At 71.3% G+C, this 55,862-nt stretch carries 56 protein-coding genes (2 of these 56 cut by a window edge); 16 read left to right on the top strand and 40 right to left on the bottom strand.

Going from position 1 to position 55,862, the window contains the following annotated elements; translation table 11 throughout:
- Positions 1–49: the 5' end (the start) of an SseB family protein gene (locus ACIRD8_RS19405; protein WP_403992678.1), read on the bottom strand. The gene continues 728 nt to the left of window position 1, outside the view; the window shows 49 of its 777 coding nt (coding positions 1–49); its start codon is at positions 47–49; its stop codon lies beyond the left edge, outside the window.
- Between the two features lie 86 nt (positions 50–135).
- Here ACIRD8_RS19405 and ACIRD8_RS19410 point away from each other — a divergent pair, with 86 nt between their 5' ends.
- Complete coding sequence (locus tag ACIRD8_RS19410; RefSeq protein WP_403992681.1) at positions 136–1,041, top strand: serine hydrolase; 906 nt, start codon at positions 136–138, stop codon at positions 1,039–1,041.
- 58 nt (positions 1,042–1,099) lie between these two features.
- Here the strand turns inward: ACIRD8_RS19410 and mycP are convergent, their stop codons facing one another.
- Positions 1,100–2,353 (bottom strand): type VII secretion-associated serine protease mycosin, encoded by a 1,254-nt coding sequence (gene mycP, locus ACIRD8_RS19415; RefSeq protein ID WP_403992684.1) that lies wholly within the window; start codon positions 2,351–2,353, stop codon positions 1,100–1,102.
- Positions 2,350–3,213: a hypothetical protein gene (locus ACIRD8_RS19420; protein ID WP_403992835.1), complete on the bottom strand. Its 864-nt coding sequence runs from the start codon at positions 3,211–3,213 to the stop codon at positions 2,350–2,352. The genes mycP and ACIRD8_RS19420 overlap by 4 nt, the downstream gene beginning before the upstream one ends.
- 518 nt (positions 3,214–3,731) lie before the next feature.
- On the opposite strand from ACIRD8_RS19420, the gene ACIRD8_RS19425 reads away from it, so the two are divergent.
- Entirely contained in the window at positions 3,732–4,934 is a 1,203-nt protein-coding gene (locus tag ACIRD8_RS19425; RefSeq protein WP_403992687.1) for an amino acid deaminase/aldolase, read from the top strand.
- A gap of 11 nt (positions 4,935–4,945) precedes the next feature.
- On the opposite strand, the gene ACIRD8_RS19430 is transcribed toward ACIRD8_RS19425, so the two are convergent.
- Genes ACIRD8_RS19430 through ACIRD8_RS19445 form a run of 4 tightly spaced genes read right to left on the bottom strand, consistent with a single transcriptional unit; the run spans position 4,946 to position 9,412 of the window.
- Complete coding sequence (locus ACIRD8_RS19430) at positions 4,946–5,860, bottom strand: DUF2510 domain-containing protein (protein WP_403992690.1); 915 nt, start codon at positions 5,858–5,860, stop codon at positions 4,946–4,948.
- A 19-nt stretch (positions 5,861–5,879) separates the two neighbouring features.
- Entirely contained in the window at positions 5,880–6,671 is a 792-nt protein-coding gene (locus ACIRD8_RS19435; RefSeq protein WP_403992693.1) for a 3-oxoacyl-ACP reductase, read from the bottom strand.
- A gap of 6 nt (positions 6,672–6,677) precedes the next feature.
- Positions 6,678–8,042: an aldehyde dehydrogenase family protein gene (locus ACIRD8_RS19440; protein ID WP_403992696.1), complete on the bottom strand. Its 1,365-nt coding sequence runs from the start codon at positions 8,040–8,042 to the stop codon at positions 6,678–6,680.
- 8 nt (positions 8,043–8,050) lie between these two features.
- Positions 8,051–9,412, bottom strand: coding sequence for a glutamine synthetase family protein (locus ACIRD8_RS19445; protein WP_403992699.1), 1,362 nt, complete (start codon positions 9,410–9,412; stop codon positions 8,051–8,053).
- Positions 9,413–9,477: 65 nt separating this feature from the next.
- Between ACIRD8_RS19445 and ACIRD8_RS19450 the strand changes: the two genes are divergently transcribed.
- Together ACIRD8_RS19450 and ACIRD8_RS19455 are read left to right on the top strand one after the other, a co-directional pair.
- The gene (locus ACIRD8_RS19450) at positions 9,478–10,254 is read left to right on the top strand and encodes a FadR/GntR family transcriptional regulator (protein WP_403992702.1); all 777 of its coding nucleotides are present in this window, start codon (positions 9,478–9,480) and stop codon (positions 10,252–10,254) included.
- A 112-nt stretch (positions 10,255–10,366) separates the two neighbouring features.
- The gene (locus tag ACIRD8_RS19455) at positions 10,367–11,080 is read left to right on the top strand and encodes a gamma-glutamyl-gamma-aminobutyrate hydrolase family protein (RefSeq protein ID WP_403992705.1); all 714 of its coding nucleotides are present in this window, start codon (positions 10,367–10,369) and stop codon (positions 11,078–11,080) included.
- 30 nt (positions 11,081–11,110) lie between these two features.
- On the opposite strand, the gene ACIRD8_RS19460 is transcribed toward ACIRD8_RS19455, so the two are convergent.
- On the bottom strand, positions 11,111–12,037 hold the full coding sequence (locus tag ACIRD8_RS19460; RefSeq protein ID WP_403992708.1) for a LysR family transcriptional regulator: 927 nt from the start codon (positions 12,035–12,037) through the stop codon (positions 11,111–11,113).
- A gap of 70 nt (positions 12,038–12,107) precedes the next feature.
- Here ACIRD8_RS19460 and ACIRD8_RS19465 point away from each other — a divergent pair, with 70 nt between their 5' ends.
- Positions 12,108–13,262, top strand: coding sequence for a TDT family transporter (locus ACIRD8_RS19465; RefSeq protein WP_403992711.1), 1,155 nt, complete (start codon positions 12,108–12,110; stop codon positions 13,260–13,262).
- Here the strand turns inward: ACIRD8_RS19465 and ACIRD8_RS19470 are convergent.
- From ACIRD8_RS19470 to ACIRD8_RS19485, 4 genes are all read right to left on the bottom strand, one after another.
- On the bottom strand, positions 13,201–13,905 hold the full coding sequence (locus ACIRD8_RS19470) for a helical backbone metal receptor (RefSeq protein ID WP_403992714.1): 705 nt from the start codon (positions 13,903–13,905) through the stop codon (positions 13,201–13,203). The two genes, ACIRD8_RS19465 and ACIRD8_RS19470, sit on opposite strands and share 62 nt — an antisense overlap.
- 10 nt (positions 13,906–13,915) lie before the next feature.
- Entirely contained in the window at positions 13,916–14,461 is a 546-nt protein-coding gene (locus ACIRD8_RS19475) for a helix-turn-helix domain-containing protein (RefSeq protein WP_403992717.1), read from the bottom strand.
- Between the two features lie 197 nt (positions 14,462–14,658).
- The gene (locus tag ACIRD8_RS19480; RefSeq protein WP_403992720.1) at positions 14,659–17,289 is read right to left on the bottom strand and encodes an ABC transporter permease/substrate binding protein; all 2,631 of its coding nucleotides are present in this window, start codon (positions 17,287–17,289) and stop codon (positions 14,659–14,661) included.
- Complete coding sequence (locus ACIRD8_RS19485; protein ID WP_403992723.1) at positions 17,282–18,385, bottom strand: glycine betaine/L-proline ABC transporter ATP-binding protein; 1,104 nt, start codon at positions 18,383–18,385, stop codon at positions 17,282–17,284. Before ACIRD8_RS19485 ends, ACIRD8_RS19480 begins: the two co-directional genes overlap by 8 nt.
- Positions 18,386–18,649: 264 nt before the next feature.
- Between ACIRD8_RS19485 and ACIRD8_RS19490 the strand changes: the two genes are divergently transcribed.
- Together ACIRD8_RS19490 and ACIRD8_RS19495 are read left to right on the top strand one after the other, a co-directional pair.
- Positions 18,650–19,558 carry a 5'-3' exonuclease H3TH domain-containing protein gene (locus ACIRD8_RS19490; protein ID WP_403992838.1) on the top strand — a complete coding sequence of 303 codons (909 nt, stop codon included), beginning with the start codon at positions 18,650–18,652 and terminating at the stop codon, positions 19,556–19,558.
- Positions 19,559–19,622: 64 nt separating this feature from the next.
- On the top strand, positions 19,623–20,465 hold the full coding sequence (locus tag ACIRD8_RS19495; RefSeq protein ID WP_403992726.1) for a siderophore-interacting protein: 843 nt from the start codon (positions 19,623–19,625) through the stop codon (positions 20,463–20,465).
- 59 nt (positions 20,466–20,524) lie between these two features.
- Here ACIRD8_RS19495 and ACIRD8_RS19500 read toward each other — a convergent pair whose 3' ends face one another.
- The gene (locus ACIRD8_RS19500) at positions 20,525–21,211 is read right to left on the bottom strand and encodes a MerR family transcriptional regulator (protein ID WP_403992729.1); all 687 of its coding nucleotides are present in this window, start codon (positions 21,209–21,211) and stop codon (positions 20,525–20,527) included.
- Positions 21,212–21,316: 105 nt separating this feature from the next.
- On the opposite strand from ACIRD8_RS19500, the gene ACIRD8_RS19505 reads away from it, so the two are divergent.
- The 4 genes from ACIRD8_RS19505 to ACIRD8_RS19520 all read left to right on the top strand — a co-directional run bounded on the left by ACIRD8_RS19505 (position 21,317) and on the right by ACIRD8_RS19520 (position 24,161).
- Positions 21,317–22,279: a hypothetical protein gene (locus ACIRD8_RS19505; protein WP_403992732.1), complete on the top strand. Its 963-nt coding sequence runs from the start codon at positions 21,317–21,319 to the stop codon at positions 22,277–22,279.
- Positions 22,276–22,746 carry an ABA4-like family protein gene (locus tag ACIRD8_RS19510; protein ID WP_403992734.1) on the top strand — a complete coding sequence of 157 codons (471 nt, stop codon included), beginning with the start codon at positions 22,276–22,278 and terminating at the stop codon, positions 22,744–22,746. Before ACIRD8_RS19505 ends, ACIRD8_RS19510 begins: the two co-directional genes overlap by 4 nt.
- 78 nt (positions 22,747–22,824) lie before the next feature.
- Complete coding sequence (locus tag ACIRD8_RS19515; protein ID WP_403992737.1) at positions 22,825–23,409, top strand: sigma-70 family RNA polymerase sigma factor; 585 nt, start codon at positions 22,825–22,827, stop codon at positions 23,407–23,409.
- The gene (locus tag ACIRD8_RS19520) at positions 23,406–24,161 is read left to right on the top strand and encodes an anti-sigma factor domain-containing protein (protein WP_403992740.1); all 756 of its coding nucleotides are present in this window, start codon (positions 23,406–23,408) and stop codon (positions 24,159–24,161) included. The genes ACIRD8_RS19515 and ACIRD8_RS19520 overlap by 4 nt, the downstream gene beginning before the upstream one ends.
- A gap of 64 nt (positions 24,162–24,225) precedes the next feature.
- Here ACIRD8_RS19520 and ACIRD8_RS19525 read toward each other — a convergent pair whose 3' ends face one another.
- The 6 genes from ACIRD8_RS19525 to ACIRD8_RS19550 all read right to left on the bottom strand — a co-directional run bounded on the left by ACIRD8_RS19525 (position 24,226) and on the right by ACIRD8_RS19550 (position 30,319).
- Positions 24,226–24,762, bottom strand: a complete 537-nt coding sequence (locus ACIRD8_RS19525; protein ID WP_403992840.1) for a GNAT family N-acetyltransferase — start codon at positions 24,760–24,762, stop codon at positions 24,226–24,228.
- Between the two features lie 86 nt (positions 24,763–24,848).
- Entirely contained in the window at positions 24,849–25,652 is an 804-nt protein-coding gene (locus tag ACIRD8_RS19530) for a DUF1295 domain-containing protein (protein WP_403992743.1), read from the bottom strand.
- Positions 25,649–27,013 carry a class I SAM-dependent methyltransferase gene (locus tag ACIRD8_RS19535; RefSeq protein WP_403992746.1) on the bottom strand — a complete coding sequence of 455 codons (1,365 nt, stop codon included), beginning with the start codon at positions 27,011–27,013 and terminating at the stop codon, positions 25,649–25,651. Before ACIRD8_RS19535 ends, ACIRD8_RS19530 begins: the two co-directional genes overlap by 4 nt.
- The gene (locus ACIRD8_RS19540) at positions 27,010–28,272 is read right to left on the bottom strand and encodes a class I SAM-dependent methyltransferase (protein ID WP_403992843.1); all 1,263 of its coding nucleotides are present in this window, start codon (positions 28,270–28,272) and stop codon (positions 27,010–27,012) included. The genes ACIRD8_RS19535 and ACIRD8_RS19540 overlap by 4 nt, the downstream gene beginning before the upstream one ends.
- 56 nt (positions 28,273–28,328) lie before the next feature.
- Positions 28,329–29,054, bottom strand: coding sequence for a DUF1365 domain-containing protein (locus ACIRD8_RS19545; protein WP_403992846.1), 726 nt, complete (start codon positions 29,052–29,054; stop codon positions 28,329–28,331).
- The gene (locus ACIRD8_RS19550; RefSeq protein WP_403992749.1) at positions 29,048–30,319 is read right to left on the bottom strand and encodes an NAD(P)/FAD-dependent oxidoreductase; all 1,272 of its coding nucleotides are present in this window, start codon (positions 30,317–30,319) and stop codon (positions 29,048–29,050) included. The genes ACIRD8_RS19545 and ACIRD8_RS19550 overlap by 7 nt, the downstream gene beginning before the upstream one ends.
- A 251-nt stretch (positions 30,320–30,570) precedes the next feature.
- Between ACIRD8_RS19550 and ACIRD8_RS19555 the strand changes: the two genes are divergently transcribed.
- From ACIRD8_RS19555 to ACIRD8_RS19565, 3 genes are all read left to right on the top strand, one after another.
- Entirely contained in the window at positions 30,571–32,136 is a 1,566-nt protein-coding gene (locus ACIRD8_RS19555) for a molybdopterin-dependent oxidoreductase (RefSeq protein ID WP_403992849.1), read from the top strand.
- Positions 32,137–32,196: 60 nt separating this feature from the next.
- Positions 32,197–32,844, top strand: a complete 648-nt coding sequence (locus ACIRD8_RS19560) for a fasciclin domain-containing protein (protein ID WP_403992752.1) — start codon at positions 32,197–32,199, stop codon at positions 32,842–32,844.
- A 255-nt stretch (positions 32,845–33,099) separates the two neighbouring features.
- A complete protein-coding gene (locus tag ACIRD8_RS19565; protein WP_403992755.1) occupies positions 33,100–33,594 on the top strand; it encodes an SPW repeat protein in 495 nt (164 codons plus the stop codon).
- A 132-nt stretch (positions 33,595–33,726) separates the two neighbouring features.
- On the opposite strand, the gene ACIRD8_RS19570 is transcribed toward ACIRD8_RS19565, so the two are convergent.
- The 12 genes from ACIRD8_RS19570 to ACIRD8_RS19625 form a co-directional block, all read right to left on the bottom strand.
- Positions 33,727–36,555: a DEAD/DEAH box helicase gene (locus ACIRD8_RS19570; protein WP_403992758.1), complete on the bottom strand. Its 2,829-nt coding sequence runs from the start codon at positions 36,553–36,555 to the stop codon at positions 33,727–33,729.
- A gap of 49 nt (positions 36,556–36,604) precedes the next feature.
- Positions 36,605–37,495, bottom strand: a complete 891-nt coding sequence (locus tag ACIRD8_RS19575) for a diacylglycerol kinase (RefSeq protein ID WP_403992761.1) — start codon at positions 37,493–37,495, stop codon at positions 36,605–36,607.
- An 18-nt stretch (positions 37,496–37,513) separates the two neighbouring features.
- Positions 37,514–38,476 carry a twin-arginine translocase subunit TatC gene (gene tatC / locus ACIRD8_RS19580; RefSeq protein WP_403992764.1) on the bottom strand — a complete coding sequence of 321 codons (963 nt, stop codon included), beginning with the start codon at positions 38,474–38,476 and terminating at the stop codon, positions 37,514–37,516.
- 49 nt (positions 38,477–38,525) lie between these two features.
- Positions 38,526–38,819: a Sec-independent protein translocase subunit TatA gene (tatA, locus tag ACIRD8_RS19585; protein WP_099178047.1), complete on the bottom strand. Its 294-nt coding sequence runs from the start codon at positions 38,817–38,819 to the stop codon at positions 38,526–38,528.
- Positions 38,820–39,032: 213 nt separating this feature from the next.
- On the bottom strand, positions 39,033–39,230 hold the full coding sequence (locus ACIRD8_RS19590) for a hypothetical protein (RefSeq protein ID WP_030124836.1): 198 nt from the start codon (positions 39,228–39,230) through the stop codon (positions 39,033–39,035).
- 23 nt (positions 39,231–39,253) lie between these two features.
- The gene (locus tag ACIRD8_RS19595) at positions 39,254–39,529 is read right to left on the bottom strand and encodes a hypothetical protein (protein ID WP_403992767.1); all 276 of its coding nucleotides are present in this window, start codon (positions 39,527–39,529) and stop codon (positions 39,254–39,256) included.
- A 37-nt stretch (positions 39,530–39,566) separates the two neighbouring features.
- The gene (locus ACIRD8_RS19600; RefSeq protein WP_403992769.1) at positions 39,567–40,523 is read right to left on the bottom strand and encodes a helix-turn-helix transcriptional regulator; all 957 of its coding nucleotides are present in this window, start codon (positions 40,521–40,523) and stop codon (positions 39,567–39,569) included.
- A 14-nt stretch (positions 40,524–40,537) separates the two neighbouring features.
- Positions 40,538–41,491: a helix-turn-helix transcriptional regulator gene (locus tag ACIRD8_RS19605; protein WP_403992772.1), complete on the bottom strand. Its 954-nt coding sequence runs from the start codon at positions 41,489–41,491 to the stop codon at positions 40,538–40,540.
- Positions 41,492–41,606: 115 nt separating this feature from the next.
- Positions 41,607–41,981: an FKBP-type peptidyl-prolyl cis-trans isomerase gene (locus ACIRD8_RS19610; protein ID WP_014157205.1), complete on the bottom strand. Its 375-nt coding sequence runs from the start codon at positions 41,979–41,981 to the stop codon at positions 41,607–41,609.
- Between the two features lie 43 nt (positions 41,982–42,024).
- Complete coding sequence (locus ACIRD8_RS19615) at positions 42,025–42,957, bottom strand: FKBP-type peptidyl-prolyl cis-trans isomerase (RefSeq protein WP_403992775.1); 933 nt, start codon at positions 42,955–42,957, stop codon at positions 42,025–42,027.
- A gap of 121 nt (positions 42,958–43,078) precedes the next feature.
- Positions 43,079–44,440, bottom strand: coding sequence for a Pup--protein ligase (gene pafA / locus ACIRD8_RS19620; protein ID WP_099178033.1), 1,362 nt, complete (start codon positions 44,438–44,440; stop codon positions 43,079–43,081).
- Between the two features lie 9 nt (positions 44,441–44,449).
- Positions 44,450–45,709, bottom strand: a complete 1,260-nt coding sequence (locus tag ACIRD8_RS19625) for an MFS transporter (protein ID WP_403992778.1) — start codon at positions 45,707–45,709, stop codon at positions 44,450–44,452.
- Positions 45,710–45,849: 140 nt separating this feature from the next.
- On the opposite strand from ACIRD8_RS19625, the gene ACIRD8_RS19630 reads away from it, so the two are divergent.
- Positions 45,850–46,878, top strand: coding sequence for a LacI family DNA-binding transcriptional regulator (locus tag ACIRD8_RS19630; RefSeq protein WP_403992781.1), 1,029 nt, complete (start codon positions 45,850–45,852; stop codon positions 46,876–46,878).
- Positions 46,879–46,942: 64 nt separating this feature from the next.
- On the opposite strand, the gene prcA is transcribed toward ACIRD8_RS19630, so the two are convergent.
- From prcA to arc, 6 genes are all read right to left on the bottom strand, one after another.
- Entirely contained in the window at positions 46,943–47,824 is an 882-nt protein-coding gene (prcA, locus tag ACIRD8_RS19635) for a proteasome subunit alpha (RefSeq protein ID WP_403992783.1), read from the bottom strand.
- Positions 47,825–47,879: 55 nt separating this feature from the next.
- Entirely contained in the window at positions 47,880–48,725 is an 846-nt protein-coding gene (gene prcB / locus ACIRD8_RS19640) for a proteasome subunit beta (RefSeq protein WP_403992786.1), read from the bottom strand.
- On the bottom strand, positions 48,677–49,270 hold the full coding sequence (locus ACIRD8_RS19645; RefSeq protein WP_403992789.1) for an endonuclease VII domain-containing protein: 594 nt from the start codon (positions 49,268–49,270) through the stop codon (positions 48,677–48,679). The genes prcB and ACIRD8_RS19645 overlap by 49 nt, the downstream gene beginning before the upstream one ends.
- A gap of 6 nt (positions 49,271–49,276) precedes the next feature.
- The gene (locus ACIRD8_RS19650; protein WP_099178027.1) at positions 49,277–49,495 is read right to left on the bottom strand and encodes a ubiquitin-like protein Pup; all 219 of its coding nucleotides are present in this window, start codon (positions 49,493–49,495) and stop codon (positions 49,277–49,279) included.
- Between the two features lie 120 nt (positions 49,496–49,615).
- A complete protein-coding gene (gene dop, locus ACIRD8_RS19655; RefSeq protein ID WP_403992793.1) occupies positions 49,616–51,127 on the bottom strand; it encodes a depupylase/deamidase Dop in 1,512 nt (503 codons plus the stop codon).
- A gap of 227 nt (positions 51,128–51,354) precedes the next feature.
- Positions 51,355–53,121, bottom strand: a complete 1,767-nt coding sequence (gene arc / locus ACIRD8_RS19660; protein ID WP_099178025.1) for a proteasome ATPase — start codon at positions 53,119–53,121, stop codon at positions 51,355–51,357.
- A 241-nt stretch (positions 53,122–53,362) separates the two neighbouring features.
- On the opposite strand from arc, the gene ACIRD8_RS19665 reads away from it, so the two are divergent.
- Positions 53,363–53,674 (top strand): ferredoxin, encoded by a 312-nt coding sequence (locus ACIRD8_RS19665; protein WP_403992796.1) that lies wholly within the window; start codon positions 53,363–53,365, stop codon positions 53,672–53,674.
- Positions 53,675–53,702: 28 nt separating this feature from the next.
- Here the strand turns inward: ACIRD8_RS19665 and ACIRD8_RS19670 are convergent, their stop codons facing one another.
- From ACIRD8_RS19670 to ACIRD8_RS19680, 3 genes are all read right to left on the bottom strand, one after another.
- Positions 53,703–54,302, bottom strand: a complete 600-nt coding sequence (locus tag ACIRD8_RS19670) for a hypothetical protein (protein ID WP_403992852.1) — start codon at positions 54,300–54,302, stop codon at positions 53,703–53,705.
- 197 nt (positions 54,303–54,499) lie between these two features.
- Positions 54,500–55,405 (bottom strand): tRNA (adenine-N1)-methyltransferase, encoded by a 906-nt coding sequence (locus tag ACIRD8_RS19675; RefSeq protein ID WP_403992799.1) that lies wholly within the window; start codon positions 55,403–55,405, stop codon positions 54,500–54,502.
- A gap of 42 nt (positions 55,406–55,447) precedes the next feature.
- Positions 55,448–55,862: the final stretch of a site-2 protease family protein gene (locus tag ACIRD8_RS19680; RefSeq protein ID WP_403992855.1), read on the bottom strand. 836 nt of this gene lie beyond the right edge of the window; the window shows 415 of its 1,251 coding nt (coding positions 837–1,251); the start codon falls outside the window, past its right edge; its stop codon occupies positions 55,448–55,450.

Raw genomic sequence — 55,862 nt, forward strand, 5'->3', positions numbered from 1 at the left:
TGCCGTCGTCGTCGGAGAAACCGGGGTCCGGGATGTTCTTGAGCGCCACACGACGAGCGTAGTGGGTCGGTTCTCTCACCTGGGCGACAGGTCGGGCACAGGCTGCTGCCAGGTGGGATTCCTAGCGTCCGGGCCATGCCCCGTCACAGAACGCGCAGGCCCGCGCTGTCCGGCCTCCTGGCCGCCGTCGCCGTGCTGCTGGCCGGTACCGCCGCAGGGGGTGCGTATCTGGTCGGTCACTCGCCGGATGACGCGTCACCGGCCGTTGCCGCCGTATCGTCCGCCTCCAGCCCGTCGGCCACGACGGGCCCGAGCGAGGAGACCGAGGTGGATCTCGACGCGGAGCTGGCCGACGCGCTGGCGCCCCTGGCGGACGGCGCCGATGTGTCGGTGGCGGTGCTGGACACGGAGAGCGGCGCGACCGCCGTGTACGGGGACGGGGCCTACGACGCCGCGAGCATCGTCAAGGTCGACATCCTGGCGGCGCTGCTCCTCCGGGCGCAGGACGAGGACCGGGAGCTGAACGGCGCCGAGCAGGCGTACGCGGAGGCCATGATCCAGCGCAGTGACAACACCTCGGCCACCGAGCTGCTCAAGGTGGTCGGCGGGGAGGAGGGCCTCGACGCGGCCAACGTACGGCTGGGGCTGACCGGGACGGAGGCCGCCCATGCGTGGGGGCTGACCCAGACCACGGCCGCCGACCAGGTGCGGCTGCTGGAGGCGGTGTCCGGGGCCGGTTCGGTGCTGTCGGAGGCCTCGCGGGCGTACCTGACGGGGCTGATGGGCCAGGTCGAGGCGGACCAGCGGTGGGGCGTGTCGGCAGCGGGCACCGACGCGGTGCTGAAGAACGGCTGGATGCCCCGGACGACGACGGGGCTGTGGGACGTCAACAGCATCGGGCGGGTCCGGAGCGGCGGGCACACCGTGCTGGTGGCGGTGCTGTCGCGCGGGCATGCGACGAAGGAGGCGGGCATCGCTCTCGTGGAGACCGTGGCGAAGGCGGCGGTCGGCGTGACGGATGCGGTGAGCGGGTCGGACTGAGGGGGGTCCGGGAGGCGGGGCCGCCCTGCGCTCAGCGCGGGGCGGGGCCGCCCTTCGCTCAGCGCGGCGGGCCGGCGGGGAACGGGCTGTACCCGGGTGCGGGCGGGTTCCCTCCGGTGTACGGGCCGCCGGTCCTCCTCCTGGGGGTCCTGCCGCGCCACAGCACCACGGCCAGGGCGAGGAGCACGGCCCCGAGGCCGCCCGCCGTGGGGGCCAGCCAACCGGCCGGGTCCCCGTCGTCGTCCTGGGGAGCGGGTCCGGAGCCGAAGTACTCCTCGCGGTAGCCGGCCTTGGCGGACTGCGCGCTCAGATCGCCGGGGCGCAGCTTCGCCCCGGCCGCTATCGCCGCGGCGGGGTCGGCCAGGCCGTAGCCCCTGGAGTCGTCGCGTCCGCCCGAGGGGGCGTCACCCGCGGTGTCCGCGAGCAGGGTCTTGACCTGCGCCGGTGAGAGCCCCGGGTGGGCGGCGCGTACGAGGGCCACGGCCCCGGAGACGAACGCCGACGCGGCCGAGGTGCCCCACTCGATGTAGTAGTGCTGGTCGGGGTTGGCCACGACGATGTCGACGCCGGGCGCGCTGACGGTGGCGTACCAGCGGCGGGTGGAGAACGCGGCGTGGGTGCCGTACTTGTCGACCGCCGCGACGGCGATCACGCCGGGATAGGCGGCGGGGTAGGAGACCCGGTCGCCCTTCTCCCCGCTGTTGCCGGCGGAGGCGACGACGGAGACGCCCTTGCCGAGGGCGTACTGCACGGCGGCGTCCTCGCCGGGCTCCGGGTGGGCCGACTCGCTGTCGTCGCCGAGGGAGAGGTTGATGACGTCGGCGCCCTGGTCGGCCGCCCAGCGGATGCCCTCGGCGAGCGCGGTTCCCCGTGACTCCCGGGCCTTCGCGCGTGACGGGTCGCCGGACTCGAGGATCACCCGTACGGGCAGGATCTTCGCCTCAGGGGCCACGCCGAGCACGCCGTCGCCCTGCCCCGGGCCGTTGCCGCGGCCGGCGATGATGCCGGCCATCGCGGTGCCGTGCAGGGCCCAGGAGCGGTCGCCGCGTCCGGCTCCGAAGCCGATGAGGTCCTTGCCGGGGAGCACCTGCCCGGCGAGGTCGGGGTGGTCGTCGTCGACCCCGGTGTCCAGGACCGCGACCGTGATGCCCTTGCCCTTCGTGGTCTGCCAGGCCTTGTCGGTGTGGAGTGCCTCCAGGCCCCACTGCTGGTCCCGGATGGCGTCCGCGCGGGCGGGGACGGCGGGCAGCAGTGCGAAGGCGGTGGCCGTGGCCACGGCGGCGAGCGCCCGGAGCCGGCGGGGGCGGGTCATGCCGGCTTCTCCGTGAGGTCGGTGACGGTCCTGCGCAGGGTGCGCTCCACCCGGTCGGCGATGCCCTTCGCCTCGTGGCCGAGTCCCGCCTGGGCGGGCGCCGTCGTGGCATCCGGGGCCATCGCCGCGGCGGCGGGCTGCGGTTCGGCGACCTCGCGGCCGTCGGCGAAGCCGGAGACGGCGAACACGACGACGGGCAGCTCGGTCAGGACGTGGACCGTCCAGCTGGCGCGCTGCGGGGCGCCGAAGCCGGCCGCGACGGTGCCCTTGACCGGGTAGGTGCGGGGCATCAGGTCGGAGCGGTCGGCGAGGTGCTGGGTGGTGAACCGGGTGTCGAGCGCGCTCATCGCCTCGGTGTCGGCCTCGGTGAAGACCATGCCGACGGTGGTGACGCTGCTGCGGGTGGCGTCGGTGTAGGTGGCGCGCACCAGGCGTTCGCAGCCGACCGGGCCGAGCGTCTTCAGCAGCAGCGGGTCCAGGCCGGCCGTGCAGCCGCTGTCGCTCGCGACGGCGACCCTGGTCCAGACCCGGTCGGTGGCTCCCGGCCCCGCGCCGTCGCCCTTGAGGGTGCGCGGGAAGAGGGTGTCGACCGGTGTGCTGTGCCAGGCGGAGCGGCCCACGGTGTACGCGCTCGCGTCGCCGGGGTCGGCCGCGGAGTCGCCGGTGAGCCAGCTGCCGGTGACCGCGCCGCCGATGAGCCCGAGGCCGAGCACGGCGCACACCGCGGCCGCCGCGGTCCTGCCGCGGTTCCTGGCCTTGACGGGACGGAGCCGGGTGGTGGTCTCGGCGGGAGTCTCGGCGTACGCGTAGTAGGCGCCGGGCGGGGCCGGGGTGGCGCCGGGGCGAGGGGTGAGGTCCACCGCGCCGACGGGCCTGCGCCTGGTGGCGGTGGGAGGTGGCGGCGGCGGCCCGGGCGGTACGGGGCGGAGCCGGGTGGTCGTCTCCACCGGCGGCACCGGGGCGGCCCCGGGCACGGGCGGGACAGGAGCGGCGCGCGGGGCCTGCGGTGCGGGTTCGGCGCGCGGGGCCGGTGCCGCGGGTTCGGCGCGCGGGGCGGCCTGCGGTGCGGGGGTGGCGGCGGGGGCCTGCGGTGCGGGCTCCGGACGGCCCTGCGGCACGGAGGCGCTGCCGGGTACGCGCGGTGGGGTGGCCGGACGGGGCGGCACTGGAGCGCGCTGCGCTTCGGTACTCATCCGTCCCCCTGGTCCACGTCCCCTCACCGCCCACGGACCACCGTTGCGCACGGGCCCGTCGGTCGATCGTGTGACGGTCACTCTACGGGGTGGACGGCACCCCGTGGGAACGGGACGGAGGGCGCTGGGCGATCTGCACCGAACGTCCCCTACCCAGTGGTACGGCCGTCTGGCAAGCTGCGGCCATGACTCCCCGCGCCGCTGACCGGAGCCGCTACGACCGCGCCACCGCCCATCTCGATGCCCCGGTGGCCGTCGTCGACCTGGAGGCCTTCGACGCCAACGCCGACGATCTGGTGCGCCGGGCCGGCGGGAAGCCGGTCCGGGTGGCGAGCAAATCGGTGCGCTGCCGTGCCCTGCTGGAGCGGGTGCTCGCGCGCCCCGGGTTCGCGGGGATCATGTCGTTCACGCTCGCGGAGTCGCTGTGGCTGGCCCGCGCCGGATTCGACGACGTACTACTGGCCTATCCGTCGGCCGACCGGTCCGCGTTCGCCGAACTCGCGGCCGATCCCAAGCTCGCGGCGGCCGTGACGGTGATGGTGGACGACCACGCCCAGCTGGAGCTGATCGACGCGGCGCGGGCGGGCGGTACCGAGGAGATCCGGGTCTGCCTGGAGCTGGACACCTCGCTGCGGCTGCTCGGCGGCCGGGTCAGGATCGGCGCGCTGCGCTCCCCGCTCCGCTTCCCCGCCCAACTGGCTGAGCTGGCCCGCTCGGTGGTCCGCAGGCCGGGTTTCCGGCTGGTGGGGCTGATGGCGTACGAGGGCCATGTCGCGGGCGTGGGCGACTCGGTGGCCGGGCGGCCGCTGCGGTCGCGTGCGGTCCGGCTGATGCAGGCGGCGGCCCGCAAGGAGCTGGCGGCCCGGCGCGCGGAGGTCGTGCGGGCGGTCCGCGCGGTGGCGCCCGGCCTGGAGTTCGTGAACGGCGGCGGCACCGGCAGTGTGCAGCACACGGCCGCCGAGTCCGCGGTGACGGAGATCGCGGCGGGTTCCGGGCTGTACGTGCCGAGGCTGTTCGACAACTACACCTCGTTCAGAGGCCGTCCGGCGGCGCTGTTCGCCCAGCCCGTGGTGCGGCGGCCGGGGGTGGGCGTGGTGACGGTGCTCGGCGGCGGCTACCCGGCGTCCGGGGCGGCGGGCCCGGACCGGCTGCCGGTGCCGTATCTGCCCGAGGGGCTGCGTTACGACCCGCAGGAGGGGCCGGGCGAGGTCCAGACCCCGCTGCTCGGCGCCCCGGCGGACGATCTGCTGATCGGCGACAAGGTGTGGTTCCGGCACGCCAAGGCGGGTGAGCTGTGCGAGCGCTTCGACGAGCTGCGGCTGATCGAGGGCGACCGGATCACGGCGACCGTGCCGACGTACCGCGGCGAGGGCCGCACCTTCCTCTAGAGGCGCGTGCGTCAGGGCGCCACGGTGCTGCCCACACCGCCGCCGGTGGCGTCGCCGATCGGGCGGATGCCCCGGGTGATGGTGTCCATCAGGGAGAGCGGCAGCGCGTCCTGGCCCGCGTCGAAGGCGAAACGCACGATGACCGGCGTCTCGCTGCCCACGGCTGAGGGGAAGACGAGCGACTGCACGTATCCGCCGGGGCCCTTGCCCGTGGTGATCTGCCGGCGCACCAGGTATCCGGTGCGGCCCGCCACGGTCACCGGCCTGGACGCCAGGTCCTTGTGGGACCGGATGCCCCCGTGGATGAGGTCGCCGACGGTGTCCTTGCCGTAGGCGCGGTCGGCCGCCGTCCCGATGTCCTCCTCGGCCAGCGCCTTCATGTCCGTGAGGTCGGTGCCGTTCGCGGTCCGGACGGTGACCGTGCCGTGGTAGCAGAAGCTTCCCGAGTCGCCGGGGCAGGTGTAGGAGCCGACCGTACGCATCGTGGACGCGTCGTCGAGGGTGTTCTCCGGCTTCTCCCAGCCCTCGGGGATCTGCAGGGTGACGCCGTTCAGCTGGTCGACCAGCACCGTGGGGTCGTCCTCCGGGCCATCGGCGGGCGTCGGGCCGGGCGTGCCGGCGCTGTCCGTGGCGGTGGGCGGCGCACTGCTGCTGGGCGCGGCCGTCGGCTGCGTACCGCTGTCGTCCCCGCCCAGCACCAGGAAGCCGGTGACCGCGGCGGCGACGACGAGCAGGCCCGCCACGGTCATGGCCACGGTCCGGGTGGTGGTGCCCGCTCCGCTGCGTACGGGCTGCGGAGCGGGCACCACCGGCTGCGTGGCGGCGACGGAACGGGTGTACCCGGTCCAGGCCGTGCCGTCCCACCAGCGCTCGGTGCCGGGCACGTTCACGTCCGGGTACCAGCCGGGCGGGGTCGCGTTGGTCATGTCACCACTGTAGGGAGCCTCAGCCGAGCGGGGTCACGTACGCCCCCGAGATCCCGCCGTCGACGAGGAAGTCGGTGGCGTTGACGAACGAGGAGTCGTCGCTGGCCAGGAAGGCGACGGCGGCCGCGATCTCCGTCGCCTCGGCGAACCGGCCGAGCGGAATGTGCACGAGCCTGCGGGCGGCGCGCTCCGGGTCCTTGGCGAACAGCTCCTGCAGCAGCGGGGTGTTGACCGGCCCGGGGCACAGGGCGTTGACCCGGATCCCCTCGCGGGCGAACTGCACCCCGAGTTCGCGGGACAGGGCGAGGACACCGCCCTTGGACGCGGTGTACGAGATCTGGGAGGTCGCCGCGCCCATGCGGGCCACGAAGGACGCCGTGTTGATGATCGAGCCGCGGCCCTGGCGCCTCATGTAGGGGAGGGCGGCCTTGCAGCAGAGGTAGACGGAGGTGAGGTTGACGTCCTGGACGCGTTTCCAGGCCTCGAGACCGGTCGTGAGGATGGAGTCGTCGTCGGGGGGTGAGATGCCGGCGTTGTTGAAGGCGATGTCGACGGAGCCGTAGGTGTCGTCGGCGGCTGCGAAGAGCGCCTCGACCTGGCCGGGGTCGGTGACGTCGACCTGCACGAAGGTGCCTCCCACCTCCTGGGCCGCCGCCTTGCCCGCGCTCGCGTCGATGTCGCCGCAGACGACGTGGGCTCCCTCCGACGCGAGCCGGCGGGCGGTGGCGAGGCCGATGCCGCTGCCCGCCCCGGTGATGACGGCGGTGCGGCCGGTCAGACGGCGGCAGATGTTTCCGGAGTCGGTCGTCATGTCTGTTCAGGCCTCCGTGCCGATGAAGACGTTCTTGGTTTCGGTGAAGGCCGCGAGGGCGTCGGGCCCCAGTTCGCGGCCGAGCCCGGACCGCCCGTACCCGCCGAACGGGGTCCAGTAGCGCACGGCCGAGTGGGAGTTGACGGACAGGTTCCCGGCCCGGACCGCCCGGGAGACCCGCAGGGCGCGGCCCACGTCGCGGGTCCAGACCGAACCGGCCAGGCCGTAGTCGGTGGCGTTGGCCAGCCGGACCGCGTCCTCCTCGTCCTCGAAGGGCAGGACGACGGCGACCGGGCCGAAGACCTCCTCGGTGGCGACGGGGGCATCAGGAGCGATGCCGGTGAGGACGGTCGGCGGGAACCAGAACCCGGGGCCGCCGGGCGCGCTGCCCCGGATGCCGTCCGCGTCCTCGGGGACGAGTGTCCGTACGCGTTCCAGCTGGGCGCGGGAGATCAGCGGCCCCATCTGCGTCTTCTCGTCCGACGGATCCCCCACGACGACGGAGGCGACGGACGGGACGAGGTGTTCGAGGAACCGGTCGTAGGCGGAGCGCTGGACCAGGATGCGGGTGCGGGCGCAGCAGTCCTGGCCCGCGTTGTCCAGGAAGGACATGGGGGCGGCGGCCGCGGCGGCCTCGATGTCGGCGTCGGCGAAGACGATGTTGGGGCTCTTGCCTCCGAGTTCGAGGGTGAGCCGCTTCACCCGGTCCGCGCACCTGGCCATGATCTGCTTGCCGACGCGGGTCGACCCGGTGAAGACGATCTTCGCCACGCCGGGGTGTTCGACGAGGGCGTTGCCCGTCACGTCGCCGGCGCCGGGCAGCACCTGGAAGAGGTGTTCGGGGAGGCCGGCGTCGAGGGCGAGCCGGGCCAGCCGGAGCGCGGTGAGCGGGGTGGTCTCGGCCGGTTTGAGCAGGACGGCGTTGCCCGCGGCGAGGGCGGGGGCGGCGCCCCAGGCGGCGATGGGCATGGGGAAGTTCCACGGGGCGATCACCCCGACGACGCCCAGCGGTTCGAGGAACGTGACGTCGATCCCGCCCGGTACGGGGATCTGGCGTCCCGTCAGGCGTTCCACTCCCCCGGCCGCGTAGTCCAGCAGGTCCCGGACGTTGGCGGCCTCCCAGCGGGCGTTGCCCAGGGTGTGTCCCGCTTCGGTTACCTCCAGCCGGGCCAGCCGTTCGGCGTGTTCGTCGACGAGGACGGCGAAGCGGCGCAGCAGCCGGGCGCGGTCGGCGGGGGCCAGGGCGGCCCAGGTGCGCTGGGCGGCCGTGGCGCGGGTGACGGCGGCGTCGACCTCGTCGGCGGTGGTGGCGGGGACGGTGGCGACGAGCTCTTCGGTGGCCGGGTTCAGGACGCGGTGCTCGTGGATCACGGGGCTCCTCACAAGCGTTCGAAGGAGCGGCGGAGCTCCCAGTCGGTCACGGCCGCGTCGAAGGCCTCCAGTTCGACGCGTGCCATGTTGCGGTAGTGCGCGACGACGTCGTCGCCGAAGGCTTCCCTGGCCACCTCGCTGTCCTCCCAGAGGGCGGCGGCCTCACGGAGTGTGGTGGGGACCTGGTCGTATCCGGCGGTGTAGGCGTTGCCCTCGCAGGCGTCGGGGAGTTCCAGTTCGTGTGCGATGCCGTGGAGTCCCGCGGCGACGAGGCCGGCGACCGCCAGGTACGGGTTGACGTCGCCGCCGGGCAGCCGGTTCTCGAAGCGCATCGAGCGGCCGTGTCCGACGACGCGGAGGGCGCAGGTGCGGTTGTCGTGGCCCCAGGCAACGGCGGTCGGGGCGAAGGAGCCGGGCTGGAACCGCTTGTAGGAGTTGATGTTCGGCGCGTACAGCAGGGAGAAGTCGCGCAGGGCGGCGAGCTGGCCGGCGAGGAAGTGCCGCATCACGGGGGACATCGAGCCGTCCTCGCCCGCCATGACGCTGCGGCCTCCGGTGTCCTGGAGCGAGAGGTGGATGTGACAGGAGTTGCCCTCGCGCTCGTTGAACTTGGCCATGAAGGTGAGCGCGACGCCTTCCTGGGCGGCGATCTCCTTGGAGCCGGTCTTGTAGACGGCGTGCTGGTCGCAGGTGACGAGGGCCTCGTCGTAGCGGAAGACGATCTCGTGCTGGCCGGGGTTGCACTCGCCCTTGGCGGACTCGACGGTGAGTCCGGCGGCCGCCATCTCGTTGCGGATGCGGCGCAGCAGCGGTTCGATGCGGCCGGTGCCGAGGACCGAGTAGTCGACGTTGTACTGGTTGGCCGGGGTGAGGCCGCGGTAGTTGCGGTCCCAGGCCTGTTCGTAGGTGTCCTTGAAGACGATGAACTCGAGTTCCGTGCCGACGTGGGCGGTCAGTCCGTGGGCGGCGAGCCGCTCCAGCTGGCGCCGGAGGATCTGGCGGGGCGCGGCGACGACCGGAGAGCCGTCCTCCCAGGCGAGGTCGGCCATGACCAGGACCGTTCCCTCGTGCCAGGGGATCCGGCGCAGGGTCGTGAGGTCGGGGCGCATCGCGAAGTCGCCGTAGCCGTTGGACCAGGACGACATGGCGAACCCGTCGACAGTGTTCATGTCCGTGTCGACGGCGAGCAGGTAGTTGCAGCCCTCCGTGCCGTGTTCCAGCACCTCGTCGAGGAAGAAGGACGCCGCGAACCGTTTACCCTGCAGCCTGCCCTGCATGTCGGTGAAGGCGAGGACGACGGTGTCGATCTCACCGCGCTCCACCAGCACGCGCAGCTCGTCGGTCCCCAGCGGGGGTGTGCGGTCTGCCACGGAATACTCCTCGTTCGGTCGGCCGGAGGGATTGCCGGTCGGCCCGGGACCGACCGGCCTAAGGTATGGGGGAAAACCATTGGGGGGAAGGGGATCGGGACGTGGCGGAAGAAACCGGGGAGCCCGGCTACTCCGACCGGCTGCTGTCCGCCCTGCGGCCGGTCCGCGCGGGCAACGGCTTCGAGGAGGCGCTGGAGCAGATCCTCCAGGTGGTCCGGCTCGGCCTGGTGCCCGGCGGCGGGCGGCTGCCGGCGGAGCGCGAGCTGGCCGGGCTGCTCGGCATCAGCCGGGTGGCCCTGCGCGAGGTGCTGAGGGTCCTTCAGGACCAGGGCCTGATCGAGGCCAGACGCGGCCGGCACGGCGGTACGTTCGTGCTGCCCCGGGACCCCGGCCCGGACGCCGGTGACGAGCTGCGCCGCCGGGTGGCGGACGTCGGCATCGAGGACGTCCTGCTCTTCCGCGAGGTCCTGGAGTCGGGCGCGGCCGGGCTCTGCGCGTCGCGCGGCCTCGGCGAGGAGGGGGCGGACCGGCTGCGTACGGCTCTGGCGGCGACACACGAGGCACCTCTGCCCGACTACCGCAGGATCGACACCCTTTTCCATCTGACGCTCGCCGAGCTCTCCGGCTCCCCCTCCCTCGCGGCCGGGTACGCGTCCGTGCGGGCGCGCGTCAACGACCTGCTGGACTGCATCCCCCTGCTCGTACGGAATCTCGAACACTCGCAGCAACAGCACACGGCGCTCGTCGCCGCGGTGCTCGACGGCGACGAGGAGGGCGCGCGGGCGGTGATGCGCGAGCACTGCGCGGGTACGGCCGCGCTCCTTCGGGGCTTCCTGGCTTGAACCCGCCCTTCCGGATCACTGCTCTTGCGTGACGGCTCCGTACGAACAAAGGTATGACGTAACACCATTGCACCGGGCCGGCCCGCAGACCGGCCGCCGGAGGGACCGCACCATGCACGAACCGCTCATCGGCGTCACGACCTATCTGGAGCCGGCGGCTCGCTGGGGCGTCTGGGAACTCCCCGCGGCGGTACTCCCCTCCGCCTACCCCGCGCTGGTCCAGCGCTCCGGCGCACTCGCCGCGCTGCTGCCGCCGGACGACCCGGCCAGGGCGCGGGCCGCGGTGGCCCGGGTGGACGGTCTGGTGATCGCGGGCGGCGCCGACGTCGACCCCGGGCTGTACGGCGCGGAGCGCGACTTCAGGACGGGTCCGCCGGCACACGAGCGCGACACCTGGGAGGTCGCACTGCTCCGCGCGGCCCGGGAGAGCGGCACCCCGGTGCTCGGGATCTGCCGCGGCATGCAGCTGCTCAACGTGGCGCTGGGCGGCACGCTGACCCAGCATCTGGACGGCCACGCGGGCCCGTTCGGCAAGGCGGGGGTCCTCGGCGAGCACCCGGTGACGCCGGTCCCGGGCACGCTGTACGCCTCGCTCGTGCCCGAGGAGGCGTCCGTACCCACGTATCACCACCAGGCCGTGGACCGGCTCGCGCCGGGTCTGGTGGCCTCGGCGTACGCGGCGGACGGCACGGTCGAGGCGATCGAACTGCCCGGCGCGCAGTGGGTGCTCGGGGTCCAGTGGCACCCGGAGATGGGTGACGACCTGCGGATCATGCGGGCCCTGGTGGCGGCGGCCACGGCCGCGGCGTCCGTGGCCACCGTCTGAGGCCCCGGGGGCCCGGCCCCGTACGGGCGGTCAGGTGTCCCGCGCGGTCAGCGAGAGCAGGTCACGCGCCGGCCCCGTGGGCCGGTGGCCGGCCGGCCAGACCGCGCGCAGCTGGCGGCGCAGCCGGACGCCCGCGACCGGGACCTTGACCAGCCGCCGCGCGGAGAGCTCCTCGCCCAGCGCGAGTTCACTGAGTACGCAGGGGCCGGCGCCGCTCTCCGCGGCCCCCTTCACCGCGGTGGTCGAGGAGAGTTCGAGCAGGGGGCGCGCCAGTCCGCCGTGCACGGCGAGCGCCGCGTCCAGGACCTGGCGGGTGCCCGAACCGTGCTCCCGCAGGATCAGGGGCGCCTCGGCGAGCTCCCCCGGGGTCAGCGTGGCCCGGCGTGCCCACGGGTGGGAGGGGGCGACCACGACGACGAGCCGGTCGTGCGCGATGACGGTGCCGTCGAGCCCTTCCGGTATCGAGAGTCCCTCGACGAAGCCCAGATCCGCCTCGCCGGCCAGCAGCCGGAGGGCGACCGCCGCCGAGTTCCCCGCGAGCAGGGACACGGCGGTGCCGGGCCTTTCGGCCCGGAGCGCGATCAGCCAGCCCGGCAGCAGGTACTCCGCGATGGTCATGCTCGCGGCGACCCGCAGCCGGGAGTCGCGCCGGTCCCGCAGCGCCTGGGCCCCCGCGTCGAACGCCTCGGCCGCCTCGACGACCCTGCGCGCCCAGTCGGTGACGAGGGCGCCCGCGTCGGTCAGCCGGGATCCGCGCGGTGAGCGGTCCAGGAGCGCGACGCCGAGCTGCCGCTCCATCGAGCGGATGCGGCTGGAGGCGGCGGGCTGGCTGATGCCGACGTCCCGCGCCGCCCGGCCCAGGCTCCCGTGCCGCGCGACCGCGAGCAGCAGGACCATGGCTCCCAGGTCGGGGACCCGGTGGGGCAGGGAGGAGGGCGGGGGTACGGGACTGGTCATAACCCCAGCCTATGACCTCATAGCCCCGCGCTCCCTGGTGGGCCGGGGCCCGTCCACCGAGAATCGTGGCATGGCCATCTTTCCGCAGACCAAGACCGGGACTCCCGCCTCCCCTTCCCCTTCCCACCGGCTCCCGTCCCTGCGGCACCTCGGCCCCAACTGGTACGCGACGGTGATGGGGACCGCCATCGTCGCGACCGCGGGCGCCGCGCTGCCGGTGGGCGTGCCGGGTCTGCGGACCGCCTGTGTCGTGGTGTGGGCCCTGTCCGCGGTGCTGCTGGCCGTCGTGCTGGCGGCCCGTGCCGGGCACTGGGTCCTGCACCGGGACCAGGCCCGCGCCGGCCTGCTGGACCCCGCCGTCGCCCCGTTCCACGGCTGTCTGTCCATGGCGCTGCTCGCCGTCGGCGCGGGCACCCTGGTGGCCGGCCAGGACGCCATCGGACACCCGGCCGCCGTCGCCGTGGACGTGGTGCTGTTCACGGCGGGTACGGTCGCGGGGCTCGCCGCCGCCGTGGCGATCCCGTACCTCATGGTCGTACGCCACCGGCTCGCCCCGGGCACCGCGTCGCCGGTCTGGCTGCTGCCCCTGGTGGCCCCGATGGTCTCCGCAGCTGTCGGGCCCCTGCTGGTGCCCGAGCTGGCGCCCGGCCAGGGGCGCGAGGCGCTGCTGCTCGCCTGTTACGCGATGTTCGGGCTGTCCCTGCTGTCGACCCTGGTGGTCGTTCCGCTGGTCTTCGCGCGCCTGGTCCACCAGGGCCCGCTGCCGCTCGCGCTGACTCCCACGCTGTTCCTGGTGCTCGGGCCGCTGGGCCAGTCCACGACCGCCGTCAACCAGCTGGCCGATGTGGCACCGGGCGCGGTCGCGGCGCCGTACGCCTCGGCCTTCGGCGCGTTCGCCGTGCTGTACGGGGTGCCGGTGATGGGGTTCGCCCTGCTGTGGCTGGCCCTGTCGGCCGCGATGGTGGTGCGCGCGGTGCGGCGCGGCATGGGGTTCACGATGACGTGGTGGGGGTTCACCTTCCCGGTCGGTACGTGTGTCACGGGCGCGGCGGGGCTGGCCCGGCACACCGGGCTGGACGCGTTCACCTGGCTGGCCGTGGCGCTCTACGCGCTGCTGGTGACGGCCTGGGCGTTCGCCGGCGTACGGACGCTGGGCGGGCTGTTCAGCGGAGCGCTGCTCGCAGCGCCCCGGCCGCTTCGGCCAGTGACGGTCCGTACCACGTGAGGTGACGCCCGTCGACGAGGGCGGCGGGCAGGCCGGGGAAGGCCTCGGGCCCGTCGGTGGCGGTGAAGCGGTACGGCTCGTCGGGCAGGACGACCAGCTCGGCGCCGGACGCGTTCAGCTCGTCCAGGGGGATGCGGGGGTAGCGGTCGTGGTGGCCGGCGTACACGTTGTGCACCCCGAGGCGGGCGAGCAGGTCACCGGCGAAGGTGTCGCGGCCCAGCACCATCCAGGGTCTGCGCCAGACCGGCACGATCGCGGGGCGCGGCGCGGGGTCGGGCGGCAGCGCCTCCCAGGCGGCCCGGGACTCCTCCAGCCAGCGCGGCCCGGACAGCCCGCAGGCGGTGAGGACCCGTTCCAGCTCGGCGAAGGCCTGGTCGAGGGTGCGGACCTCGGTGACCAGGACGTCCGGCCCGGCGGCCCGCAGCGCGGCCAGGTCCACCTCCCGGTTCTCCTCCTCGTTGGCGAGGACGAGGTCGGGGCGCAGGGCCGCCACGGCCGCGGTGTCGGGGTTCTTGGTGCCGCCGATACGGGCGGCGGTCAGCCCCGCGGGGTGGGTGCACCAGTCGGTGACACCGACGAGCAGACCGGGCGCGGTGACGGCGACGGCCTCGGTGAGCGACGGGACGAGGGAGACGACACGCATCGGCACCCCGTCAGCGCCGCGAGTCGTACGTGGCGTCGATGTGCTCGGCGACCGAGACGACCAGCAGCCGGGTGCCCGGTACGGTCGCCCGCCACCGGTGCCGGACCCCGCCGGAGAGGAAGAGCGTGTCGCCCCGGCCCAGTCGGTGGGCCCGGCCCTCCGCCTCGACCTCGACGGCGCCCTCCACGACGTACATCACCTCGTCGTTGCGGTGCTGGAACTCCCGCCCGAGGTCCTGCTCGCCGATGAACTCCAGCGCGCTGAGCTGGTGCCGTCCGCGCACCAGCCTGCGGACGCCGTCCTCGTCGTCCGCCCGTACGACGTCCACGGCGCGTGCCGAGTCCGCCGCGGCGCGCAGCCGCTCGGTCGTGGTCTCCAGCGCCTCCGCCACCCGGTGCAGGGACCGGGGACTGGGTCTGGCCCGTTCGTTCTCGATCTGGCTGAGGAACGGTACGGACAGTCCACTGCGCCCGGCCACCGCGGCCAGGGTGAGTCCAAGGGTCCTGCGGCGTCGGCGAACCGCCGCACCCACTCGAAGTGCTTCCTTTTCGTCCATGTCCGGCTCCCTCCCCGGATCGCCATCCTCCCGGTTGCCAGCACCCTACGCATGTCGTTCGCGGGACGGAGGGGGAAGCCGGCGGACGGGGACGGACGGGAGACCTTCGGGGATCCCTCCGACCAGCGTGAAGGGGACGGCTCCGGTTCGCTACCGGGGCCGTCCCCTTCACCGTGACGGGTGGGTGGACCGGCGGGTCAGCTGCCGACCGGCGTCAGCTTCGCCACCACGTCCGGGTTGGCGTCCATCCAGCGGCGGGCGGACTCCTTCTCCTTGCCGGCGCCGCCCTTCTGGATCTCCACCTCCAGCGAGGCCAGCTGCGCCTCGCTGAGCTTGAAGTCCTTCAGCCAGCCGGTCAGCTCCGGGAAGTCCTTGGCGAAGTCCTTCTTGGCGACCGTGTGGATCTGCTCGCCCTTGCCCCAGGCACCCTTCGGGTCCTCGAGCTTCTTCAGGTCGTGCTTGCCGTAGGCCCAGTGCGGCGACCACAGGGTCACCACGACCGGCTCCTTCTTCTTGATCGACCGGTTCAGCTCGGCCAGCATCGACGAGGTGCTGGACGAGACGACCTCGTACTCACCTTCGAGGCCGTACTCCTTGAGCACCTTCTTGTTCAGCGTGCCCATCATCCCGGCGCTCGACTCGATGCCGATGATCTTGCCGTCGAACTTCTTGCCCTGGCCCTTGAGGTCCTCGAGCGAGTCGATGCCCTTGACGTACGACGGGACCGACAGCTCCAGCGAGGTCGGCCCGTACCAGGAGCCGAGATCGGTGAGGTTGTCCTTGTACCGGTCCCAGTAGTCCTTGTGCGTGGTGGGCAGCCAGGAGTCGAACTGGACGTCCAGCTGTCCCTGGGCGAGACCGGTGTAGAGCGGGCCCGGGTCGAGCTGCTTGACCGAGGTCTTGTACCCCCGGTCCTCCAGCATGTTCTGCCAGAGGTAGGTGGAGGCGATGGCCTCGTCCCACGGGAAGTAGCCCATGTTGACGGTCTTGCCCGCGTCCTTGCCCTGCTTCGAGCCGCCCGCGCCGTCCGGCACCGGGGCCAGCTTGTCGACGAGGCCGGGGTTCTTCTTCAGCCAACTGCGGACGCCGTCCTGCTCCTTGCCCTGGCCGGCACCCTGGATCTCGTTCTCCAGGCTCGTGAGCTGCTTCTCGGTGAGCTTGAAGTCCTTGAGCCAGTCCGCGACGACCGGGGACTTCTTCGCGAAGCCCTTGTGGGCGACGGTGTGGACCTCTTCGCCCTTGCCCCAGGCGCCCTTCGGGTCCTTGAGCTTCTTCAGGTCGTGCTTGCCGTAGGCCCAGTGCGGCGACCACAGGGTCACCACGACCGGCTCCTTCTTCTTGATGGAGGCGTTCAGCTCGGCGAGCATCGAGGAGGTGCTGGACGAGACGACCTCGTACTCACCTTCGAGGCCGTACTCCTTGAGCACCTTCTTGTTGAGGGTGCCCATCATCCCGGCACTGGCCTCGATGCCGATGATCTTGCCGTCGAACTTCTTGCCCTGACCCTTGAGGTCCTCGAGCGAGTCGATGCCCTTGACGTACGAGGGAACCGTCAGCTCGAGCGAGGTGGGGCCGTACCAGGAGCCGAGGTCGTCCAGCTGGTCGCTGTACTTGTCCCAGTAGTCCTTGTGCGTGGTCGGCAGCCAGGAGTCCGTCTGGAAGTCGATGTCGCCGCGGGCGACACCGGAGTAGAGCGGACCGGCGTCGAGCTGGGTGATCCCGGTCTCGAAGCCGCGCTGCTCCAGGATCTCCTTCCACAGGTACGTGGAGGCGATGCCCTCGTCCCAGGGGATGTACCCCATGTTGATCTTCTGGCCCTGGCCGACGTTCGAGCTGTCGGCCTGGTCGGCCTTCGAGTCGCCGGAACCGGCGATGTTGAGGCCGCCCGCGACGAGCGCGAGGACGACGACACCGGTCATGGCGACGGCGGTACCCGGCTTGTAGTGCGTGAACTTCAGCCGGCGCGCACCGGCGGCGACCTTGGCGGCGGCACGGCGGCCGAGCGGGGAGACCCGCTCGTTGAGCGCGCCGGTCATCCGGTCCAGGTACATGGCGAGGATGACGACGGCGATCCCGCTCTCGGCGGCGAGGCCGACCTGGAGCTGGGTGATCGCGGCGTACACCTTCTCGCCGAGGCCGCCGGCGCCGGCCATGCCGCCGATGACGACCATCGACAGGGCCAGCATGATGACCTGGTTGATCCCGGCCATGATCGTCGGCAGGGCGAGCGGCAGCTGCACCCGGGTGAGGGTGTGCTTGGGCGTGGTGCCGAAGGCCTCCGCGGCCTCGACCAGCTCGCCGTCGACCTGGCGGATGCCGAGCTCGGTCATCCGGACGCCGGGCGGCATCGCGAAGACGATGGTGGCGATCACACCGGGGGTGACGCCGACGCCGAAGAACATGACGCCGGGGATCAGGTAGACGAAGGCCGGCATCGTCTGCATGACGTCGAGCACCGGCCGCAGCGCGGCGCTGACCCTGTTGTTGCGCGCCGCCCAGATGCCCGTGGGCACCGCGATCACGATGGTGATGACCGCGGCCACCACGACCAGCGAGAGGGTCGCCATCGCCTCGTCCCAGAGGGCGAGGGAGTCGATGAGCGCGAAGCCCACGAAGGTGAGCACGGCGGGGACGACCCCGCGCAGCCAGAACGCGATGACGGCGAAGATCCCGGCCATCAGCAGCGGCTCGCCGCCGCCGAGCACGGCGTTGACGCCGTCGTACATGCCGCCGAGGACGGTCTTGATGAAGTCGAAGATCCAGGTGAGGTTCGACTGGAGCCAGTCGACCGCGTCCTCGACCCAGCTGCCGAAGGAGAGCCTAGGCACCGGCGATCACCTTCTTGACCTCGCGCGGAGCCGGAACCTGGCCGTCGGCCTGGCTCTCGACCTGCGGTTCCTCGCCGAGCGCGGCGAGCAGCCTGGCGCGCGGGACGATGCCCACGACCTTGCCGTCCTCACCGGTGACGGCGACGGCCGCCCCGCTGGTGGAGCACGGGGTGAAGAGCTCGGCGATGGGCGTCTCGGCCGACACCGTCGCGGGCGCCTCGGCCTTCAGCTCGGCGTCGGAGCTGCCCTTGGCGGGCGCCTCCATGATCGAGCCGGCGGTGAGCACCCGGGAGCGGTCGACGTCCTGGATGAAGGAGGCGACGTAGTCGTTGGACGGCCGGACGAGGATGTCCTCGGCGGTGCCCTGCTGGACGATCTCGCCGTCCCGCATCACGGCGATGCGGTCGCCGAGGCGCATGGCCTCGTTGAGGTCGTGGGTGATGAAGACGATCGTCTTCTTCAGACGCTTCTGCAGTTCGAGGAGCTGGTCCTGCATGTCGCGCCGGATCAGCGGGTCGAGCGCGCTGAAGGACTCGTCCATCAGGAGCAGGTCGGCGTCGGTGGCGAGCGCGCGGGCCAGACCCACGCGCTGCTGCATGCCGCCGGACAGCTCGTCGGGCCAGGACTTCTCCCAGCCGGCGAGGCCGGTCATCTCCAGTGCCTGGGCGGCGCGTTCCTCCCGCGCGACCCGCGGTACGCCCTGGACCTCCAGGCCATACGCGGCGTTCTCCAGCACGCTCCGGTGGGGGAAGAGCGCGAAGTGCTGGAAGACCATGCTGATCTTGGTGGAGCGTACGTTGCGCAGCTCACGGGGGCTCAGGGCGGTCAGGTCCTCCCCGTCGAACAGCACACGTCCGGCGGTGGGCTCCAGCAGGCCGTTGAGCATCCGCAGCAATGTGGACTTCCCCGAACCGGAGAGTCCCATGACGACGAAGATCTGGCCCGGTTCCACGGTGAACGAGGCGTCGATCACCGCTGCGGTCGTTCCGTCGGCGCGCAGCTCGTCGCGGTGGGTACCGCCTTCGAGCTTCTGCACGGCTTGATCGGGTCGTCTGCCGAACACTTTGTACAAGTGCTCGGCTTGCAGCCTTGACACATACACCTCACGCGTTGAACCGAAAACGGTCTGCCACCCCCTTCGGCAGACCGTGGAGCGGTGCGGATTCGGTCCGCAGAGCACGCGCACTTCGTTGAAAAATGGACGTGGTCCGCTCCGGTGCCGCGCCTGCCCCCGCTTACGCGAACCAAACACATGTGTGATCCAGCTCACCCGGGAAACCTGTGAATCCGGGAACCGCACGCTCACCGGCGCGGCCCTGTCGGTGGGGTGCGGCATCATCGGGGTGTGACGCGACGCCTGATGCTCCTCGACACCGCCTCCCTCTACTTCCGCGCCTATTTCGGCGTCCCGGACTCGGTGCGCGCACCGGACGGCACGCCGGTCAACGCCGTGCGCGGGCTGCTCGACTTCATCGCCCGGCTGGTGCAGGACCACCGGCCGGACGACCTGGTCGCCTGCATGGACGCGGACTGGCGCCCGCAGTGGCGGGTCGACCTGATCCCGACCTACAAGGCGCACCGGGTGGCCACGGAGACGGCCGAGGGCGTCCCCGACGAGGAGGAGGTCCCCGACACCCTCTCCCCGCAGGTCCCGGTGATCGAGGCCGTGCTGGACGCGCTCGGGATCGCCCGGGTGGGCGTCGCCCCGTACGAGGCGGACGACGTGATCGGCACGCTGGCCGGGCGGGCCGCGGGACCGGTGGACATCGTGACCGGGGACCGCGATCTGTATCAGCTGGTCGACGACGCCCGCGGGGTGCGGGTGCTCTACCCCCTCAAGGGCGTGGGCACGCTCCAGGTGACGGACGAGGCGTGGCTGCGCGAGAAGTACGGCGTGGACGGCAGCGGATACGTCGATCTGGCGCTGCTGCGCGGCGATCCCAGCGACGGGCTGCCGGGGGTCCCCGGCATCGGCGAGAAGACGGCGGCGAAGCTGCTGGACGCCTTCGGGGACCTGGCCGGGATCATGGCCGCGGTGGACGATCCCGCCGCCCGGCTCACCCCGTCCCAGCGCAAGCGGCTGGACGAGGCCCGGGACTATGTGGCGGTCGCCCCGAAGGTCGTCCGGGTCGCCGACGACGTGCCCCTGCCCGACTTCACCCCCGCCCTCCCCCGCGAACCGCGCGATCCGGCGGCCCTGGAAGCACTGGCGGCACGCTGGGGTCTGGGCAACGCGCTCCAGCGGCTCCTCGTCACACTCCAGGCATGAGGTGCTAGCTTAGGTAAACCTAAGTTTGTAGTACCTCAGATACGTCCAGAGCAGGGAGAACCTCGTGGCAGAGCGGCCGCAACGCCGGGCACCGAAGGCGCAGGGGGCGCAGGTTCTGCGCACCGAGCAGATCACCCCGCACATGGTGCGTGTGATCCTCGGTGGCGACGGCCTGGCCGACTTCACCCTCGGGGAGTACACCGACCACTACGTCAAGCTGTGCTTCGCGCCGGAGGGCGCGGACTACAGCCACCCCTTCGACATGGCCAGGATCCGCGAGGAGTACCCGCGTGAGCTGTGGCCCACCACCCGGACGTACACCGTGCGCTCCTGGGACCCCGAATCCCGTGAACTGGCGATCGACTTCGTGGTGCACGGCGACGAGGGCCTTGCGGGCCCCTGGGCGGCGCGGGCACAGCGCGGCGACCAGGTGACCTTCCTGGGCCCCGGCGGTGGTTACGCACCGGAGGCCTCGGCCGACTGGCACCTGCTGGTGGGCGACGAGAGCGCCCTGCCCGCGATCGCCGCGTCGCTGGAGCACCTGCCGGAGGGCGCGCTGGTGCACGCCTTCGTGGAGGTGCCGGACGCGTCGGAGGAGCAGAAGCTCGTGGCGCCGGACGGCGTCTCGGTGACCTGGCTGCACCGCGGTGACCGCCCGGTCGGCGAGGGCCTCGTCGCCGCGGTGAGCGGGCTGGAGTTCCCCGAGGGCGCGGTGCAGGCCTTCGTCCACGGCGAGGCGGGCTTCGTGAAGGAGATCCGGCGCCACCTCCGCCTGGAGCGGGGCATCCCCCTCCAGCAGCTGTCGATCTCGGGTTACTGGCGTCTCGGCCAGAACGACGACGCCTGGCGCGCGGTCAAGCGCGAGTGGAACGAGCAGGTGGAGCGCGAGCAGGAGAGCGCCGCCTAGTCACCCCGCCACTGAGACCCGGTCGCCGTCCCTGACGGCGACCGGGTCTTCCGTGTGCCTCACTCCCCCGCCCCCGCCTCCGCTCCGCCCTCGTAGGCGCGGGCGGAGGCGTCCACATGGGCGAGCCGTCGCAGGGCACTGAACATGGCCTCCCCGAGCACCGTGCCGACGACCACGCTCTCCACCAGATCCTCGCGCGCCACCCGCTTCCGGACGTAGTCGAGGTCGGCGCGCGCGACCGGCTCGGCCGCGTCGGCATAGACGTCGAGCAGTTCGACGAACGCGCCGTGCCCCACCCTGTGCAGGGCGGCCAGCACCCCCGCCAGGGACCGTGCCGCCGGATTGTCCGCGTCCACGTGCCAGCCGCGCCGCGCCAGCAGTGCGGCGACCTCCTCGCGGGCCCCGGCCGATCCGGGCCCCGTCCCCTCGGCGTCCTCGGCACCCTCGGCCTCCCCGGAGCGTTCGGACGGCTCGGGTGAGATGTTATTGGCCGCCACGCCGAGCACCTTGTGCACCGGCTGCCCGGGATCGTCGACGGCCTCCAGCACCTCCGCGATCGCGGACAGCGACAGCCCTCCGACGTCCAGAAGGGCCCGGATCAGCCGCAGCCTGCGCTCGTGCCCGTCGTCGTAGCGCGCCTGGTTCGGGCTGGTGAGCGTGCCGGCGGGCAGCACCCCCTCGCGTACGTAGTACTTGATCGTCGGTACCGGGACCCCGGACCTCCGGCTCAATTCGCCGATGCGCACCGTGCGTTCACCCTCCAAAGAGCTTGCCTGACCGACACTCATCATAGATAGTTCCCCTATCGGATAGTGGACAGTCCCACTATCCATAACTTCCGGGGGTATCTCATGCAGTCCTGGCGCACATGGCACCGGCCATTAGTTCTGTTCGCCGCCTCGATGATCGTGATGTCCGTCGTCGGGGCGGTGGGGATCCTGGTGGACGACCGGGTCCTCGCGGGCGCGCCGATCTGGGCCAAGCCGTTCAAGTTCGCCCTCTCGTTCGTGGCGTACGCACTGGCACTGGCGTGGATGCTGACGCTCCTGACCCGGGGCCGGCGCCTCGGCCGGTGGGCCGGCACCGTGGTCGCCCTGGCGTGCGCCGGGGAGATGGCGATCATCACCGGCCAGGTGATCAGGGGGAAGCGGAGCCACTTCAACCACGCCACACCGTTCGACTCGATGCTGTACGACGCGATGGCCGTCACCGTCGTCATCCTCTGGACCGGCACGCTCGTCATCGCGCTCCTGCTGCTCCGGTCACGGATCGCCGACCGTGCCTCGGGCTGGGCCGTGCGCTCCGGAGTGGTGATCGCTCTGGTCGGCGCGGCGTTCGGCTTCCTGATGTCGCAGCCCTCCGCCGGGCAGCGGGCGGCGGGCGGCCTCGACACCGCGGACGTGGTCGGCGCCCACGCGGTCGGTGTGCCGGACGGCGGCCCCTCGATGCCGCTGACGGGCTGGTCGACGACGGGCGGCGACCTGCGCGTCCCGCACTTCATCGGCATGCACGCCCTGCAGGTGCTCCCCCTGTTCGTAATCGCCCTGGTCCTCCTCGCGCCGCGCTTCGCCCGGCTGCGCGACCCGCGGGTGCGACTGCGTCTGGTGCTGGTCGCCTCCGGTGCGTACGCCGCGGTCGTCGCCCTGGTGACCTGGCAGGCGCTGCGCGGCCAGTCGCTGATCCATCCCGACGGCGCGACGCTCGCCGCCGCAGGCCTGATCGCCGCCGCCACGGCTGCCGGAACCCTCGCCGCCCTCCGCCCGGCCGCCCCCACCTCATCGGCCGGTGCGCCGGACAAGGAGCTCGTGTCATGACCGGTGCACTCTTCGAGATCACGTTCATGGCGGCCGCGCCCTTCTGGCTGCTCATGATCTTCGCGCCCCACCTGCGCGTCACCGCCCGCGTGGCCGCCTCCCCGCTGACCGTCCTGCCGGTGCTGACGCTCTGGGCGGTGATGGCCGCGCCGGTGTTCCCCGAGCTGTGGGCGGCGGTGAGCAGTCCGGACATCGACACCTTCCGCGACCTGGTGGCACTGGCGAACGGCGCCGGGGCGGTCTGGGCGCAGATCATCGCCTGGGACCTGCTGCTCGGCCAGTGGATGTTCCTGGAGTCGCGCAGGCTGGGCGTGTCACCGCTCCTGATGGGCCCGCTCCTGGTGCTGACGATCCTGCTCTCGCCGCTCGGCCTGGTGGCCTTCCTCGTCGTCCGCGCGGCCGTGAGGACCCGGGCGGGGTCGGCCGGGGGTACGTACGAGAGGGTGGGCGGACCGGCGAATCCGTGAGGGTCTCCGACCAATCCTCCGGGTCGTCGGCTCCGAATCACCCAGGAAACCGATGCGTGTTCCGGGAGGACCGTCCGCGTGAGAGAAGCCGTACACATCAGTGGGGTCCCCTCGTCGGGCCCCGGCCTGCAGGAGCTGCTCGGCCAGGTGGCCCGTGGCGACCAGAATGCCTTCACCCAGGTGTACGACCAGGTCAGCGGGCCGGTCCTCGGCCTGGTGCGGAGCGTGCTCCGCGACCCGGCCCAGTCGGAGGAGGTGGCCCAGGAGGTCCTGGTCGAGGTGTGGCGCACCGCTCCCCGCTACCAGCCGTCCCGCGGCAGCGTCATGAACTGGGTGCTGACGCTCGCCCACCACCGCGCGGTGGACCGGGTCAGGTCGGCCGAGGCGACCGCGGCACGGGAGCACAAGGCCGCGCTGCTCGACCGGACCCCGGACTTCGACGAGGTGTCCGAGCAGGTGGAGAGCCGGCTGGAGAGGGAGCAGGTCCGGCGCTGTCTGCGGACGCTCTCCGAACTCCAGCGGGAGTCGGTGACGCTGGCGTACTACCGCGGACTGACCTACCGCGAGGTCGGCGAGCTGCTGTCCGTACCACTGGGGACCATCAAGACGCGGCTGCGTGACGGGCTGATCCGGCTGCGCGACTGCCTGGGGGTGAACGCATGAGTACGGCCGAGCTGCACACACTGACCGGCGCCTACGCCCTGCACGCGCTGCCGGAGGACGAACGCCTCGCGTTCGAACGGCATCTGGGCGCCTGCGAGGCGTGTGCCCAGGAGGTACGGGAACTGTCGGCCACCGCGGCCCGGCTGGGGCTCGCCGTGTCCGCCGTTCCACCGCCCGCACTGCGGGACCGGGTGCTGCGTGACATCACGACCGTGCGGCAGGATCCGCCGTCCTCGGGCCGCAGCGCCCGCTCCGGGGCCTCCACGGGCCGGGCCGGCCGCTGGTCGACGTACGCCCTCGCCGCCTGTGTCGCCGCCGCTGCCGCGTTCGGCGGGGTCGCCGTGTGGCAGAACCAGGTCGCGCAGGACGCCCGGCAGGAGGCCGCCCGGGCGGCACAGCACAACGAGCAGGTGGCGCGGGTGCTGACCGCTCCGGACGCCGCGACCAGCGCCGCGGACCTCGGGAACGGCGCCCGGGGCACGGTGGTGGTCTCGCAGAGCGTGAACCGGGCGGTGTTCCTGGCGTCGGACCTGGCACGGCCGCCCGGCGGCAAGGTGTACCAGCTCTGGTTCGACGACGGCGGCACCATGCGGTCGGCGGGTCTGATGGACCCGTCCGCCACGGATGACGCCGTGCTGCTCGACGGGCCCGTGGACCGCGCGTCCGGCATGGGCATCACCGTCGAACCGGCGGGCGGCTCCGAACAGCCGACCTCGGCCCCGGTGGCACTGATGGAGTTCCGGGACGCCTGAGCGGCGGTGGGCGCGCCCCTTCCCGGGGGGCGCGCCCACACGCATGTCCGCGCCCGGGAACGCCTCAGAGGCTCTTTCCCATGAGGACGCACATCGTCTCGTGGCGGCGGACCGATCCGTCGGGCCCTTCCTCGTCCCAGGCGTCCGGTTCACGGCCGTACGCGACATAGCCCAGGCGCTCGTACAGAGCGCGGGCCCGGGGATTGTCCTCCTCGACGGCGAGCTCGGCCCGGTGCAGTCCACGGTCCCGGATCCGTCGTTCGGCGGCCCGGACGAGCAGCGTTCCCAGGCCGCTGGACTGCAGAGCCGGGAGCACGCCGAGCTGCCACAGGGTTCCGGCTCCCTCGGTGACCTGGTAGTCCACGCCGCCGATCGCGACCGGCAGACCCGCGGGGGTGCAGACGGCCAGGTAGTCCACTTCGCCCGCGGCGGCGCGTGCCAGCTCCCGCTCCACGTGCCGCAGATGGGTGGCCGAGCCCGACCAGGTGCACGCCGGCAGGTCCTGCGGCAGCAGATCGCGCACCTGGACGGGGATGCTGACGGTGGCTCGGGTGGTGTCGCCCTCAATGGTCATGCCCTCAGTGGTCACGCCCCGAAGCATGCCCACCCCGGCGACGGCATGGCAACGCGATTTGGGCGCAGCTGTTTCGGCGCCGCCGGGGCGGACTTCAGCTCCTTGACGCGGCTTCAGCTGCGGCGGGGCGGCCGTGGGAAGAAGCCGCTGGTGCGGGCCCGGTACTCCGCGTACCCCGGCCGTCCGGCCATGTGCCGCTCCAGCAGTGCCTTTCCGCTGCCCCTGGTCAGCAGGAAGCTCATGACGACGGGCGAGACGAGTGTGGCCGCGGCGACCGCCGGGTTCGTGCAGACGATGAGGAACAGCCCCCACCAGACACAGAAGTCCCCGAAGTAGTTGGGGTGCCGGGTCCAGGACCACAGGCCCCGGTCCATGATCCGTCCCTTGTTCGCGGGGTCGGCCTTGAACCGTGCCAGCTGGCTGTCCCCGAGCGCCTCGAAGCCGAGCCCCACCGCCCACAGCGCGGTCCCCGCCCAGGCCCACCCGTCGAGCGGCCCCGAGAGGTGGAAGGCCGCCTGCACCGGCAGGGAGATCAGCCATACGAGCGCGCCCTGGAGGAGGTACACCGTGCGCAGGGCGTACAGGTCGGGGTTGCCGGGCGCCTTGGCGAGCATCGCCTCGTAGCGGGGGTCCTCCCCGTGGCCCCGGCCCCGCCGGCCGATGTGCACGGCCAGCCGCAGGCCCCAGACGACGGTGAGCACGGTCACCAGGACGCGGCGCCCGTCGTCGCCGTCGCCGCTCGACATCGCGTACGAGACGAGGGCGACGGCCGCGAAGCCGAGCCCCCATGCCACGTCGACGATCCGGTGCATGCCCTTGCGCAGGGCGATCAGGAACGTCACGAGCATGACGCCGAGGGCGGCGCCCGCCGCCACCGGAAGGTTCCCGGCGAACTCCGCCCATCCGAAGCCGCTCACCGGGCGTCCTTCCGGTCCGGTGCCGTGGCCTGGGCAGGAATGGGGCCGCTCGGCGCGTGCCAGCCGTGCCGGGTGGCGGGCAGGCCCGCCGAACCTGCCGCGTCGGGCCGCACCGAGAGGATCTGGTCGACGCCCATGCGCCGCTCCTCGAAGGCGAGGGCACCGCCCACCAGGTAGAGGCGCCACACCCGGGCCGTCTCCTCACCCACCAGTGCCACGAACTCCGGCCAGCGCTCCTCCAGGGTGCGGTGCCAGGCCCGTACGGTCAGGACGTAGTGCTCGCGCATCGACTCGACGTCACGGACCTCGAGTCCGGCGCCCTCCAGCAGGCTCACGGTCTCGCCGAGCGGACGCATGTGCATGTCGGGTGCGATGTACGACTCGATGAACGCCCCGCCGCCGGGCGCGGTCGTACCCCGGGACATCTGCTGGACCAGGGCGCGTCCGCGCGGCCGGAGCACGGAGTGGAGCAGCGCGGTGAACGCCGGGTACTGGGCGTCGCCGACGTGCTCCCCCATCTCGACGGTGGACACGGCGTCGTATCCGCCCTGGAAGCCGGGCAGGCCGGCGACGTCACGGTAGTCGCAGCGGTGCACCTCGACGAGGTCCTCCAGGCCGTGCGCCTCCACCTGCCCGCGTACGTACGCCGCTTGTTCGGCGGCGAGCGTGACGGCGGTGACCCGGACGCCGTGCCGGGCCGCCGCGTGGAGGGTCAGGGACCCCCAGCCGCAGCCGATGTCGAGCAGCCGCGTGCCGGCCGTCAGCCCGAGCTTGCGGCAGATCAGCTCCAGCTTGTCGCGCTGTGCGTCGGCCGGGCCGTAGTCCGGGCCGGAGCCCGTCCAGTAGCCGCACGAGTAGGCCATGGTCCCGTCGAGCAGCAGGGAGTAGAAGGCGTTGGACAGGTCGTAGTGGTGGCTGATGGCGGCCCGGTCGCGGTCCTTGCTGTGCAGTGCCCCGCTGAGTCCCGCACGGGCCGCGGGAGTGGGCGGCCGGGGCCCGATCGCTCCGAGGCGCAGGGCGGTTCCGGCCGCCCGCAGTCGGCCGGAGACACCGGGGCGGGGCAGCCGCAGTCCCTCCTCCGAGGCGCGGCGCAGCGCGCGCAGCCCGTCCGCCAGGTCGCCCGCGATGTCGATGTCACCGGTGATGTAGGCCTCGGCGAGCCCGAGTTCGCCCGGCTGCCACAGCAGCCTGCGCAGCGCCCGGCGGGAGCGGACGTGCACCGTGGGGGCGTTCTCGGGCCCGGTCTCGCTGCCGTCCCACATCCTGATCCGGACCGGCGGGGGGCCGCCGAGGAACTGCTCGACGACCGGCGCGATCCGCTGCGCCGCTCCGGTGGCCGGGGTGTCGGTCGTGGTGTTCACGCGGTGTCCTCACGGGTCAGGAGAATCTGCTGCACATCGAGGTAGCCGGACCGGAAGCCGGCCTCGGAGTAGGCGAGGTAGAAGGTCCACATGCGGCGGAAGACCGCGTCGAAGCCGAGCGCGTCGACCTCGGCGGCCCGCTCGGTGAAGCGTTCACGCCACAGCCTGAGGGTCTCGGCGTAGTGCGCGCCGTAGCTGTCGCGCCGCTCGGTCCGCAGGGAGGTGTGACCCGCCGTCACACGGTCGATCGCCTCGGTGGAGGGCAGCAGTCCGCCGGGGAAGACGTACTTCTGGATCCAGGTGTAGGTGCGGCGGCTGGCCAGCATCCGGTCGTCCGGCATCGTGATCGCCTGGAGCGCGATCCTCCCGCCGGGGGCCAGGCAGCGTTCCAGGGTCCGGAAGTACTCCGGCCAGAACTCCTCCCCGACGGCTTCGATCATCTCGACGCTGACGATCGCGTCGTACCTGCCGGTGACGTCCCGGTAGTCGCTGAGTCGTACGTCGACCCGGTCCTGGTGGCCCGCCTCGCGGATCCGGCCCCGGGCCAGCTCCTGCTGTTCGCGGGAGAGGGTGAGGGTGGTGACCCTGGCGCCCCGGGCGGCGGCCCGTACGGCGAGTTCGCCCCAGCCGGTGCCGATCTCCAGGAGTTCGGTGCCGTCGCCCACACCGGCCAGGTCCAGCAGCCGGTCGATCTTGCGGTGCTGGGCGGCGGACAGCAGGTCCTGCTCGGCCGGGAACCCGCGGAAGACGGCGGAGGAGTACGTGAGTGTGTCGTCGAGGAAGAGGGCGAAGAGGTCGTTCGACAGGTCGTAGTGATGGCTGATGTTGTCGCGGGCGCCCTCGGGGGTGTTGGTCTGCGCGGCGGGCTGCCGCAGGGCCCACAGGCTCCGCAGTCTCTGCAGCGGTGCGGGGACGAGGCCGGCGGCGTTCCCCGCGAGGACGGTGAGTACGCCGACGAGGTCGGGTGAGTCCCACTCGCCCGCCATGTACGACTCGCCGAAGCCGATGAGCCCGCTCGCTCCGATCCGCCGGAAGAAGGCGTCCGGTTCACGGATCTCCATGAGGGGTCCGCCCAGCCCGACGCTGCCGCGGCCGGCGAGCCGGGCACGCAGCGGGAGCCGGGCGAGCGCGCGCCGTACGAGCCGTTCGGCCACGGCGGTCCGCGCCCCGGAGACCCGCGGCAGGGAGGCCACGTCGGGCCAGCGCCCGGGATCGACGGTCACCCTGGGGACGTTCACGGGGCCGGCCTGGGCCGGGATGCCGATGCCGGCGGGAGCCCCGGTGGCGGGGGACGGGACGGGGGAGGTGGGCACCTTCACTGCATGCCTTCCTGGGTGCGATGACGGGGACGTGGCTGTACGGGCAGCCGGCGGAGGAACAGCCGGATGCCGTGCAGCCGGATGGCGGCGGACACCACCACGGTGGAGAAGGGGTGGCGCAGGAACAGCCGGAGGAGCTGGGCGGGCGACCCGGGACGCCGGGTGCCTCGTACGGTCGCGGTGAACGGGCGTGCGCCCTCGCGCTCCAGGTGGACCGTCAGGTCGAGCCGGGGGCCGGGTTCGGGCAGCCGCATCCGGTAGCCGCCGTCCACCGGGAAGAACGGCGACACGTAGAAGTCCTTGCCGGTCACCGCGCGGCCCGCCTCGTCGGGGTGCAGCAGATAGCAGTGGCGCTCCCCGTACGTGTTGTGCACCTCGGCGACCACACAGAGCGGGGTGCCGTCGGGACGGTGGCACCAGTAGACGGTCAAGGGGTTGAACACATGGCCGAGGACCCGGGCCTGGGTGAGCATGGTGACGGTTCCGTCGGCGAGGTCGACGCCACGGGCCAGGAGGAACCGTTCGAGTCCGGCCCGGACGGTGGGTGCCGTGCCGCCGAAGTGGTCGCGGGCGTCGAACCGGGCCAGCGGGCGCAGGACGGCCGGCAGCCGCGGCGGGCGATCCGGGTCGACGAGCCACAGATAGGTGCGGTGGCGCAGGGCGTACCTTCGGGGCGCGGTCCGTACGTGGGTGATGGCGCACGGGTAGAGGGCGTTCACCAGATCACCCCCAGCGCTTCGGCGGCCCGCACCCCGGAGCGGCAGCCGTCCTCGTGGAAGCCCCAGCCGTGGTACGCCCCGGCGTAGGCGGTGACCGGTCCCGACAGGGCCGGCAGCCGGGCCTGCGCGGTGACGGACTCCGGGGTGAAGACGGGGTGCTCGTAGACCGTGCGGGCGCGGACGCTGTCCGGGGCGACGCGGTCGGCGCCGTTCAGGGTGACGACGAACCGCTCGGGGGCGTCCAGGCGCTGGAGGCGGTTCATGTCGTAGCTGACGGTGACCCGGTCGGCGTCGGCGGCGCAGGACGGCATCAGATAGTTCCAGGACGCGGCGGCGCCCCGGCTGCGCGGCAGCAGCGTGGTGTCGGTGTGCAGCAGCGTGGGGTTACGGGAGTACCGGAAGGCGCCGAGGACGCTCCGCTCCTCGTCGGTGGGGTCGGCGAGCAGCCGGAGCGCCTGGTCGGGGTGGGTGGCGACGACCACCGCGTCGTAGTCCTCGGTGGTGCCGTCCTCGGTGACGATCTCCACGCCGTCGCTGTGCCGCCGGACCGCCCGCACCGGGGTGGCCGTACGCACGGAGTGCACCTGCTTCACGACGCGGTCGACGTACGCGCGGGACCCGCCGGTGACGGTCCGCCAGACCGGCGAGTCGCCGATCGTGAGCATCCCGTGGTGCTCCAGGAACCTGAAGAGGTAGCGGGCCGGGTAGCGCAGCGCGGTCACGGGGTCGCAGGACCACACGGCGGAGACCATCGGCGTCAGGAAGTGCGCGGAGAAGTACGGGGAGAACCGGCCGCGCGCGGCGAACTCCCCCAGGGTCATCTCCGCCGTGCCCCCGGGCAGGGCGAGCAGCGCCCTGGCGGCCCGGTGGAACCGGGGCACCTCGGTCAGCATCCGCAGGTACGGGCCCCGGAGCAGGGAGCCGGGCCGGGCGAACAGCCCGGCGGCGCCACGGGCGCCCGCGTACTCCAGGCCGCACCCCTCGCAGCGCACGGACATGCTCATCTCCGACTCCTGGGTGTCCACCCCGAGTTCGCCGAAGAGCCGCAGGAGGTGCGGGTACGTCCGCCGGTTGTGCACGATGAACCCCGAGTCGACGCGGTGTGTCCGGCCGTCCGACGCGCTCAGGTCATGGGTGTGCGCGTGCCCGCCGACACGCTCGTCCGCCTCCAGGAGCGTCACGTCGTGCGCCTTTCCCAGGACGTGCGCGGCGGTCAGTCCCGCCACCCCGCTGCCCACTACGGCTGTTCGCCGCCGCTCCCCTGTCATTCGGGTTCCTTCCGGTGTCGCATGCCTGGCCGGGGCGCTGCGGGAGCGCCCCTCAGAGGTCATTCGTGGCAGCGGGCACCGCGGATTGGCCGATGATCGGAATTCCTTCGATCGGGTGAACGACCAATCCGCCGGGCGATCGGCACCGAACCCCCGGTGTGAGAACAGACCGAGACGTTTCGCAGAAGCAAGGGGCCTCCGGGGCCCGGCGCTCCCCCTGGGCGCGTACCGCTTTCGCCGCACTCAGCGGTCTGATCGCCGGGTTCACCGCTCTGTGCGTCGCCGAACTGGTCGCCGCCGCCGTGCGTCCCGAGGCGGGTCCGGTCACGGCCGTGGGCGGGGCGGTCATCGACCGCACTCCCCCGGCCGTCAAGGACTTCGCCGTACGGAACTTCGGCACGGACGACAAGCTGGTGCTGCAGCTCGGGATCCTCGTCCTCCTGGCGGTCTTCGCCATGGCGGTGGGGGTCCTCGCGCTGCGGTACCGGTGGACCGGTGCTGCGGCCGTCCTGGTCTTCGGGGTGGTCGGCGCGGTGTCGGCGGCCGGGCGGCCCGAGGGCCGTCCGACCGACGCGCTGCCGTCGGCCGTGGGCGCACTGGTGGCCGCGGGAGTGCTGTATCTCCTGGCCGGCCGGCTGACCCCCGTCACCGGTCCGTCTCCCGCGGCTGGAGAGACGGGCGACGGGGTGCCGGCCGACGGGGAATCGGCCGACGCGGAACAGGGCGCCTTCGACCGCCGCGGATTCGTGATCGCGGCGACCGCCGCCGCGGCGGCCTCGGCCGGTGCGGGGCTCCTGGGCCGTCGGCTCCAGGCGTCCCAGCTGGCCGGGGTCTCCGCCTCACGCGGTGACATCACCCTGCCGGCACCGGCCTCCCCCGCACCAGGGATACCCGGCGGAGCGGATCTGGGCATCCGGGGTCTGAGTTCGTTCACCACCCCGAACAAGGACTTCTACCGGGTGGACACCGCTCTGGTGGTCCCGCGCGTCGACGCCGACCGGTGGCGGCTGCGGATCCACGGCAAGGGGGTGGCGCGGCCCGTCACGCTCAGCTTCCAGGACCTCCTGGGGCGCGAGCTCGTCGAGCGCGACATCACGCTGACCTGCGTCTCCAACCAGGTGGGCGGCCCCTATGTGGGCACGGCCCGGTGGATCGGCGTACGCCTGGCCACGCTGCTGGCCGAGGCCGGGGTGAGGCCCCCGTCGAAGGGCGGGCCCGCGGACCAGATCGTGGCGCGCTCCGTGGACGGGATGACGATCGGCACTCCGGTCGAGGAGGTCATGGACGGCCGCGACGCACTGCTCGCGGTGGGCATGAACGGCGAACCCCTGCCGTTCGACCATGGCTTCCCGGTCCGCATGGTCGTCCCCGGTCTCTACGGCTATGTGTCGGCGTGCAAGTGGATCCAGGACATCGAGCTCACGACGTTCGACGCGTACGACGCCTACTGGGTCAAGCGCGACTGGTCGCGTGAGGCTCCGATCAAGACCCAGTCACGCATCGACACGCCCCGCCCCTTCGCCGCCCCGAAGGCGGGGACCGTACCCGTCGCCGGTGTCGCCTGGGCCCAGCACCGGGGCATCGCCCGGGTCGAGGTCCGGGTCGACGGCGGCAAGTGGCACACCGCGCGGCTGGCCGCCGAGGCGGGCCGTGACACCTGGCGCCAGTGGGTGTGGGAGTGGCCGGCCACGACCGGCCACCACACGCTCGAGGTCCGTGCGACGGACCGTACCGGCGCCACACAGACCGACGAACGGGTCGGCACCGTGCCCGACGGTGCGACCGGGTGGCACTCGGTGGTGGTCGACGTGACCTGACGACCGACGCGCACATCCCTTCTCCCATCCCTTGATCAACGAACCACTCAGGAGAACCTCATGAACAACCGTCACTTCCGCCGCATCGCCGTCACCGTCTCCGCCGCAGCCCTGCTGCCGCTCGCGCTGACCGCCTGCTCCAGCGACTCCGACACCTCGGCGTCCGGCTCCGGTGCGGACAAGTCCGCGTCGAGCGCGCCCGCCAAGGAGACCGAGTCCGCCGGGACCATGGACGAGCCGTTCGGCCCGGGCTGTGCGACGGTTCCGAAGGAGGGCGCCGGCTCGTTCGCGGGCATGGCACAGGACCCGGTCGCCACGGCCGCGTCGAACAACCCGGCGCTGTCCACGCTGGTCGCCGCCGTCAAGCAGGCCGGTCTCGTCGACACCCTGAACAGCGCGGAGAACATCACGGTGTTCGCCCCGACCAACGACGCCTTCGCCAAGATCCCGAAGGCCGACCTGGACAAGCTGCTCGCGGACAAGGCCGAGCTCACCAAGGTGCTCACCGCGCACGTGGTGGGCGAGAAGCTGACCCCGAAGCAGCTGGAGAAGGGCTCCTTCGACACCCTGGCCAAGACGAAGCTGACCACCTCGGGTTCGGGGATGTCCTACACCGTGAACGACTCCTCGAAGGTCGTCTGCGGCAACGTCCCGACGGCCAACGCGACGGTCTACATCGTGGACACCGTCCTGATGCCGGCCGGCTGATCCGGCGGCCCGTCGGCACCCCGTCGGCATGACACCGCGAGCCCCGCGGACCGCCCGCTCCGACCCGACCGGAGCGGCACGGTCCGCGGGGCTCGCGCCGTCGGGACCACCGGCCCGTGACCTCGACGGAACCGCAGGATCCACCCGCCAGGAAAACTACACATAAGGGGCATATAAGAGCACACTGGTGGGGAGAGCTGATGACCGCACTCCCCGATCGCGGTCGCTCAGACAAGTGCGAAGGAGAACATCCTCATGAGTAACATCTCGCACACCGGGAGGGACGTTTCCGGGCAGACCAGAGACGTTTCCGGACACACGGGAAGGGACCTCTCCGGACACCCCGACGCCGAAGAGATGCGAGCACGCCACGACCGCGTGATGGGCGGCGGCGCCCGCCGCACCACCGCCGGTGCGGACGCACCGGTGTTCCTGCTCGGTCTGTACTGCGCCGTCTCGCCCTGGGTGCTCCACTTCACCGCGAACCAGCCCTCCCTGGTGACGCACAACCTCGTCATCGGCATCGCGATCGCCGTGCTGGCACTCTGCTTCACCGCCATGCCCGAGCGGATGACCGGGATGAGCATCGCCATCGTCGCGCTGGGCGCCTGGCTCATCGTGTCGACCTGGGTCGTGGGCCAGAGCCCTGACATGGGTGTGATCCTCAACAACGTGATCGTCGGTGGTCTGGCGATTGTGCTGGGGGCAGCCTGCGCGGGACTCTCGATGAAGAACAGGAAGAAGACCTGACGGGAGAACGCACAGGAGTGGCCACAGGCGCGTACAGCCGCCCGTGGCCACTCGTCCGTTCATCTCACCCGCGGGGAGAGCCGCTCATCGGGAGAGACGCTCATGGGGAGAGACGCTCATGGGGAGAGACGCTCACCCCACGGAGCTGTACGCCACCACACCCCGCAGCACCGCGTCGACGGCCTTGTGGGCGTTCTTCGCGACCGAACTCCCGTCCCGGGGCGCGGCGGCCGCGATCTGGCCGAGCACGTCGATGACCTGCTTGCACCACCGCACGAAGTCGCCGGCCGGCATCTCCGCCTCGCGCAGGACCTCGTCCAGCGTCCGCCCGGAGGCCCACATGTAGACCGCCCAGGCGAAGCCGAGGTCGGGCTCGCGCTGGCCGACCCCTTCCGTCTGGCTGATCTTGAAGTCCTCCTCCAGGGCGTCGAGCCGGCCCCAGATGCGGATCATCTCGCCCATCGCCGCCTTCGCGGGTCCCGAGGGCAGCTTGGGCGCGACCGCGTCGTCCGCCTGACGCGCCTCGTAGACCAGCGCCGAGACGCACGCGGCGAGTTCGGCGGGGTTGAGCCCCTCCCAGACGCCGTCCCGCAGGCACTCGCTGGCCAGCAGGTCGAGCTCTCCGTAGAGCCGTGCCAGCCGCCGGCCGTTGTCGGTGACCTCGTTGCCCCGCAGGTAGTCCATCTCGGTCAGGAGCGCGACGATGCGGTCGAAGGTCCGGGCGATGGTGTTCGTCCGGCCCTCGATGCGGTGCTCCAGCTGCCGTGTGTCGCGCTGCAGCCGGTGATAGCGCTCGGCCCACCGTGCGTGGTCCTCACGCTCGTCGCACCCGTGGCAGGGGTGCGCGCGCAGCTCCGTGCGCAGCCGGGCGATCTCACGGTCGTCGGCCGCGGCGGCCCGTGGCTTACGGTGCCGTCCCGGGTCGATGTGCCCCGCCTTGCTCCGCAGCGCGGAGGCCAGGTCGCGGCGGGACTGCGGTGAGCGCGGGTTGAACGACTTGGGCACCCGCATCCGCTCCAGCGCCTCGACGGGCACCGGGAAGTCGATCTGGGCCAGCCGCTTGACCTGCCGCTCGGCGGTCAGCACCAGGGGGCGCGGTCCGTCGTGGTACTCCAGCCCGCGATGGCCGTTGGTCCGCCCGGCGGGCAGCCCCGGGTCGAGCACCAGGGCGAGGCCGGCGAACTTGCCGGTGGGGACGTGGATGACGTCACCGGGCTTCAGCTTCTCCAGGGACGCGGAGGCGGCGACCCGCCGCTGGGCGGCACCCTGCTTGGCCAGCTCCGTCTCGCGGTCCTTGAGGTCGCGGCGCAGCCGTGCGTACTCCTCGAAGTCCCCGAGGTGGCAGGTCATGCCCTCCTTGTAGCCCGCGAGGCCCTCCTCGTTGCGCTGGACCTGCCGGGAGATCCCGACGACGGACCGGTCGGCCTGGAACTGCGCGAAGGAGGTCTCCAGCAGCTCGCGCGAGCGGTGCCGCCCGAACTGCTGGACGAGGTTGACGGCCATGTTGTACGAGGGCCGGAAGCTGGAGCGCAGCGGATACGTACGCGTCCCGGCGAGTCCGGCGAGCGCGCCGGGATCCATCCCCCGCTGCCACAGGACGACCGCGTGGCCCTCGACGTCGATGCCCCGGCGCCCGGCCCGCCCGGTCAGCTGGGTGTACTCGCCGGGGGTGATGTCGGCGTGCTGCTCGCCGTTCCACTTGACGAGCTTCTCCAGCACCACGGAGCGCGCGGGCATGTTGATGCCGAGAGCCAGGGTCTCGGTCGCGAAGACCGCCTTGACCAGGCCGCGGACGAACAGCTCCTCCACGACCTCCTTGAAGGTCGGCAGCATGCCGGCGTGGTGCGCCGCGATGCCCCGCTCCAGGCCTTCGAGCCACTCGTAGTAGCCGAGGACGTGCAGGTCCTCGCCGGGGATGGAAGCGGTCCGCTCCTCGACGATCTCCCGCACCAGCCGGCGCTTGTCCTCGTCGTTGAGCCGCAGCCCGGCCTGGAGGCACTGCTGCACGGCCGCCTGGCAGCCGGCCCGGCTGAAGATGAACGTGATGGCGGGCAGCAGCCCCTCGGCGTCGAGCCGGTCGATGACCTCGGGCCTGGACGGGGTCCAGATGCGGCTGCGCTGACGGCGCTCCCGCTCCCGGTCGGCCTCGCGCACCATCTTGCCGCGCCGGCGCTCGCGCGGGTTGTATCCGCGCTGGTTCTCCATGCGGGCGAGCCGGACGAGGTCGGGGTTGACCTCGCGCCTGCCGGTGCCCCGGCCGCCGTGGTCGGTCTCCTCCTCGAAGAGGTCGTACATCCGGCGTCCGGCCATGACGTGCTGCCACAGCGGCACCGGCCGGTGCTCGGAGACGATCACCTGCGTGTCGCCGCGGACGGTGTCCAGCCAGTCGCCGAACTCCTCGGCGTTGGACACGGTGGCCGACAGCGAAACCAGGGTCACGGACTCCGGCAGGTGGATGATCACTTCCTCCCACACGGCGCCCCGGAAGCGGTCCGAGAGGTAGTGCACCTCGTCCATGACCACATGACCGAGGCCGATGAGGGCCTGGGAGCCGGCGTAGAGCATGTTGCGCAGGACCTCGGTCGTCATGACGACCACGGGTGCGTCCGCGTTGACGCTGTTGTCACCGGTCAGCAGACCGACCTTGTCCGCGCCGTAGCGCCGGACGAGATCGGTGAACTTCTGGTTGGACAGGGCCTTGATGGGCGTGGTGTAGAAGCACTTGCGCCCCTGCTGCAGGGCCAGGTGTACGGCGAATTCACCGACGATGGTCTTGCCCGACCCGGTGGGGGCCGCGACCAGCACCCCCTTGCCGGCCTCCAGTGCCTGGCAGGCCTCGATCTGGAACGGGTCCAGTCCGAATTCGTACATCTCGCGGAAGGGCCCGAGGGCCGTGGCCTGCTCGGCCGCACGGACCCGAGAAGCCTGGTATCGCTCAGCTGGTGAGAGGTCCTCTGTCATCTTGATACGAGCCTACCCGCCCCGTATGACAGTCAGCCCGATCTTTATTTCACGGTGCAAGGACCCTGACCGCGCCGGGTACGCAGGTGGCGGTGAGCGGCAGCGCGCCCAGCGGTTCGCCGTCCGCGTACGCCGTGACGCCGGCCGCGGCCAGCTCTATCGAGGACACCCGGTGCACGGTGACCGCGGGGTGCCCCAGGTGCGTGCCCTTGTACACCTTCGGGAAGACCTTGAGCAGGGTGGTCCGGCTGCAGTCGCCGACCACGGTCACGTCGAAGAGCCCGTCGTCCATGACCGCGTCGGCGCAGATCCGCATGCCGCCGCCGTACGTGGTGCCGTTGCCCACGGCGATCAGCGTCGCCTCGATCTCGGTGACCGGGCCGCCGTCCAGCCGGAGCCGGTACGGGATAGGCCTGAAGGCGGCCAGCTCGGCCAGGATCGCCAGGTCGTACTTGAAGCGCCCGCCGACCCAGCGCATCCGGTTGCCCCGGTCGTTGACCCGCGAGTCGAAGCCGGAGGCCAGCACGGAGCCGAACCAGCGCTCGTCCGTCCGGCCCAGGTCGATCGCGCGCGCCGTGCCGGCCTTGAGCGCCTCGGCGGCCAGCCGCCCGGCAGCGGCCGGATCGCGGATCGGAAGCCCGAGGGCGCGGGCGAAGTCGTTGCCGGTGCCGACGGCCACGGCGCCGAGCGGCGTCGAGGTCCCGGCGACGGCCTGCAGGGCGAGGGACATCATGCCGTCCCCGCCCACGGCTATCAGTGCTCCGGTCCCGTACGCCACGGCCTCCCGGGCACGTCGCAGTGCGTCGTCGGCGTCCTCGCCGAGGACGGTCCGTACGGAGAAGCCGGCGTCCCGCAGAGCGGAAGCGGCCGGCTGCGCGGCACGCGCGCCCCGGCCGCTCCCCGCGGTGGGATTGACGAAGAGGGTGATCTCGCTGGTCACCCGCGGGACCTTACAAGGTCAGGTGATGTCGTCGTAACCGTTGATCCCGTGCGACCGTCCGCCGTCCGCGTCGCCGCTCGCCTGCTCGGGCAGTGCGGGCCGGGAGGCCACCGGTTCCACGGCGCCGACCGTCTCGGGGGTGAGGTCCAGGCTGGACGCCTCGTCGTCGTCGAGCTCGGCATCGGGGTTGGCCCGCCGCCTGCGCTTGTCGTTGAGCAGCGAGATGCCGACGGCGATGAAGTAGAGCACCGCGAGCGGGCCCGCGAGCAGCAGCATCGAGATGGGCTCGCCGCCGGGTGTGGCGATGGCCGCGAACGCGGTCAGTCCGACGATCATGCCGCGCCACCAGCGCAGCATGCGGGCGCCGGTCAGGACGCCGGTCAGGTTGAGCAGGATGAGCAGGAGCGGCAGCTCGAAGGCGAGCCCGAAGACGATCACCATGCGGGTGATCAGGTCCAGGAAGTCGTCCAGCGGCAGCAGGTTCTTCACGTTGTCGGGGGTGAAGCCGAGCATGATCTGCGCGGTCTGCGGCAGGATGGCGTACGCCAGGTAGGCACCGGCGACGAAGAGCGGCACCCCCGCCGCGACGAACGCGATCGAGTAGCGCTTCTCCTGCTTGTGCAGGCCGGGGGCGACGAAGCCCCACAGCTGGTAGAGCCACACCGGGGTGGCCACCAGCACGCCTGCCATCAGGGACACCTTCAGCGCGATGGTGAACGGCGACAGCAGGCCGTTGGTGGTCATCTCCGCGCAGGGCCGGCCGTTGATCATGGTCACGGCGCCGTTCTTGCAGCCGACCGAGTCCAGGATCGGCTTCATCAGGAACTCGAAGATTTCCTTCTGGAAGAACGCCGCCGCGATCACGGCGATGACGATCGCCAGGACCGACTTCAGCAGGCGGTTGCGCAGCTCACGCAGGTGATCGAGGAGGGGCATCCGCCCCTCGTCGTCCTTCTCCTGCTTGCGGGCAGACTTGAGCAACCCACTTCCCTCGTCTCGTGCAACAGCGTCCGGTGGTGCGGATCAGCCGTCAGCTCTGGGTGGTGGGCTTGGCCTCGTTGACCGGGCGGGAGCTGGTGACGTCTCCCGGAGCGGCCTGGATGGTGCGGGCGGTCGCCGCGGGCGGGGTGGTGTCGGCCACGGTCTCCGTGGTGGGCGCCGCGGGATCCGCGTCGTCCTTCTTCATGGCCTTGGCCTCGCTCTTGAGGATGCGGGCCGACTTGCCGAGCGAACGCGCCATGTCGGGAAGCTTCTTGGCACCGAAGAGCAGCAGGATGACAACGATGATCAGAACGATCTCGAGGGGCTTCAGATTGCCGATCATGTGCGACTTCCTTCTCACTGAGGCGTCCGGGGGGTGGGCTCGCTACCCGTTCGACCGGACAGATGTCCGACCTTCGCGCTGGCAGCGATCGTAACCCGCAGGGGTAAACGTGAGGCAATGCCCGTGCGTACTCCCGCTTGCGGCCCACACCTCCCTGCCTGGGCCGCTCCAGAAGCGTACCCCCCGAACCGGTGAATCAGGAGGCCGCGCCTGCTAGCGCAGTGCCTCTCCGGTGTCGGCGAGAGTCGTGGCCGCTCGTTCGAGATCCTCGGCCGCTCGGTTGATCCGCTGCGTGGTCGCGGCCACCTGTCCGGCGAGCCGCTGTGCCTCGACGAAGACCTTGACGGCCAGCACGCCGAGCACGGCAAGGCCGGCGAATCCCAGAGCGATGGCGAGCATGGGCCAGAACATGGACGGATCCTCGATGTTTCTCGTCACCGCAGGGCGGTGTGAAGGCGCAGTGTCCGCACCCCGCCGCCGCTGAGGAGCTCGATGATGCGCTCCCCGGCCGGCTTGCGGACCGCGGACCCGCACGCGGGACACGTGAAGGAGTAGAAGGTCGTACGACGGCTGGCGCCTATGGCCAGCCGCAGCGCGCCCGCCATGAGCTCGAACCGCTCACGGCAGTCCGGGCAGGCGGCCCGGAAGCGTACGGCGTCGGGCACCGGGACCGGAACCGGTCCGTTCTGCGTGCTCGATATCGCGGTCATGGGGCCTTCGTCTCCTCGGTGCACCGGTGGCCGCCCCTCAGAGCGCGCCGTCGTAGGCGGCCAGTGCCTCACGCGCCGCCAGCCGGGCGCTCTCGGCCAGGTCGGGGGGCGATGTGATGCGTCCTTCGCCGCCCAGCCGCAGGGCGAGCCTGCGCAGGGAGGCCGGATCGGGGGTGCGGAGCGTGATCCGAAGGCCGCCGTCGGGCAGCTCCTCCGCGCTGTCGTGCGGGTAGTACTCGGCGACCCAGCGGCCGCCGGGGCCGACCTCGATCACGACCTCCGGGTCCTCGGCGGCGGGCTGGACCAGCCCCTCCGAGAGATCACGCAGTTCCAGCTCCGGCGGTGCGGACGGGGCGTCGAGGATACGGATCTCGGCGACCCGGTCGAGCCGGAACGTACGCCGCGCCTCGGTGAGCCGGCACCAGCCCTCCATATAGGTGTGGCCGACGGCGAACAGCCGGATCGGGTCCACCTCGCGCTCGGTCAGCTCGTCGCGGGCGGGCGAGTAGTAGCGCAGCCAGAGGCGGCGCCGCTCGGAGATCGCCCGGTCGACGTCGGCGAAGACACCGCCCTCGGACTCGAAGGTGACCGAGAGCCGTGAGCTGGCGGCGCCCACCTCACCGGCCGCCGTCTCCAGCTTCGCGGTCGCGCGCACCAGCGCCTGCCGGTCGCTCTCCCGCAGGCCGGGGAGCGTGGCGACGGCGCGGGCCGCGACGAGCAGGGCGGTCGCCTCGTCGGCGGCGAGCCGCAGCGGCTCCGCGACGTCGTCCGGGTTGTGCCACCAGATCCGGTCGCCGTCGGTGTCGATGTCGAGCAGGTCACCGCCGCGGAAGCTGGTCCCGCACATGGGGAGCACGTCGAGGTCGGAGATCAGCTCGTCCTCGGTGATCCCGAAGGCCCGGGCGACGTCCTGGACGTGCGCGCCGGGGCGCTCCCGCAGGTACGTCACGAGGGAGAGCATCCGCCGGGTCTGGTCGATCGCGTTCGTGGCCACGAGTACGGGTCCCCTCAGTCCTTGGCCACGGCGCGCAGCCGGTCCATCACGTCGGCCCGCAGATCGGCGGGCTCGCTCACGATCACGTCGGGCCCGAACTCCACGAGCCAGGCGTCCAGCCCGTGCCCGTACGGGATCTCCAACTCGTCCCAGCCGTCACCGAGTTCCCGTACGGATATCGCGCGGGAGCGCAGCGGGTAACCGGAGCCGGCCCGCAGCCTGATGCGGGCGGTCCTGGTGGCGGTCTCCCCCGCCCAGCTCTCCACGGTCTCCCGGACGGTCACTGCGTCGGGGACCGGGGCCGTGAAGGCACCGGCGCGGGAGCGGACCCGGCCCGAGATCCGGGACAGCCGGAAGACCCGCTCGGCCCCCCGGTCGCGGTCCCAGCCGGCCAGGTACCAGTGGCCGCGCCAGCACTCCAGCGTCCACGGCTCGACCTGGCGCTGCTCCGGGCGGGCGGCATTGCCCTTGCGGTAGTCGAAGGTGACCGGGCGGCGGTCCCGGCAGGCGAGCATCAGCGGTTCGAAGGCGGCCTCGTGGACCGGGATGCGGGGTTCGAGGGCGCTGTGCACCTCGTAGGTGTCCTCGGCCTCCGGCATGCCGGCGGCCCGCAGCTTCTGCAGGGCACCGCTGGCGGCGCCGGCGAGCCGGGCCTGCTGCCAGACCTTGGCGGCGAGCCCGAGGGCCGCGGCCTCCTCGGCGTCCAGGGTGATGGGGGGCAGCCGGTTGCTGTCACGGCGCGCGAGGTATCCCGTATCGCCGTCCAGATTCTCCACGGTCTCGATGATCAGGCCGAGTTCACGCAGATCGTCCTTGTCGCGTTCGAACATCCGGTTGAAGGATTCGTCGGAGCCCGCCTCCAGGTAGGCCTCGATGGACCCGCGGAGCTCACGCTTGCTGAGCGGGCGCCGGGTACCCAGCAGACACAGTGCCAGGTTCATCAGCCGTTCGGCCTTGGCAATCGCCATCGACGCCCTTTCTCGACGTGCTCTCCGACCGTCGACCGTACCGCCCCGGGGTGTCCGGACCAAAGCGAGGGCCCGTGCCTTGCGGCACGGGCCCCGACTGCTGTAGACGGACGGATCAGACGCCCACGAGGTCGCAGACGAAGATCAGCGTCTCGCCGGGGGCGATGGCGCCGCCGCCCGCGCCGCGGTCGCCGTAGGCGAGGTGCGCGGGGATGGTCAGCTGGCGACGGCCGCCGACCTTCATGCCCTGGACGCCCTTGTCCCAGCCTGCGATGACCTGGCCGGCACCGAGCTGGAACTGCAGCGGGGTGCCGCGGTTCCACGAGGCGTCGAACTCCTCGCCGGTGGAGAAGGCCACACCGACGTAGTGCACGGAGACGGTCTGACCCGCCTGGGCCACCGGTCCGTCGCCCTCCCAGATTTCCTTGATCTCCAGGTCGGCCGGCGGCTCGCCACCCGGGAAGTCGATCTCGGGCTTGTCGATGCTCACTGAACTGCTCCTCTTACTGATGAACTGCGTAACCGGGACAGTCTTACATCTTCGCCAGGATGTCCACGGCGAACACGAGGGTGGACTTGGCGGGGATGGACTGCTGCGCCTTGTCGCCGAAGGCCTGGTCCGGCGGGATGACGAGCAGCACACGGCTGCCGACCTTCTTGCCGATCAGCCCGTTCTTGAGACCCTTGAGGGTGACCTGGGCCAGCGGGAACGTCTGGGTCTTGCCGGTCTGGTAGGTGCTGTCGAAGGCCTTGCTGCCCTTCCAGAGCAGACCCACGTAGTTCACGACGACGCTGTCGGTCTCCTTGACGACGTCACCCTTGGACTCCAGCACGTAGTTGGAGACCAGCTTCTTCGGCGGGTCGCTCTTGGGGATCGTGACGGTCGGCGCCTTGCCGTCGGTCTTGGTACCGACCTTGGGCAGGTCGATGTTGTCCTGGGCGACCTCCGTGCCCTCGGCGGAAGCCGGGACCGTCGTCGCCTTCACGATGTCGACGACGAAGACGAGGGTGGCGTTCGGCTTGATGTCGCCCTGGCCCTGCTCGCCGTAGCCGAGGTCCGGCGGAATCACCAGCTCGACGCGGCTGCCGACCTTCTTGCCGAGGAGCCCCTTGTCCCACCCCTGGATGACCATGCCCGCGCCGAGCGTCAGATCGAAGGGCTGCTTGCGGTCGAAGCTGTTGTCGAACGGCTTGGCGGAGTCCCAGGCCTGTCCGAGGTAGTTGACCTGGATCGCGTCGCCGTTCTTGAGCTTCGCGCCGTCACCCTCACTGATGACGTCGGTCTTCAGTTCCTTGGGAGGATCGCCCTCACCCTTCGCCAGAGTGGGCTTCTCCCCGAACTTCGCTCCCGCGGTGATCGCGGGAAACTCGTCCTGGGAGGCGGAGTCGGAGGCCTTGTCGTTGCCGCATGCCGCCGTGGACAGCAGCAGTAGGGGGACGACGAGAAGGCCGGCAAGTCGGCGCACTGGTTCCTCAGATCTCAGACGGCACGTGAACGGTCCCCGACACTCTAGGCGGACGGAAGGGCCCCGTACGAGGAACGTACGGGGCCCGGTCGCCTAAGGGGCGGGACATTCCTGTCCCGGATCACATGCCCGCGATCAGCTTCTCCACCCGGTCGTCGACGGAACGGAAGGGGTCCTTGCACAGCACGGTGCGCTGCGCCTGGTCGTTGAGCTTGAGGTGGACCCAGTCGACGGTGAAGTCCCGCCGCTGTTCCTGGGCCCTGCGGATGAAGTCGCCGCGCAGCCGCGCCCTGGTCGTCTGCGGGGGCACCGATTTGCCCTCGAAGATCTTCAGGTCGTTGCAGATGCGGGCGGCCTGGCCCTTGCGTTCCAGGAGGTAGTAGAGCCCGCGCCGGCGGTGGATGTCGTGGTAGGCGAGGTCTATCTGGGCGACCCGCGGATTCGACATGGTCATGTTGTTCTTGGCCCGGTACCGCTCGATGAGCTTGTACTTCATGACCCAGTCGATCTCGGTGCCGATCCGGTCGAGGTCCTCGGCCTCGATGGCGTCCAGGGTGCGGCCCCACAGCTCGAGGACCTGGTCGACGGTGCCGGTGCGGATGCCGCGGCGCTCGACGAAGTCGACGGCCTTCTCGTAGTACTCGCGCTGGACCTCGATGGCCGATGCCTCGCGGCCGCTGGCCAGGCGCACCTTGCGCTGTCCCGTGATGTCGTGGCTGACCTCGCGGATGGCCCGGATCGGGTTCTCCAGGGTCAGGTCGCGCATCACGGTGCCCGCCTCGATCATGCGCAGCACGAGGTCGGTGGCGCCGACCTTGAGCAGCATGGTCGTCTCGGACATGTTGGAGTCACCGACGATGACGTGGAGACGGCGGTACCGCTCGGCGTCGGCGTGCGGTTCGTCCCGGGTGTTGATGATCGGGCGGGAGCGCGTCGTCGCGGAACTGACGCCCTCCCAGATGTGCTCGGCCCGCTGGCTCACGCAGTAGACGGCTCCGCGCGGCGTCTGCAGCACCTTGCCGGCACCGCAGATCAGCTGACGGGTGACGAGGAACGGAATGAGGATGTCCGCGAGCCGGGAGAATTCTCCGTGCCGGGCCACGAGGTAGTTCTCGTGGCACCCGTAGGAGTTTCCAGCCGAGTCGGTGTTGTTCTTGAAGAGATAGACGTCGCCCGCGATTCCCTCCTCGTGCAGGCGGCGTTCGGCGTCGACGAGCAGTCCTTCGAGAATGCGCTCGCCCGCCTTGTCGTGCGTGACCAGTTCGGTCACGTTGTCGCATTCGGGTGTCGCGTATTCCGGATGCGATCCCACGTCGAGGTAGAGGCGGGCGCCGTTCCGCAGGAAGACATTGCTGCTGCGGCCCCATGACACAACACGGCGGAAGAGGTAGCGCGCCACTTCGTCAGGTGACAGTCGGCGCTGTCCCCTGAACGTGCACGTGACGCCGTACTCGTTCTCCAGCCCGAAAATGCGGCGGTCCATGACTGAACATTACGCCTTACGGCCTGAGCTGAAACCGGGTTCGGCAGCACCGTTTCGATCATTTTCCGAACCGGCCACAACTGCGGGCGTACGCCCGGGAGCTGCGAGGACCCTTCCGGTGGCCAGCAGGACCAGCAGCGCCACCACTCCACCGGCCCCGGCGACGGCGAAACTCCACGCCGTCCCGCCGAGCTCGACAGCCGGGCCCGCCACCGCCGTTCCGGCGGCCGCGCCCACCCCGAAGGTCGTCACGAGCCAGGAGAACGCCTCGGTCACGGTGCCCTGCGGCGCGTGCCGGTCCACGACGATGAACGAGCAGGCGATGGCCGGGGCCAGGAAGACCCCGGCGAGTGCCGACAGTGCGGTCATGGCGGGCACCCCGGGCGTCAGCATCAGCGGCAGATAGCCCAGGGCCAGCAGCGCCACGATGACCCGCAGCCTGCGTTCGGGCGCCCCGGCCCACTGCCGCGCCCCGTACGCCGCGCCACCGATCAGCGCGCCGAGGCCGAGCGCGGCCATCAGCCAGCCGTACACGGACTCCCGGCCGTGGTCGTCGGCGTACGCGACGCCGGCCACCGTGATCGAGCCGAGAGCGAGCCCCACGAAGAAGAAGGCCCCCAGCAGGGCGAGCAGCCCCGGGGAGCGCAGGGCGCCGAGCCAGTGCGCCTCGCGGGGCGCGGAGCGCCACACCCTGGAGGGCTCGGACAGGACGACGGACAGCGCTCCCAGGACCCCGATGGCGTTGATGACCAGGAGTGCGGCGGCCGGTGACCAGAGGGACACCAGGACCGTCACCAGGAGCGGCCCCACGGTGAACATGACCTCCTGGGCCACGGCGTCCATGGCGTACGCCCGGTGCACCCGGTCCTCCCGGCCCAGGACCGTCGGCCACAGGGCCCGCAGACCGCCCTCCAGCGGGGGCGTGAACACGCCGGCCACGACGACCGCCGCGTACGCGGCCGGGAGCGAGCCGAGACCGATCAGGGCGAGCACGGCCATCCCGAGCGCCGAGACGACCGCCGCGGGCAGCTGGACGCGCGGCTGACCGTACAGGTCCACGGCCCGGCCCAGCAGGGGCTGCCCCACCGCCGTGGCCAGTCCGTACGCCGCCGCGAGGGCGCCGGCCAGCGTGTAGCTGCCGCCCTCGGCGCGGGTGAACAGGACGATCGCGATGTGGGCGGTGCCGTTCGGCAGCCGCCCCACCAGGGTGCCCGCCAGCAGCCGGGCGGCGTGCCGCGTCCGGAGGATGTCCAGATAGCCCGCGGCCATGTCCGCCCCTCTCCCCCGACGGTGCCACACCTCGGGGTTTTACGTATAACTTCGACGCTCATACGTACCATGTGGGCAGCTCGGGAGTCCATCCCGCCACGACCCCCGCAGCATCCGACCGGCCCAGCACGGAGGCACGAGTGAGCAGCACGCGGCAACCGGCCCCACCTCGGCCCACCAGCCGTGACGTGGCGCGGGCAGCGGGTGTCTCGCAGGCGACGGTCTCGCTCGTCCTCGGTGACAAATGGCGGGGCCGGGTGTCGTCGGCGACCGCCGAGCGGGTCCGCGGCAGCGCCCGTGACCTGGGCTACCGGCCGAACCTCGCGGCCCGCAGTCTCCGGATGGGCCGCACCCGCACCGCCCTCCTCGTCGTCCCCGCGCTCACCAACGAGTTCTTCGCCCGGGTCTACACGGGTGCCGCGGCCGTCGCCGCCGAGCACGACTTCGGCGTGGTCCTCTATCCCTCCCCCGACGGCACCGGCCCCGCCCGGGACCCGTTCGACCCGGCGCGCGCGGCGCTCGACGGGGTGATCGCCTCGTCGATGGCGGCGGACGCCCTGGGGGCGCTGCGGGGCGCGGACCTGCCGCTGGTGATGCTGGACAGCGACCCCGGGGACCAGGGCGCCGCGGCCCACGTGAACCTCGCCATCGCGGACGGCATGCGCCAGGTGACGGACCACCTGCTGGGCCTCGGCCACCGCCGGATCGTGCACCTCGCCTCCGCCGTGGACACCTGGACCTTCACGGTGCGTGCCCAGGCGCTGCGGGAAGCCGTGGGGGACGTCCCCGGGGCAGTCCTGCGTACGGTGCGCGCCCCGCTGGACGTACGGGCGGGGCGCGAGGCCGCCGAGAGGGTCCTGGCCTCCCCCGGCCCCCTGCCCACGGCCATCGTCTGCGACGACGACATCCTGGCGGCCGGCGCCTGCAAGGCGGTGCGCAGACGGGGGCTGCGGGTGCCCGACGACATCTCCGTGACCGGTTTCGACGACCTGGCGCTCGCCACGGCGGTGGAACCGGAGCTCACCACCGTGCGCCTCCCGGCCGAACAGGTCGGCGAGCGGGGCATGAGCGCCCTGCTGGCCGCCCTCGACGGCCGCCCCGCGGAGCAGCACGACCTCCCCGTCCGTCTGGTGGTCAGGGGCTCGACCGCGCCCCCGGCCACGGCATGACAAAGCCCTCCGGCCACCGCGTGCGGCGGCCGGAGGGCTCCGTCCGGAATTCTTCCGGAGCCGGCTACTCCTTGGAGGCCTCGCCCGTGTCCTGTGCCGGACCGTCGGCACCCTTCGCGGGGGTGTCGGTGCCCTTCGCCGGGGTGTCGGTGCCCTTCGCGGGGGTGTCGGTCCCGGCGGCCGGGGTGCTGCCGCCTTCGGGCTCCTCCGTGTCGGACGGGGCGTCCGTCGGGGTCGCCCCGGCACCGTCCGCGTCCAGCAGCCTGGTCAGCTGCCGGCCGACGATCCGCTTGAACTTGCGCTGCTGCGGCCTCGTGCGGTCCAGGACCGCGACCTCCAGCCGCTCGGCGGGGATCTCCCGCTCATTGCCGTTGGCCTCGCGGGACAGCGCCTGCACGGCCAGCTTCAGCGCCTCGGCGAGCGACATCCCGTCGCGGTGGCGCTGGTCCAGGAAGCTGCTGATCTGCTCGGCGTTCCCGCCGACCGCGACCGAGCCGTGCTCGTCCACGATCGATCCGTCGTGCGGCAGCCGGTAGATCTGGTCGCCCTCGGGCCCGGCGCCGACCTCGGCGACCACCAGCTCCACCTCGTACGGCTTCTCGGCCGCGCTGGAGAAGATGGTGCCGAGCGTCTGCGCGTAGACGTTGGCCAGCCCACGGGCCGTCACATCGTCGCGGTCGTAGGTGTACCCCCGCAGATCGGCGTAGCGCACGCCGCCGATACGGAGGTTCTCGTACTCGTTGTACTTGCCGGCGGCGGCGAAGCCGATCCGGTCGTAGATCTCGCTGAACTTGTGCAGCGCACGGGACGGGTTCTCGCCGACGAACACAATGCCGTCGGCGAACTGCAGCACAACCAGGCTGCGACCACGGGCGATGCCCTTCCGGGCGTATTCCGCCCGGTCGGCCATGGCCTGCTGAGGTGAGACATAGAACGGCGTCGACACCGGCTATCCGTCCCTTTCTGTCAGTGACGAGTGCATCGGAGAAGCATCGGGCCGGTCAGAGCAGCGCGGCGCGGGGGCCGTCGGGCTGCTCCAGGCGGCGCTCCAGGATCGCGCGCGCGATCTCCGAGGATTCCGTGTCGTCCAGCCTGCGGAAGCCCTCGTCGGTGATGACGGTGACGATCGGATAGATCCGGCGGGCCACGTCCGGGCCGCCGGTCGCCGAGTCGTCGTCGGCCGCGTCGTACAGCGCCTGCACGACCAGGGTGAGTGTCTGCTCCTCCGTCAGGTCGTCGCGGTACAGCTTCTTCATCGACCCGCGCGCGAAGACGGAGCCTGAGCCGGTGGCCGCGTAGCCGCGCTCCTCGGAACGGCCGCCGGTCACGTCGTAGGAGAAGATCCGGCCCTTGTCGCGGTCGACGTCGTACCCGGCGAACAGCGGGACGACCGCCAGGCCCTGCATGGCCATCGCCAGATTGCTGCGGATCATGGTGGAGAGCCGGTTGGCCTTGCCCTCCAGCGAGAGCGTGGCGCCCTCGACCTTCTCGAAGTGCTCCAGCTCCAGCTGGAACAGCTTGACCATCTCCACGGCGAGACCCGCCGTGCCGGCGATCCCCACCGCGGAGTACTCGTCGGCCGGGAACACCTTCTCGATGTCGCGCTGCGCGATCATGTTCCCCATGGTCGCCCGCCGGTCACCGGCGAGGACCACTCCGCCGGGGAACGAGGCCGCGACGATCGTGGTGCCGTGCGGCGCCTCGACGGCGCCCTGCAGCGGCGGCAGGCTGCGGTTGCCGGGAAGGATCTCGGGTGAGTGGTCGGACAGGAAGTCCATGAACGACGACGAACCCGGCGTCAGGAAGGCAGCTGGTAGACGCCCGGTGCTACGAGTGTTGGCTTCCACGCGTTTCCCTCCACGTATGCGGCTGCACGCCTTATGGCATCCGGCCGATCTTTGAGCTGCCCCAGGGCTGCGTTGCAGCTGAAGCACAGTACGCCACGGACCCTACCCGTCTTGTGACAGTGATCCACATGCTCCGCCGGAGCAGTCAGACAGATACAGCAAACACCCTTCTGAGCGGCGATCAAGTCACCCAAATCGGCCGGGCTGAGGCCGTACTTGCGCTGGAAGTAACTGACCCGATTCCGCTCGGCTCGGCATGGACGGCAGTAACTCGACCAGCCGTCGGAGGACGACTTGTTGCGTTCCCACTGGTCGTGCGGTTTCACCTCGCCGCACTGGGGGCAACGCTTGTGTCCGCGCTGCACCGGTACCTTGACTCGGACGGACCTGCCTCTGGCCTCCTGGCGCTGCCGATAGTACTCAGCAGAGCATTCCCGGCAGTACGCCTGGAGGCCGTCGCGCATAGCCCTGTTACTGGCGAAGGACTCCGTCGGCAGAGCCTTCCGGCAGCGAGAGCATTTCTTCCCGGCAGGAATATCGGACATTAAGTCCTATTCCCCGCCCTTCTGAACAAATGACCTCACGAAGTCCTCGGCATTGGACTCGAGTACGTCGTCGATCTCGTCCAGGACGTCGTCGACGTCCTCGTCCAGCTTCTCCTGCCGCTCCTTGAGGTCCTCGGAGGCCTGCGCGTCCTGCGTCTGCTCCTCGGTCTCCTCGGTGGAACGTGTCGCCTTCTGCTGTCCGCCGCCGGTGTCCTTGGTCGCCATCTAGCTCACCCCGCTCGGTTCGAAGCACTTGATCAGACCCTACCTACGGGGTCCGACATTGGCCCGGTACTTTCCTCAACGTCCGGAGGTCATCTGATTGATTCCCAGCCGGGACGCCTTTCAGCCCCCCGTCAGGGTCCGGACCAGCTCATCCGCGGTACGGCAACGGTCCAGGAGGTCCTTGACGTGGGCGCGTGTACCCCGCAGCGGTTCCATCGTGGGGACCCGTTGCAGCGAGTCACGGTCGGGCAGGTCGAAGATGACCGAGTCCCAGGAGGCCGCGGCGACGTCGTCCGCGTACTGCTCCAGGCAGCGGCCCCGGAAATAGGCCCTGGTGTCCTCGGGAGGCTTCGTACGGGCCCGCTCGACGTCGCTCTCGTCGAGGAGCCGCTTGATCTTCCCGCGGGCCGCCAGCCGGTTGTACAGGCCCTTGTCGGCCCGTACGTCGGCGTACTGGAGGTCCACCAGGTGCAGGCGCGGGGCGTCCCAGTCCAGGCCGTCACGGCGCCGGTAGCCCTCCATGAGCTCCCGCTTGGCGATCCAGTCCAGCTCGCCCGAGAGGCTCATCGGGTCGTTCTCCAGGCGGTTCAGGGTGTCCTCCCAGCGGGCCAGGACATCCTTGGTCTGCTCGTCCGCGTCCGCGCCGTACCGCTCCTCGACGTACTTGCGGCCCAGCTCGAAGTACTCCATCTGGAGCTGTACCGCGGTGAGCGTCCGGCCGCTACGGAGGGTGACCAGCTGCTTGAGCGTGGGGTCGTGCGAGACCTGGTGCAGGGTGCGGACCGGCTGGTCGACCGCAAGGTCGACGTTGATGAAGCCGTCCTCGATCATGGCCAGGACCAGTGAGGTGGTGCCGAGCTTCAGATAGGTCGAGATCTCGGAAAGGTTCGCGTCGCCGATGATCACATGGAGCCTGCGGTACTTCTCGGCGTCGGAGTGCGGTTCGTCGCGGGTGTTGATGATGGGGCGCTTGAGGGTGGTCTCCAGGCCGACCTCGACCTCGAAGTAGTCGGCGCGCTGGCTGATCTGGAACCCGTGCTCACGGCCGTCCTGGCCGATGCCGACCCGGCCGGCGCCCGTGACCACCTGGCGGGAGACGAAGAACGGGGTCAGATGGCGCACGATGTCCGAGAAGGGGGTCTCCCGCTTCATCAGGTAGTTCTCGTGCGTGCCGTAGGACGCGCCCTTGTTGTCGGTGTTGTTCTTGTACAGATGGATCGGCTGGGCCCCGGGGATCGCGGCGGCCCGCTCGGCCGCTTCCGCCATCACCCGCTCGCCGGCCTTGTCCCAGAGCACCGCATCCAGCGGATTGGTGATCTCCGGTGAGCTGTATTCGGGGTGCGCGTGGTCGACGTAGAGCCGCGCACCGTTGGTGAGGATGACATTGGCCAGGCCGATGTCCTCGTCGGTGAGCTGGCTGGAGTCGGCGGTCTCACGGGCGAGGTCGAAGCCTCGCGCGTCGCGCAGCGGGTTCTCCTCCTCGAAGTCCCAGCGGGCGCGGCGCGCCCGGTGCATCGCCGCCGCGTAGGCGTTGACGATCTGGGACGAGGTGAGCATGGCATTGGCGTTGGGTTGACCGGGGACGGAGATCCCGTACTCCGTCTCGATGCCCATCACTCGCCGTACGGTCATGCGGCCCTCCTTGCCCGGCGTCGCTCCCGTCCGGGAGCGGCGCTCAAGTACCGCTGCTGGTCCGCGGTGCCCGTCCCCGCACTGCGCGACTCGGCGGTACGGCAGAGCCTAGAGCGCCTCTGCGCCGGTGGGGAGATCAATTGCGTCATTGTTCGGGTGTGGCCGGAGCTGCCGGGAAAACGGCCGGCTGCGGATACCCTGCCGGGCATCCGCAGCCGGTCTGCGTTTTACAGGTACTGTCCGGTATTTGCCACCGTGTCGATGGAGCGACCGGTGTCTGCGCCCTGCTTTCCGGTGACGAGTGTGCGGATGAACACGATCCGCTCGCCCTTCTTTCCGGAAATCCTGGCCCAGTCGTCCGGGTTGGTGGTGTTGGGCAGGTCCTCGTTCTCCTTGAACTCGTCCACGCAGGCCTGGAGGAGATGGGAGACGCGCAGGCCCTTCTGGCCCTGCTCGAGGAATGCCTTGATGGCCATTTTCTTTGCCCGGTCCACGATGTTCTGAATCATCGCTCCGGAGTTGAAGTCCTTGAAGTACAGGACTTCCTTGTCGCCGTTGGCGTAGGTGACCTCGAGGAAGCGGTTCTCCTCGGATTCCGTGTACATCCGCTCCACGACGGACTGGATCATCGCGTGGGCGGCGGCCTCCTTCGAGCCGGTGTGCTCGGCCAGGTCGTCCGAGTGCAGCGGCAGCGACGGCGTGAGGTACTTCGCGAAGATGTCCTTCGCGGCCTCCGCGTCCGGACGCTCGATCTTGATCTTCACATCGAGACGGCCGGGCCGCAGGATCGCGGGGTCGATCATGTCCTCACGGTTGGAGGCGCCGATGACGATGACGTTCTCCAGGCCCTCCACACCGTCGATCTCGGCGAGCAGCTGGGGGACGATGGTGTTCTCCACGTCCGAGCTGACACCGGAACCACGGGTGCGGAAGAGGGATTCCATCTCGTCGAAGAAGACGATGACGGGGGTGCCCTCGCTCGCCTTCTCCCGGGCACGCTGGAAGACGAGGCGGATGTGCCGCTCGGTCTCACCGACGTACTTGTTGAGGAGCTCGGGGCCCTTGATATTGAGGAAGTAGCTCTTCCCCGCGGGCTGACCGGTGACCTCGGCGACCTTCTTGGCCAGTGAGTTGGCGACGGCCTTGGCGATGAGTGTCTTGCCGCAGCCCGGAGGGCCGTAGAGCAGGATGCCCTTCGGCGGACGGAGTTCGTGCTCCTTGAAGAGGTCCGGGTGGAGGTACGGGAGCTCGACCGCGTCACGGATCAGTTCGATCTGGTCGCCCAGGCCGCCGATCTTGTTGTAGTCGATGTCCGGGACCTCTTCGAGAACGAGCTCCTCGACCTCGCTCTTGGGGACCACTTCGTAGACGTAGCCGGACCTGGGTTCGAGCAGGAGGGCGTCGCCGGGGCGGATGGTGATGTCCAGGAGAGGCTCGGCGAGCCTCACCACCCGTTCCTCGTCGGTGTGCCCGATGACCAGGGCGCGCTCGCCGTCCTCGAGGATCTCCTTGAGGGTGACGATGTCCCCGGCCCGCTCGAATTCCATGGCCTCGACCACGTTGAGCGCCTCGTTGAGCATGACTTCCTGGCCTCGCCTGAGGCCTTCGAGCTCGACGCTGGGGCTGACGTTCACCCGGAGCTTGCGGCCCCCGGTGAAGATGTCACAGGTGTCGTCCTCGTTGGCCTGCAGGAAGACACCGAAGCCGGCCGGTGGCTGTGCGAGCCGGTCGACCTCCTCCTTGAGGGCCACGATCTGGTCGCGGGCCTCCCGGAGTGTGTTGGCGAGCCGCTCGTTCTGCGCGGACACGCCTGCCAGGTTGGTCTGCAACTCGACGATCCGCTCTTCGAGAATCCTCGTATGACGCGGAGAGTCGGCGAGCTTACGTCGCAGGACGGCGATTTCCTGCTCGAGATAGGCGACCTGGCCGGCTGGGTCTTCTGACCCCCGCCCGGGCCGGATGCCGCGGTTGATGTCGTCGTCGTGGGCTGCCACGGTCCTCACCTCCTCCAAGGGGAGCTGGACGCTTCCTGACCCTACCTGGGTGGGTGGTGATTGAAACCCCTAGATCACAAAGACCCGGGACTCTGTCCGATCTTCACCCTTGCGCTCTCCCTCACGCCAAGGGAATACCCACCCTTCGGCACCGGAAAGCAGCCGGTTGTATCGTCGAAGCGTTCAACACCCGTCAGGGCTGGCTTCAATTGGTGCAGATACGCAGGGAACGGCAGGACACATGACCGTGCAGCAGGACGCTCCGGGCGACAGCGACACGCAGGACCTCGAGGTCTGGATCGACCAGGATCTCTGTACGGGCGACGGCATCTGCGTGCAGTACGCACCCGAGGTGTTCGAGCTGGACATCGACGGTCTGGCGTACGTCAAGAGCGACCAGGACGAGCTCCTCCAGGACAAGGGCGCCACCACACCGGTGCCGCTGCCGCTCCTCCAGGACGTCGTGGACTCGGCCAAGGAATGCCCGGGCGACTGTATTCATGTACGTCGCGTTTCGGACAACGTGGAAGTCTTCGGGCCCGACGCCGAGTGAGGGCGCGGAGGGCTGCGCGTCGTACGGCTCAGACGCCCTGTGCGGTGCTGCCGGCGGGGCCGGTGGACTTGATGAACGCGTTGCCCTTCCACTGCCAGGAGGCGTTCTCCAGCTCGTCCGGGCAGCAGCGCGGTACGTCGGTGGAGGAGTAGCCGAGCAGGGTCGCCGACACCCGGCCGTCACGGACGGTGAAGTCGGTGACGTTGAGTTTCTGAGCGGGGTCCACCAGGGTCGCCACGACCCGGGGTGCGGCCCCGCTCGGCCGTGTCACGACGTAGATGCCGCTGGGCGGGGTGCCCGACCCCGCGGCGCAGCGTACGACGGCGACCGTCTCGGGGCCGCCGTCGCCGTCGAGGTCTCCCGGGGCGCTGTCGGCCACGGTGTGTCCAGCCGGGCCGCAGTCGAGGGGGAAGGTCACGCCCTTCGGGTCGGGCGCCGTCGCGGCGGGCGCGCTCCCGTGCTGCGTGGTGACGTCGCCGTGCTCGGACGCGGAGGCCGTCGCGGTGGCCGCGTCGGGCTGGAGCAGGCCCGCGACGGCGACGACCGCGGCCATCGCGGTCGCCGTGGCGAGCCAGTGCACCGGCTTGGCGTCGGTGTGCGCGAGGTCCGGGAGCGCGGAGGTCTGCACGCGGTATGTCTCCTGTGGTTCCTGGGGGCCCGGGTAGGCGGTGCCGAACGGTCGTCGGCGGGTGGGGGTGGCCAGCATCGTGCCACACCTCACACCTGAGGGGAACGGCGGGGTCGTCGCGGCCGACGGAAAGGCGCCGCCGCCGGGCTCCCGGGTCGGTCCGGGAACTCGGCGGCGGCGCCTGCGCGTTGTACGGGTCAGTCGGTGGCGGAGCCGCTCCGGCTGCCGGGACCGCTGTAGTCCTCGCCGTAGGCGCCCTTGGAGGGGCGGCGGCGGCGCAGCGGCGGCTCGACGCCGTCCGCCAGACGGCGGGCGGTGACGAGGAAGCCGGTGTGGCCGATCATCCGGTGGTCGGGGCGGACGGCCAGGCCTTCGACGTGCCAGTTGCGGATCATCGACTCCCAGGGCTGCGGTTCCGCGAAGCAGCCGATCTCCCTGATGGACTCGACGGTCCGCGAGAGCTGGGTCGTGGTCGCGACGTAGGCGCAGAGGATGCCGCCGGGCACCAGGGCCTTGGACACGGCCTCCAGGCACTCCCACGGGGCGAGCATGTCGAGGACGACACGGTCGACGTCGGTGTCCGAGAGGTTGTCCTGAAGGTCGCCGACGGTGAGCTGCCAGGCGGGGTGCGGCGAGCCGAAGTAGCGCTCGACGTTCTGCTGGGCGATCTCGGCGAAGTCCTCGCGGCGCTCGTAGGAGTGCAGCATGCCCTGCTCGCCGATGGCGCGCAGCAGGAAGGTGCTGAGCGCACCCGAGCCGACGCCGGCCTCGACGACGCGGGCGCCGGGGAAGATGTCACCGAAGGCCAGGATCTGGCCCGCGTCCTTCGGGTAGACCACGGCGGCACCGCGGGGCATGGACAGGACGTAGTCGGGGAGCAGGGGGCGCAGCGCGAGGTAGGCGACGTTTCCCGTGGTACGGACAACACTGCCCTCGGGAGCACCGATCAGCTCGTCGTGCGGGAAAGAACCCTTGTGGGTGTGGAAGTTCTTTCCGGCCTCGAGCGTGAAGGTGTAGTGGCGTCCCTTGGGGTCGGTGAGCTGGACCTGGTCCCCGACTTTGAATGGGCCGCGACGGCGGGCGGCACCGGTCGGTTCGGACATGTGACCAGCCTACCGGTATTTCGGGGGCCGCTTTCCGGGGCGTCAGGCCGAGGGACGGGCCATGGCCTTGACGAAGGCGCGTTCGACGTCGGCGGTGGAGAGGACGCCGTAGATCTCGCCGGTCTCCTCGACCACCAGGTACTCGGTGGCCGGGGTGGCCTTCAGCCGGTCCAGGAGGGCTTCGCCGGCGAGTTCGGCGGGGACCTTCATACCGTCGGTGATGTCCTGGGCGAGGCCGCTGACGGCCACCCAGGGCCGGCGGTGTTCGGGGACGCCGACGATGGCCGCCTCCCGTACGACGCCCTTGGGGCTGCCCTGTCCGTCGACGACGACCAGGGCGCGGGCGCCGGCCTCGTTGGCGCGGCGGAGCGCCTCGGAGAGCGGGGTGGCGGACTCGACGGGGACGGCCCGCCGGGTGAGGGCGCGGGCCTTGAGGTCGGGGAGGTGTTCGCGCAGG

The organism is Streptomyces sp. NPDC102451, assembly GCF_044765485.1.
Classification (GTDB): domain Bacteria; phylum Actinomycetota; class Actinomycetes; order Streptomycetales; family Streptomycetaceae; genus Streptomyces.

Coding starts and splice junctions, on each gene's coding strand:
- ACIRD8_RS19565 (WP_403992755.1), top strand. CDS start 33,100: ATGAGTAACATCTCGCACACCGGGAGGGACGTTTCCGGGCAGACCAGA.
- ACIRD8_RS19665 (WP_403992796.1), top strand. CDS start 53,363: ATGACCGTGCAGCAGGACGCTCCGGGCGACAGCGACACGCAGGACCTC.
- mycP (WP_403992684.1), bottom strand. CDS start 2,353: ATGACCCGCCCCCGCCGGCTCCGGGCGCTCGCCGCCGTGGCCACGGCC.
- ACIRD8_RS19460 (WP_403992708.1), bottom strand. CDS start 12,037: ATGACCAGTCCCGTACCCCCGCCCTCCTCCCTGCCCCACCGGGTCCCC.
- ACIRD8_RS19425 (WP_403992687.1), top strand. CDS start 3,732: ATGACTCCCCGCGCCGCTGACCGGAGCCGCTACGACCGCGCCACCGCC.
- ACIRD8_RS19590 (WP_030124836.1), bottom strand. CDS start 39,230: ATGTTCTGGCCCATGCTCGCCATCGCTCTGGGATTCGCCGGCCTTGCC.
- ACIRD8_RS19505 (WP_403992732.1), top strand. CDS start 21,317: ATGCAGTCCTGGCGCACATGGCACCGGCCATTAGTTCTGTTCGCCGCC.
- dop (WP_403992793.1), bottom strand. CDS start 51,127: ATGACCGTACGGCGAGTGATGGGCATCGAGACGGAGTACGGGATCTCC.
- ACIRD8_RS19675 (WP_403992799.1), bottom strand. CDS start 55,405: ATGTCCGAACCGACCGGTGCCGCCCGCCGTCGCGGCCCATTCAAAGTC.
- ACIRD8_RS19525 (WP_403992840.1), bottom strand. CDS start 24,762: ATGCTTCGGGGCGTGACCACTGAGGGCATGACCATTGAGGGCGACACC.
- ACIRD8_RS19510 (WP_403992734.1), top strand. CDS start 22,276: ATGACCGGTGCACTCTTCGAGATCACGTTCATGGCGGCCGCGCCCTTC.
- ACIRD8_RS19605 (WP_403992772.1), bottom strand. CDS start 41,491: ATGGCGATTGCCAAGGCCGAACGGCTGATGAACCTGGCACTGTGTCTG.
- ACIRD8_RS19570 (WP_403992758.1), bottom strand. CDS start 36,555: ATGACAGAGGACCTCTCACCAGCTGAGCGATACCAGGCTTCTCGGGTC.
- tatA (WP_099178047.1), bottom strand. CDS start 38,819: ATGATCGGCAATCTGAAGCCCCTCGAGATCGTTCTGATCATCGTTGTC.
- ACIRD8_RS19430 (WP_403992690.1), bottom strand. CDS start 5,860: ATGACCAACGCGACCCCGCCCGGCTGGTACCCGGACGTGAACGTGCCC.
- ACIRD8_RS19625 (WP_403992778.1), bottom strand. CDS start 45,709: ATGGCCGCGGGCTATCTGGACATCCTCCGGACGCGGCACGCCGCCCGG.
- ACIRD8_RS19435 (WP_403992693.1), bottom strand. CDS start 6,671: ATGACGACCGACTCCGGAAACATCTGCCGCCGTCTGACCGGCCGCACC.
- ACIRD8_RS19520 (WP_403992740.1), top strand. CDS start 23,406: ATGAGTACGGCCGAGCTGCACACACTGACCGGCGCCTACGCCCTGCAC.
- ACIRD8_RS19455 (WP_403992705.1), top strand. CDS start 10,367: ATGCACGAACCGCTCATCGGCGTCACGACCTATCTGGAGCCGGCGGCT.
- ACIRD8_RS19475 (WP_403992717.1), bottom strand. CDS start 14,461: ATGGACGAAAAGGAAGCACTTCGAGTGGGTGCGGCGGTTCGCCGACGC.
- ACIRD8_RS19560 (WP_403992752.1), top strand. CDS start 32,197: ATGAACAACCGTCACTTCCGCCGCATCGCCGTCACCGTCTCCGCCGCA.
- ACIRD8_RS19645 (WP_403992789.1), bottom strand. CDS start 49,270: ATGTCCGATATTCCTGCCGGGAAGAAATGCTCTCGCTGCCGGAAGGCT.
- pafA (WP_099178033.1), bottom strand. CDS start 44,440: ATGGACCGCCGCATTTTCGGGCTGGAGAACGAGTACGGCGTCACGTGC.
- ACIRD8_RS19550 (WP_403992749.1), bottom strand. CDS start 30,319: ATGACAGGGGAGCGGCGGCGAACAGCCGTAGTGGGCAGCGGGGTGGCG.
- ACIRD8_RS19470 (WP_403992714.1), bottom strand. CDS start 13,905: ATGCGTGTCGTCTCCCTCGTCCCGTCGCTCACCGAGGCCGTCGCCGTC.
- ACIRD8_RS19465 (WP_403992711.1), top strand. CDS start 12,108: ATGGCCATCTTTCCGCAGACCAAGACCGGGACTCCCGCCTCCCCTTCC.
- ACIRD8_RS19650 (WP_099178027.1), bottom strand. CDS start 49,495: ATGGCGACCAAGGACACCGGCGGCGGACAGCAGAAGGCGACACGTTCC.
- ACIRD8_RS19490 (WP_403992838.1), top strand. CDS start 18,650: ATGCTCCTCGACACCGCCTCCCTCTACTTCCGCGCCTATTTCGGCGTC.
- ACIRD8_RS19595 (WP_403992767.1), bottom strand. CDS start 39,529: ATGACCGCGATATCGAGCACGCAGAACGGACCGGTTCCGGTCCCGGTG.
- ACIRD8_RS19450 (WP_403992702.1), top strand. CDS start 9,478: ATGGGGGAAAACCATTGGGGGGAAGGGGATCGGGACGTGGCGGAAGAA.
- ACIRD8_RS19410 (WP_403992681.1), top strand. CDS start 136: ATGCCCCGTCACAGAACGCGCAGGCCCGCGCTGTCCGGCCTCCTGGCC.